The 55,300-nt window shown below is 64.0% G+C and carries 54 protein-coding genes, 1 tRNA gene and 4 pseudogenes (1 of these 59 running past the window's edge); 38 read left to right on the top strand and 21 right to left on the bottom strand.

The genetic code is table 11. The features are described 5' to 3' along the window. Positions 1–94 precede the first annotated feature (94 nt). From LB554_RS19895 to LB554_RS19855, 9 genes and pseudogenes are all read left to right on the top strand, one after another. On the top strand, positions 95–1,231 hold the full coding sequence (locus LB554_RS19895; RefSeq protein ID WP_224586409.1) for an ABC transporter ATP-binding protein: 1,137 nt from the start codon (positions 95–97) through the stop codon (positions 1,229–1,231). Beyond that, the gene (locus LB554_RS19890; RefSeq protein WP_224586408.1) at positions 1,212–2,375 is read left to right on the top strand and encodes a PotD/PotF family extracellular solute-binding protein; all 1,164 of its coding nucleotides are present in this window, start codon (positions 1,212–1,214) and stop codon (positions 2,373–2,375) included. Before LB554_RS19895 ends, LB554_RS19890 begins: the two co-directional genes overlap by 20 nt. A gap of 36 nt (positions 2,376–2,411) precedes the next feature. After that, a complete protein-coding gene (locus LB554_RS19885) occupies positions 2,412–3,302 on the top strand; it encodes an ABC transporter permease (RefSeq protein WP_015315089.1) in 891 nt (296 codons plus the stop codon). Next, positions 3,302–4,114, top strand: coding sequence for an ABC transporter permease (locus tag LB554_RS19880; RefSeq protein ID WP_023771844.1), 813 nt, complete (start codon positions 3,302–3,304; stop codon positions 4,112–4,114). Before LB554_RS19885 ends, LB554_RS19880 begins: the two co-directional genes overlap by 1 nt. Positions 4,115–4,124: 10 nt before the next feature. After that, positions 4,125–4,886: an SDR family NAD(P)-dependent oxidoreductase gene (locus tag LB554_RS19875; protein ID WP_015315091.1), complete on the top strand. Its 762-nt coding sequence runs from the start codon at positions 4,125–4,127 to the stop codon at positions 4,884–4,886. 285 nt (positions 4,887–5,171) lie between these two features. Then, positions 5,172–5,993 carry a hypothetical protein gene (locus LB554_RS19870; RefSeq protein WP_224586406.1) on the top strand — a complete coding sequence of 274 codons (822 nt, stop codon included), beginning with the start codon at positions 5,172–5,174 and terminating at the stop codon, positions 5,991–5,993. Between the two features lie 592 nt (positions 5,994–6,585). After that, positions 6,586–6,870 (top strand): annotated as a pseudogene (locus tag LB554_RS29645) (glycosyl transferase family 1); the annotation flags it as partial. Between the two features lie 5 nt (positions 6,871–6,875). Beyond that, complete coding sequence (locus LB554_RS19860; protein ID WP_318013213.1) at positions 6,876–8,246, top strand: glutamine synthetase family protein; 1,371 nt, start codon at positions 6,876–6,878, stop codon at positions 8,244–8,246. 2 nt (positions 8,247–8,248) lie between these two features. Continuing rightward, a complete protein-coding gene (locus LB554_RS19855; RefSeq protein WP_224586401.1) occupies positions 8,249–9,547 on the top strand; it encodes an NAD(P)/FAD-dependent oxidoreductase in 1,299 nt (432 codons plus the stop codon). A gap of 54 nt (positions 9,548–9,601) precedes the next feature. On the opposite strand, the gene LB554_RS19850 is transcribed toward LB554_RS19855, so the two are convergent. Next, positions 9,602–10,372 (bottom strand): IclR family transcriptional regulator C-terminal domain-containing protein, encoded by a 771-nt coding sequence (locus LB554_RS19850; protein ID WP_140712327.1) that lies wholly within the window; start codon positions 10,370–10,372, stop codon positions 9,602–9,604. A 122-nt stretch (positions 10,373–10,494) separates the two neighbouring features. On the opposite strand from LB554_RS19850, the gene LB554_RS19845 reads away from it, so the two are divergent. From LB554_RS19845 to LB554_RS19805, 9 genes and pseudogenes are all read left to right on the top strand, one after another. Further along, positions 10,495–11,352, top strand: coding sequence for a CoA transferase subunit A (locus tag LB554_RS19845; protein WP_224586399.1), 858 nt, complete (start codon positions 10,495–10,497; stop codon positions 11,350–11,352). After that, the gene (locus tag LB554_RS19840; RefSeq protein WP_224586397.1) at positions 11,349–12,149 is read left to right on the top strand and encodes a CoA-transferase subunit beta; all 801 of its coding nucleotides are present in this window, start codon (positions 11,349–11,351) and stop codon (positions 12,147–12,149) included. The genes LB554_RS19845 and LB554_RS19840 overlap by 4 nt, the downstream gene beginning before the upstream one ends. A 1-nt stretch (position 12,150) precedes the next feature. Further along, a complete protein-coding gene (gene pcaF / locus LB554_RS19835) occupies positions 12,151–13,356 on the top strand; it encodes a 3-oxoadipyl-CoA thiolase (RefSeq protein ID WP_224586396.1) in 1,206 nt (401 codons plus the stop codon). A gap of 152 nt (positions 13,357–13,508) precedes the next feature. After that, entirely contained in the window at positions 13,509–14,540 is a 1,032-nt protein-coding gene (locus LB554_RS19830) for a BMP family protein (protein ID WP_140616526.1), read from the top strand. A 160-nt stretch (positions 14,541–14,700) separates the two neighbouring features. Next, positions 14,701–16,047, top strand: a pseudogene (locus tag LB554_RS19825) (ABC transporter ATP-binding protein); the annotation flags it as partial. A gap of 236 nt (positions 16,048–16,283) precedes the next feature. Then, a complete protein-coding gene (locus tag LB554_RS19820) occupies positions 16,284–17,339 on the top strand; it encodes an ABC transporter permease (RefSeq protein WP_224586392.1) in 1,056 nt (351 codons plus the stop codon). Further along, positions 17,336–18,280, top strand: a complete 945-nt coding sequence (locus LB554_RS19815; RefSeq protein ID WP_224586390.1) for an ABC transporter permease — start codon at positions 17,336–17,338, stop codon at positions 18,278–18,280. The genes LB554_RS19820 and LB554_RS19815 overlap by 4 nt, the downstream gene beginning before the upstream one ends. Before the next feature lie 264 nt (positions 18,281–18,544). Further along, complete coding sequence (locus tag LB554_RS19810; protein WP_015315103.1) at positions 18,545–18,700, top strand: hypothetical protein; 156 nt, start codon at positions 18,545–18,547, stop codon at positions 18,698–18,700. Positions 18,701–18,838: 138 nt separating this feature from the next. Further along, the gene (locus LB554_RS19805) at positions 18,839–19,780 is read left to right on the top strand and encodes an LLM class flavin-dependent oxidoreductase (RefSeq protein WP_224586388.1); all 942 of its coding nucleotides are present in this window, start codon (positions 18,839–18,841) and stop codon (positions 19,778–19,780) included. Here LB554_RS19805 and LB554_RS19800 read toward each other — a convergent pair. Then, on the bottom strand, positions 19,738–20,472 hold the full coding sequence (locus LB554_RS19800) for a cysteine hydrolase family protein (protein ID WP_140791446.1): 735 nt from the start codon (positions 20,470–20,472) through the stop codon (positions 19,738–19,740). The two genes, LB554_RS19805 and LB554_RS19800, sit on opposite strands and share 43 nt — an antisense overlap. Positions 20,473–20,761: 289 nt before the next feature. On the opposite strand from LB554_RS19800, the gene LB554_RS19795 reads away from it, so the two are divergent. From LB554_RS19795 to LB554_RS19780, 4 genes are all read left to right on the top strand, one after another. Further along, a complete protein-coding gene (locus LB554_RS19795) occupies positions 20,762–21,553 on the top strand; it encodes an ATP-binding cassette domain-containing protein (RefSeq protein ID WP_224586457.1) in 792 nt (263 codons plus the stop codon). 65 nt (positions 21,554–21,618) lie between these two features. Continuing rightward, positions 21,619–22,545 carry a tonB-system energizer ExbB gene (gene exbB / locus LB554_RS19790; RefSeq protein WP_224586387.1) on the top strand — a complete coding sequence of 309 codons (927 nt, stop codon included), beginning with the start codon at positions 21,619–21,621 and terminating at the stop codon, positions 22,543–22,545. A gap of 13 nt (positions 22,546–22,558) precedes the next feature. After that, positions 22,559–23,026 carry a TonB system transport protein ExbD gene (gene exbD, locus LB554_RS19785; RefSeq protein ID WP_224586384.1) on the top strand — a complete coding sequence of 156 codons (468 nt, stop codon included), beginning with the start codon at positions 22,559–22,561 and terminating at the stop codon, positions 23,024–23,026. After that, positions 23,023–23,967, top strand: coding sequence for an energy transducer TonB (locus LB554_RS19780; RefSeq protein WP_224586382.1), 945 nt, complete (start codon positions 23,023–23,025; stop codon positions 23,965–23,967). Before exbD ends, LB554_RS19780 begins: the two co-directional genes overlap by 4 nt. A gap of 51 nt (positions 23,968–24,018) precedes the next feature. On the opposite strand, the gene LB554_RS19775 is transcribed toward LB554_RS19780, so the two are convergent. The 4 genes and pseudogenes from LB554_RS19775 to LB554_RS19760 all read right to left on the bottom strand — a co-directional run bounded on the left by LB554_RS19775 (position 24,019) and on the right by LB554_RS19760 (position 25,929). Beyond that, positions 24,019–24,270, bottom strand: coding sequence for a hypothetical protein (locus LB554_RS19775; protein WP_015315110.1), 252 nt, complete (start codon positions 24,268–24,270; stop codon positions 24,019–24,021). Between the two features lie 68 nt (positions 24,271–24,338). After that, the gene (locus tag LB554_RS19770) at positions 24,339–24,542 is read right to left on the bottom strand and encodes a nitroreductase family protein (RefSeq protein WP_224586372.1); all 204 of its coding nucleotides are present in this window, start codon (positions 24,540–24,542) and stop codon (positions 24,339–24,341) included. A 242-nt stretch (positions 24,543–24,784) separates the two neighbouring features. Continuing rightward, positions 24,785–25,532, bottom strand: a pseudogene (locus LB554_RS19765) (helix-turn-helix domain-containing protein). 321 nt (positions 25,533–25,853) lie between these two features. Then, positions 25,854–25,929: transfer RNA gene (locus LB554_RS19760), tRNA-Ala, on the bottom strand. A gap of 148 nt (positions 25,930–26,077) precedes the next feature. Here LB554_RS19760 and LB554_RS19755 point away from each other — a divergent pair. After that, the gene (locus LB554_RS19755) at positions 26,078–26,371 is read left to right on the top strand and encodes a YggT family protein (RefSeq protein WP_015315112.1); all 294 of its coding nucleotides are present in this window, start codon (positions 26,078–26,080) and stop codon (positions 26,369–26,371) included. Between the two features lie 7 nt (positions 26,372–26,378). Continuing rightward, the gene (locus LB554_RS19750; RefSeq protein ID WP_015315113.1) at positions 26,379–26,693 is read left to right on the top strand and encodes a DUF167 domain-containing protein; all 315 of its coding nucleotides are present in this window, start codon (positions 26,379–26,381) and stop codon (positions 26,691–26,693) included. Positions 26,694–26,856: 163 nt separating this feature from the next. Here the strand turns inward: LB554_RS19750 and LB554_RS19745 are convergent, their stop codons facing one another. The 3 genes from LB554_RS19745 to LB554_RS19735 are packed head-to-tail and all read right to left on the bottom strand — an operon-like array spanning position 26,857 to position 29,598. Further along, positions 26,857–27,738: a MurR/RpiR family transcriptional regulator gene (locus tag LB554_RS19745; protein WP_140662492.1), complete on the bottom strand. Its 882-nt coding sequence runs from the start codon at positions 27,736–27,738 to the stop codon at positions 26,857–26,859. 16 nt (positions 27,739–27,754) lie between these two features. Beyond that, positions 27,755–28,825 (bottom strand): ABC transporter ATP-binding protein, encoded by a 1,071-nt coding sequence (locus LB554_RS19740; protein ID WP_140616538.1) that lies wholly within the window; start codon positions 28,823–28,825, stop codon positions 27,755–27,757. A gap of 2 nt (positions 28,826–28,827) precedes the next feature. Beyond that, on the bottom strand, positions 28,828–29,598 hold the full coding sequence (locus LB554_RS19735; RefSeq protein ID WP_224586370.1) for an SDR family NAD(P)-dependent oxidoreductase: 771 nt from the start codon (positions 29,596–29,598) through the stop codon (positions 28,828–28,830). Between the two features lie 181 nt (positions 29,599–29,779). Here LB554_RS19735 and LB554_RS19730 point away from each other — a divergent pair, with 181 nt between their 5' ends. From LB554_RS19730 to LB554_RS19715, 4 genes are all read left to right on the top strand, one after another. Beyond that, positions 29,780–31,006 (top strand): ABC transporter substrate-binding protein, encoded by a 1,227-nt coding sequence (locus tag LB554_RS19730; RefSeq protein WP_224586368.1) that lies wholly within the window; start codon positions 29,780–29,782, stop codon positions 31,004–31,006. A gap of 431 nt (positions 31,007–31,437) precedes the next feature. After that, complete coding sequence (locus LB554_RS19725; RefSeq protein ID WP_224586366.1) at positions 31,438–32,307, top strand: carbohydrate ABC transporter permease; 870 nt, start codon at positions 31,438–31,440, stop codon at positions 32,305–32,307. Then, positions 32,304–33,128: a carbohydrate ABC transporter permease gene (locus LB554_RS19720; protein ID WP_015315119.1), complete on the top strand. Its 825-nt coding sequence runs from the start codon at positions 32,304–32,306 to the stop codon at positions 33,126–33,128. The genes LB554_RS19725 and LB554_RS19720 overlap by 4 nt, the downstream gene beginning before the upstream one ends. A gap of 78 nt (positions 33,129–33,206) precedes the next feature. After that, positions 33,207–34,691 carry a M81 family metallopeptidase gene (locus tag LB554_RS19715; protein ID WP_140662498.1) on the top strand — a complete coding sequence of 495 codons (1,485 nt, stop codon included), beginning with the start codon at positions 33,207–33,209 and terminating at the stop codon, positions 34,689–34,691. A gap of 34 nt (positions 34,692–34,725) precedes the next feature. Here LB554_RS19715 and LB554_RS19710 read toward each other — a convergent pair whose 3' ends face one another. The 6 genes from LB554_RS19710 to LB554_RS19685 form a co-directional block, all read right to left on the bottom strand. After that, positions 34,726–36,780 (bottom strand): M3 family metallopeptidase, encoded by a 2,055-nt coding sequence (locus tag LB554_RS19710; protein ID WP_224586364.1) that lies wholly within the window; start codon positions 36,778–36,780, stop codon positions 34,726–34,728. A 90-nt stretch (positions 36,781–36,870) separates the two neighbouring features. Next, on the bottom strand, positions 36,871–37,305 hold the full coding sequence (locus tag LB554_RS19705) for a hypothetical protein (protein WP_015315122.1): 435 nt from the start codon (positions 37,303–37,305) through the stop codon (positions 36,871–36,873). After that, the gene (locus LB554_RS19700) at positions 37,302–37,946 is read right to left on the bottom strand and encodes a carbonic anhydrase (RefSeq protein WP_015315123.1); all 645 of its coding nucleotides are present in this window, start codon (positions 37,944–37,946) and stop codon (positions 37,302–37,304) included. Before LB554_RS19700 ends, LB554_RS19705 begins: the two co-directional genes overlap by 4 nt. Before the next feature lie 147 nt (positions 37,947–38,093). Further along, positions 38,094–38,885, bottom strand: a complete 792-nt coding sequence (locus tag LB554_RS19695; protein WP_224586362.1) for a DUF429 domain-containing protein — start codon at positions 38,883–38,885, stop codon at positions 38,094–38,096. Next, positions 38,882–39,766 (bottom strand): pyridoxal kinase PdxY, encoded by an 885-nt coding sequence (gene pdxY / locus LB554_RS19690; protein WP_015315125.1) that lies wholly within the window; start codon positions 39,764–39,766, stop codon positions 38,882–38,884. The genes LB554_RS19695 and pdxY overlap by 4 nt, the downstream gene beginning before the upstream one ends. A gap of 13 nt (positions 39,767–39,779) precedes the next feature. Further along, on the bottom strand, positions 39,780–40,031 hold the full coding sequence (locus LB554_RS19685; RefSeq protein WP_224586359.1) for a hypothetical protein: 252 nt from the start codon (positions 40,029–40,031) through the stop codon (positions 39,780–39,782). A 162-nt stretch (positions 40,032–40,193) separates the two neighbouring features. Here LB554_RS19685 and LB554_RS19680 point away from each other — a divergent pair, with 162 nt between their 5' ends. From LB554_RS19680 to ppa, 6 genes are all read left to right on the top strand, one after another. Next, a complete protein-coding gene (locus LB554_RS19680; protein WP_015315127.1) occupies positions 40,194–40,832 on the top strand; it encodes a LemA family protein in 639 nt (212 codons plus the stop codon). A gap of 77 nt (positions 40,833–40,909) precedes the next feature. Continuing rightward, positions 40,910–41,728, top strand: a complete 819-nt coding sequence (locus LB554_RS19675) for a TPM domain-containing protein (protein WP_411962639.1) — start codon at positions 40,910–40,912, stop codon at positions 41,726–41,728. 4 nt (positions 41,729–41,732) lie between these two features. Continuing rightward, positions 41,733–42,620, top strand: a complete 888-nt coding sequence (locus LB554_RS19670) for a TPM domain-containing protein (protein ID WP_224586355.1) — start codon at positions 41,733–41,735, stop codon at positions 42,618–42,620. A gap of 9 nt (positions 42,621–42,629) precedes the next feature. Further along, complete coding sequence (locus tag LB554_RS19665; RefSeq protein ID WP_224586353.1) at positions 42,630–43,268, top strand: TPM domain-containing protein; 639 nt, start codon at positions 42,630–42,632, stop codon at positions 43,266–43,268. Between the two features lie 244 nt (positions 43,269–43,512). After that, positions 43,513–44,019, top strand: a complete 507-nt coding sequence (locus LB554_RS19660) for a GNAT family N-acetyltransferase (RefSeq protein WP_015315131.1) — start codon at positions 43,513–43,515, stop codon at positions 44,017–44,019. Positions 44,020–44,209: 190 nt separating this feature from the next. After that, entirely contained in the window at positions 44,210–44,743 is a 534-nt protein-coding gene (gene ppa / locus LB554_RS19655; protein ID WP_140616548.1) for an inorganic diphosphatase, read from the top strand. 7 nt (positions 44,744–44,750) lie between these two features. On the opposite strand, the gene LB554_RS19650 is transcribed toward ppa, so the two are convergent. Both LB554_RS19650 and LB554_RS19645 read right to left on the bottom strand, forming a co-directional pair. Next, a complete protein-coding gene (locus LB554_RS19650; RefSeq protein ID WP_015315133.1) occupies positions 44,751–45,344 on the bottom strand; it encodes a hypothetical protein in 594 nt (197 codons plus the stop codon). Positions 45,345–45,388: 44 nt separating this feature from the next. After that, a complete protein-coding gene (locus LB554_RS19645) occupies positions 45,389–46,006 on the bottom strand; it encodes a TetR/AcrR family transcriptional regulator (protein ID WP_015315134.1) in 618 nt (205 codons plus the stop codon). Positions 46,007–46,080: 74 nt separating this feature from the next. Here LB554_RS19645 and LB554_RS19640 point away from each other — a divergent pair, with 74 nt between their 5' ends. Then, a complete protein-coding gene (locus tag LB554_RS19640; protein WP_224586351.1) occupies positions 46,081–47,364 on the top strand; it encodes an MFS transporter in 1,284 nt (427 codons plus the stop codon). Between the two features lie 193 nt (positions 47,365–47,557). Here the strand turns inward: LB554_RS19640 and LB554_RS19635 are convergent, their stop codons facing one another. Further along, the gene (locus LB554_RS19635; RefSeq protein WP_140662511.1) at positions 47,558–47,839 is read right to left on the bottom strand and encodes a hypothetical protein; all 282 of its coding nucleotides are present in this window, start codon (positions 47,837–47,839) and stop codon (positions 47,558–47,560) included. A gap of 198 nt (positions 47,840–48,037) precedes the next feature. On the opposite strand from LB554_RS19635, the gene typA reads away from it, so the two are divergent. After that, positions 48,038–49,867, top strand: a complete 1,830-nt coding sequence (gene typA / locus LB554_RS19630; protein ID WP_015315136.1) for a translational GTPase TypA — start codon at positions 48,038–48,040, stop codon at positions 49,865–49,867. Between the two features lie 57 nt (positions 49,868–49,924). Here the strand turns inward: typA and LB554_RS19625 are convergent, their stop codons facing one another. Further along, entirely contained in the window at positions 49,925–50,236 is a 312-nt protein-coding gene (locus LB554_RS19625; RefSeq protein WP_224586349.1) for a hypothetical protein, read from the bottom strand. Between the two features lie 82 nt (positions 50,237–50,318). On the opposite strand from LB554_RS19625, the gene LB554_RS19620 reads away from it, so the two are divergent. Then, positions 50,319–50,930 (top strand): LysE family translocator, encoded by a 612-nt coding sequence (locus tag LB554_RS19620; protein WP_015315138.1) that lies wholly within the window; start codon positions 50,319–50,321, stop codon positions 50,928–50,930. A gap of 2 nt (positions 50,931–50,932) precedes the next feature. Here the strand turns inward: LB554_RS19620 and LB554_RS19615 are convergent. Together LB554_RS19615 and LB554_RS19610 are read right to left on the bottom strand one after the other, a co-directional pair. Next, a pseudogene (locus LB554_RS19615) lies at positions 50,933–52,704 on the bottom strand (aromatic amino acid ammonia-lyase). Positions 52,705–52,893: 189 nt separating this feature from the next. Beyond that, positions 52,894–53,457, bottom strand: coding sequence for a peroxidase-related enzyme (locus LB554_RS19610; protein ID WP_140662516.1), 564 nt, complete (start codon positions 53,455–53,457; stop codon positions 52,894–52,896). Between the two features lie 138 nt (positions 53,458–53,595). On the opposite strand from LB554_RS19610, the gene LB554_RS19605 reads away from it, so the two are divergent. Continuing rightward, positions 53,596–55,300, top strand: partial view of an NAD-glutamate dehydrogenase gene (locus LB554_RS19605; protein WP_224586347.1) — the 5' portion only. It continues 3,083 nt past the right edge of the window; the window shows 1,705 of its 4,788 coding nt (coding positions 1–1,705); the start codon lies at positions 53,596–53,598; its stop codon lies off the right edge, out of view.

Below are 55,300 nucleotides of genomic sequence, written 5' to 3'. Positions count from 1 at the left end.
GAAAATAGATCAGATATACCACCTGCGAGGTATATACTAGCTGCCATTAGCTCTGGTAGCGTCTTGAAATCGCATCGTCTTGGAGCCCGCAGCCTTGACCGCAGTGCCCGACATCGAATTTCGCGGCGTCGCCAAGCGCTATGGCGCGGTGACCGCGGTCAGCGGCATCGACCTTGCCGTGCCGCCCTCCGCCTTCGTTGCGCTGCTTGGACCGTCCGGCTGCGGCAAGACCACCTGCCTGCGCATGATCGGCGGGTTCGAACAGCCGAGCGAAGGCCAGGTGTTCATCCGTGGCCAGGACATGGCCGGCACGCCGCCCTACCGACGGCCGGTCAACATGGTGTTCCAGCAATACGCGCTGTTTCCGCATCTCGATGTCGAAGCCAACGTTTCCTACGGGCTGCGCCAGGCAAGGCCACGGCTGTCGTCGCGCGATATCGGCCGGCGGGCCGGCGAAGCGCTCGAAATGGTGCGGCTCGCCGGCTATGGCGGCCGCAAGATCCACGAACTGTCCGGCGGCCAGCAGCAGCGTGTCGCGCTGGCGCGTGCATTGGTCAACAAGCCGGCGGTGCTGCTGCTCGACGAGCCGCTTGCGGCGCTCGACAAGAAGCTGCGCACCGACATGCAGATCGAGCTGCAGAACCTGCAGCGCGAGATCGGCATCACCTTCGTGCTGGTGACCCACGACCAGGAGGAAGCGCTGTCGATGAGCGATTTCGTCTGCGTCATGAATGGCGGGCGCATCGTCCAGCTCGGCCAGCCGAGCGAGATCTATGACGAGCCGGCCGACCTGTTCGTCGCCGATTTCGTCGGCAAGACCAATCTGTTGAGCGGCACCGTCGTCGGGCACACGGGCGACCTGGTGGACGTGGCGCTGGCGGACGGCACTGTGGTCGCGGCGCGCAAGCGAACCGCGCTTCGACAAGGCGAGACCGTCTCGGTCAGTCTGCGCCCCGAATCACTCAGCCTTGGCGCTCCCGAAAGCGGTCCGCTCAAGGGCATCGTCCGCAACCGGATATTCCTCGGCTCGACCGCGGAATACGCGATCGAAGTGCAGGGCATCGGCACTTTGCTCGCCAAGGCTGATCACCTGATCGGCCAAGGCAATCTCTTCAAGCCGGGTGAACCCGTCGCCATCGGCTATGCCATGGGAACGCCGCTGGCGTTTCCGGAAACCAAGAACAACGGGACCAACCAGAGGGTAAACAAACATGTCGAAATCATATCGTGACGGACTGCCGATAAGCCCCGAGAATTTCGTCGACCAGCTGATGCGCCTGAAGCGCGGCTCGATCGGCCGCCGCGACTTCCTTGGCCTCACCGGCCTTGGCATCGCAACGGCGGTGATGGCGCGCGAGATCGGCATCATGCCGACGCCTGCCTTCGCCGCCGAAAGCCTCGGCGACCGCATGTCGATCGCCACCTGGCCGAATTATCACGACCCGCAGACCTTCGAGAACTTCAAGAAGGACACCGGCGTCGCCGTCGAGGTCAACGTGTTCGGCTCCAATGAGGAGATGCTGGCCAAGCTGCAGGCCGGCGCCTCGGGCTGGAGCCTGTTCGTGCCGACCAATTATACGATCTCGACCTACAAGAAGCTCGGCATTATCGAGCCGCTGGAGATGGCGAAGCTGCCGAATTTCGACGGTACGCAGGAAGATCCGCGCTTCACCTCCGAGGGCACGATCGACAAGGTGATCTACGCCGTGCCGAAGAACTGGGGCACCACGGGCTTTGCAGTGAACACCAAGAAGCTGATCAAGCCGATGACGAGCTGGAAGGAGTTCTGGGATACCGCCATGGCCGAGGGCGATGGCCGCACCATGGTGCACGACTACCAGCTCACCACCATCGGCAACGCGCTGAAATATTACGGCTATTCGTTCAATTCGCTGAAGCAGGACGAGCTCGCCAAAGCAGAGGAACTGCTGCTGAAGGTCAAGCCGCATCTGTTCGCCGTCTCGTCCGACTACCAGCCGGGTATGCGTGCGGGCGACGCGTGGATGACGATGTGCTGGACCAATGACGGTGCGCAGCTGCATCGCGACATTCCCGAGATCGCCTACGTGCTGGGCAAGGAGGGCGGCGAGATCTGGACCGATTTTTATGCCATCCCGAAGGACGCGCCCAACAAACCCGCCGGTTACGCGCTGCTCAACTATCTGATGAACCCCCAGGTCGCGGTGAAGGAGCACCTCGCCAACGGCGCGCCTTCGACGGATGCGCGCGTCAACAAGCTGCTGCCCAAGGAAGTGCTCGACAATCCGATCCTCTATCCGGCGGCGGAGCTGTTGACGCCGCTCGAATTCGGCGCGGCGGCAACGCTGACCGACCCGGGCCGTGCCGAACTGATGGCGCGCTTCAAATCGGCTTGAGACTGGCCTGGATAAAGACAATCGACCGGCGGGCCCATGCTCGCCGGCACCGGGGCGGTTTCGATGCACGGCAACAGATTTCGGCGTAATTTCCTGACCGCCTTGCTGCTCGCGCCGGCGACGGCATGGCTGGTGGTCTTCCTGGTGCTGCCATTCATCGCCATCGCCGTGTTCAGCGTCGGCGAGCGGGCGCCCGAGGGCGGCTACCAGGCAGCCTTCACGCTGGCGCAGTATGCCAATCTCCCGGCACGGGCGACCGCGTTCTGGAACACGATGGTGCTGGCGCCAGTGGGCGCGCTCGCCTGCCTGCTCGTCGCCTATCCCGTCGCTTATTACCTCGCCCTGCGGGCGCCGCAGCGCTGGCGGCTGATCCTGCTCGCGCTGGTCGTCATTCCGTTCTGGACCAGCCTTTTGATGCGGACCTATGCCTGGATGTACATTCTGGGTGGACGCGGCATCCCGGCGCTGCTCGCCTTTGCCGGCATCGAGGATGTCAGGTTGATCAACACGCCGGGCGCGGTCCTGCTCGGCATCGTCTACGGCTATCTGCCGCTGATGATCCTGCCGATCTATGTCAGCCTCGAACGGCTCGACCGAAGGCTGCTGGAGGCCTCCGCCGATCTCGGCGCGAGGCCGTTGTCGACCTTTCTCGGGGTGACCCTGAAGCTGTCGCTGCCGGGCGTGATGACCGGCTTCTCGCTGGTCATGATCCTGCTGCTCGGCGAATACCTGATCCCGACGCTGCTTGGCGGTGGCAAGGTGTTCTTCATCGGCAACGCGCTGGTCGACCTCTTCCTGCAGTCGCGCAACTGGCCGTTCGGGTCGGCCATCGCGATCACGCTGGTGCTGGTCTCGGTGGTGGTGCTGATTGTCGCCAACCGCATTTCGAACCGCGTTGCGGGCGCTCGCCGGGTGGACCTCATCTGATGCGCGCCTTCGTCATCGCCGTCTTTGCGTTCCTCTATCTGCCGATCGTGCTGGTCGTGCTGTTTTCCTTCAACGCCGGCCACCACGCCAGCGAGTTCACCGGTTTCTCGGTGCAGTGGTATGGCAAGGCCCTGTCCAACCCGTTCCTGGTCGAGGCGCTGAAGAACAGCCTGTTCATCGCCACCACCAGCGCCCTGCTGGCGGCGGTGTTCGGCACCGCGGCGGCGCTTGGCCTGGCGCGTGTCGGCGCCAGAACCCGCGCCGTCTTCGACGGCCTGCTTGGCGCGGCGATCGTCGTTCCGGGCGTCGTCATCGGCATCTCGACGCTGGTCGCGCTCGTTCAGCTGTTCGCGGTCGTCAATCCGTTCCTCGCCTCGGTCTGGCCGGGCGACCAGCCGCCGCGCCTGTCGCTCGGCTACGGCTCGATCATCGCCGCGCATGGCCTGTTCTCGATGGCGCTGGTAACGATGATCGTCGGCACGCGGCTCGGCAGCCTCGATCGCAATCTGGTCGAGGCCTCCAGCGATCTATACGCCACGCCGTTGACGACCTTCCGCTCGATCGTCCTGCCGCAGATCATGCCGGCGGTGGTCGCCGGTTTCCTGCTCGCTTTCACCTTCTCCTTCGACGACTTCATCGTCGCCTTCTTCGTCGCCGGCGCGCAGACGACGCTGCCGATCTATGTCTTTGCCTCTATCCGGCGCGGCGTAACGCCGGAGATCAACGCCATCGCGACGATCGTGCTCGTCGCCTCCGTCCTGCTCGTGGTGCTTGCCCAATGGCAACTGCGCCAGCGCAAGCCGTCAAACTGAAAGCCGCTCCATGATCCTCAAAGACCGCATCGCCGTGGTGACAGGCGCCGGCTCCGGCATCGGACGTGCCGGCGCCATGATCATGGCCAGGGAAGGCGCGGTGGTCGTCATCGCCGACAGGGACGGGACCGCCGGCGAGGCAACGGCCGCGGATATCCGGGCGGCGGGCGGCCGGGCCGAGGCGATCGCGACCGACGTCTCGAACGACAATGCGATCGACCAACTCATCGTCGGCACGCTCGACAGACATCAGCGCATCGACATCCTGCATAATCATGCCGGCATCCAGGTCGGCGGCACGCTGACCGAGGTCGAGACCGCCGGCATGGACGCATCCTGGCGGGTCAATGTGCGGGCGCAATTCCTCGCGGCGAGGATCGTGATGCCGTCGATGATCGCGCAAGGCGGTGGCGTCATCCTCAACACGGCTTCGAATTCGGGTGTGTTCTACGACCGCGAGATGATCGCCTATGCGACGTCGAAACATGCCGTGGTGGCGATGACCAGGCAGATGTCGCTCGACTATGCCCGGCACAATGTGCGCGTCAACGCGCTTTGCCCGGGCTGGGTCGACACCCCATTCAATGAGCCGTTCATCGCCCAGATGGGCGGACGCGAGGCGATCGAAACCTATGTCCGCACCAAGATCCCGATGGGGCGCTGGGCGGTGGCCGAAGAGATCGCCGAGGCGATCCTGTTCCTCGTCTCGGACCGTTCATCCTTCATGACCGGGCAAGCGCTGGTGATCGATGGCGGCGAGAGCATCGGCTGACGCTGCTTTCATCGATCGACCTTTCCCAATTCAGCCCCGCTTTTTCTGTCGTTTCGCGGGATGCCGGACGGCACAAGACCATGGTCTGGCGGGTATGGGACTTCAGTGCCAAGCCAGGTCAAAGCTGTGTATTTCCTTGTCTTTTCAATTGGTTATTGATCCGATGCAGCGCGCGCTCTCGGATTGAGACCGCATTTGTCTAAAGTTTACCGGGTATGATTAGTGATTTCTCATACGCAGGTGGTTCAGCGGTGGGCGAGTGCGGCGATTCCCGAGGAGATTAGCATGACAAACCGGAAAACACTGTTCGCGGCCGTGGCCGCATTGGCGCTTCTGGCGTCTCCGGCGCTCGCCGGCAATGGGCATGGCAATGGCGGCGGCAATGCTGGAGGCAATGGCGGCGGCAACGGCAATGGCGGCGGCAATGGCGGCGCCCATGGGAATGGCAACGGCAACAGCGGTGCTTCGCACGGCAAGTCGTCGTCGGCACCGGGACGGGCAGCCAAGACGGACACGGACACAACGGCCGACGCCACGGTCGATACGAACACAAAGGTCTCGTCCGTGCCCAAGGAGAAGAATATCCACGCCAAGCTTGGCCGGCTGAATTCGCTGCAGCGCAACGTCAACGCCTATATGAACTCCAAGAGCAAGAAGTTCGCCGCCATTCAGGCATTCGTGACGCAGTCCGCGAAAGCCAAGAATGCGCAGGCCGCGGCTGCGGCGGCCGCTGCCACGGCTGCCGCGGCCCAGGCTCAACTGGATACGCTGAATTCGCAGTTGAGCGCACTGACGTCGCTGTCTCAGGCCGAAATCGACGCCATGACAGCCGAACAGCAGGCGGCCCTGCCCGGCCAGATATCGGCGCTGCAGGCTGACATCACCGCCCAGCAGGCGGTGGTGGACGCCGACAATACGGCGGCCGATGCGGCTGCGGCCGCGGCTGCCGCGGCAGCGGTCGGCACCGATGATGCATCACTCGACGCGGCGCTGACCGACATGGCCAACAAGCCGGTCGACGCCGAGGTCACGGCCTGGGCCCAAGGTGTTCTTGCCGGCAAGATCGACCAGACGGCGGCCAAGCTTCAGGCGGGCACGACGCCGTAGCGGTTCGTCGCTGAAAAGGCCGTAGTCACCAGAGGAGATGCCGCTGGGCTTGGCCTGGCGGCATCGTTTTCCTCCTGGAGCCGTTCCCGTTCAACGACAACGCAGAACCGCTTCTCGCTTCGACCTGATTGGCGGCGAAAAAAGCCGAGCGCGGCTTGTCGACTGGCTGGTGGCCAACAAGACCGGTGGTGAGCGCATCAGGGCGGGCCTGCCGAGAGGCTGGAAATGCGGCGACAAGACCGGACCGGCGAGCGCGGCAGTACCAATGAGCCGTTCCGGGTCATGCATCAACGTCTTCCGGCCGAAGCAATCGTTGCGCGAGCACCTCAATACACTCGACCATCTCGACAACCGGCGATATGAAATGGGTGCCGATCTGTTTCGCATCCACCTGCGCCTCTCCCGCAGCCGGCGGCCGCAGGCGGCCAGGCAAGGAGCCGCACTGTTCGGCGTGATCAGCCGGCCGGATTGAAGAGGATGAATTGACGCGTAAAGCCAGCCCGACCATCGCGCTGTTTTCCAAGGCGGGCTCTGGCGCCGCGCTAAACTGCATTGGCATCGCACAGGCCTTGCCCACCCGGGGCGCCCAGCCTTCATCCACCACGGCGGCAATAAAAGCTTTTGCGAGGCGCTGCGCTTCGGCGTGCCGTCGCTGATCATGCTCTATTGCTGGGACGACAATGCGCAATGCGCCGGAGAGACCGGCGATCATATCGGCCGCGACGGCTGGACCGAAGGGGGATTGAAGAGAGCCATTCTCGGCCAGCTGGCCGATGACGCCACGCCCGCCCGCCTCAGGGACAATGCAGCCGAGATGGCGCTGAAATCCGGAATGGACGTGGCCGCGCAAGCCATTCTCTCCCCGAAACGGACATGAACGAAATGCTTGATAAGAACACGAATACCGCAATCAACGACCCCAAGACCTGGCTCACGCAGCACGGCATCACCGAGGTCGAGTGCCTGGTGCCCGACATGAACGGCGTGTTGCGCGGCAAGGCGCTGCCGACCGCCAAACTCCTCAAGGCGCTGGAAGACCGCGCGCTCTACCTGCCGAGTAGCGCCTTCCTGGTCAGCATCGACGGTCGCTATTCCGGCTCTATCGACGAGGGTTTTGCTTATTCGGACCCCGACATGCGCATGGTGCCCGATGTCTCGACGCTGTGCCTGGCGCCGGGTGCGGGGGCGGGCAAGGCCTATGTCTTCGCCGACGCCTTCCACATGGACGGCAGGCCATGGATGGCCTCGCCACGCCATGTGCTGCGCGCCGTGCTCGATCTCTATCGCCAGCGCGGCTGGCGCGCGGTGGTGGCGCCGGAACTCGAATTCTATCTGGCCGCGCCGAATCCCGATCCGGACAGACCGCTGACCGCCCCGGTCGGCGCCAATGGCCGCGCCGAGGGTGTGCAGCATCCCTATGACATGGCCGCGCTGGAAGAATTCGAGCCGGTGATCCGGCGCATCTACGACTATTCAGCGGCGGCCGGTCTGCCGCTCGATACGCTGATCCATGAATCGGGCACGGCGCAGCTGGAAATCAACCTGCTGCATGGTGACGCCCTGCCGCTGGCCGACCAGGTGCTTTTGTTCAAGCGGTTTACGCGCCAGGCCGCGCAGCAATGCGGCATGCATGCGACCTTCATGGCCAAGCCGATCGCGGCCCAGGCCGGCAGCTCGATGCATCTGCACATGTCGGTCGTCGACGAGGCCGGCAATGCGCTTTTCGCCAGCGGCGACGATGCCGACACCAGGATGTTCGGCCACTTCATCGGCGGATTGCAGAAATATGTTCCGGAAATCATGCCGCTGTTCGCGCCAAACGTGAACTCTTTCCGCCGCATAAGGCCCAACCACAGCGCACCCGCCAATATCGAGTGGTCGCATGACAACCGCTCCTGCGGCCTGCGTGTGCCGGCGGGGGGACGCGCCGCGCGGCGGGTGGAGAACCGGCTGCCTGGGGCGGATTGCAATCCCTATCTGGCGATCGCCGGGTCGCTGCTAGCCGGCTATCTGGGCGTCGAGCAGAAATTGGCGCGCTCGGCCGAGGCGTCGGGCAATGCCTACAAGATCAGGAGCACGCTGCCTAAGACCATGGAGGAGGCGCTGGATCGTTTCGAGGCTTGTGCCCCGGTGCGAGAGCTGCTCGGCGAGGACTTCTTCCAGACCTATCTGCGCGTCAAGAGCGTCGAACTCGACCTATTCCAAAGCGTGGTGACGAGCTGGGAACGCGACCATCTCTTGCTGAATGTGTGATCATGGCATCTTCAACGGGTTTCAATTCTGGTCTCGACATCGGCAAATCCTACTACGTCGCCACCGCCAATCCGGCGCCGGACCATCCAGCGCTCGTCGGCGATGCCGAAACCGACCTGGTCGTCGTCGGCGGCGGCTGCACCGGGCTGTCGGCCGCCCTTCACGCCGCCGAACGCGGGCTGAAGGTGGTGCTGCTCGAAGGCGGCAAGATCGGCTGGGGCGCATCGGGCCGAAATGGCGGCCAGATGATCCCCGGCCTGCGCAAGGGCGCCAAGGGTCTGGTCAAGCTCTACGGAGCCGAGCGGGCCAAGGTGCTGTTCGACCTCGCTTTCGAAGCGCGCGGCCTGGTGCTCGACATCATCGAACGCAATGCCATCGAGTGCGATCTCAGGCTGACCGGCCATCTGGTCGGCGCGGTCAACGGATCCGACCTCAGGGATCTGGAAGAAGAGGCCAAGTGCCTCGAGAGCGTGATGAAATTCCGCGATGTCGAGATACTCTCGGCGGCGGCGGCTCGGGCCAAGGTCGACACGCCTTATCATGGCGCCATGTATGAGCCGCTCGGCGGCCACATGCATCCGCTCAACTACACGCTTGGGCTTGCCCGCGCGGCTGTCGCGGCCGGCGTGGTCATCCACGAAAACTCGCTGGCCGTGAAGCTGGAGCGCGAACCCTCGATCCGGGTCTCGACGGCAAAGGGATCGGTGCGGGCCAGACATGTCGTGCTGGCGGGCGACGCGCTGCTCAACGGGCTGGAGCCGCGCGTCAACAGTCGCATCATGCCGGTCGGTAACTACATTGTCGCCACCGAGCCGCTGGAGGGCGCGCGCAACGTCATCCCGGCCAATGTCGCGGTGTCCGACACACGCTTCGTCGTCAACTATTACCGGATGTCCGCCGATGGACGCCTGCTGTTCGGCGGCGGCGAGCGCTACACGCCGTCACCGCCGGCCGACATTGCCGGCTTCGTGCGGCCGCACATGGAGAGCACCTTTCCGCAACTCAAGGGCTGCCGCATCGACCATGCCTGGGGCGGGCTGGTGTCGGTAACGACGTCGCGGCTGCCGCATGTCGGGCACTATGGCGAGGTCTATTTCGCGCACGGCTATTCAGGCAAGGGCGTCATCCTGTCGACGCTCTCGGGCAAGCTTTTGGCCGAGGCGATCACCGGCGATGCCTCACGGCTCGACCTGTTCTCGACGCTGACACCAATGCCGTTCCCGGGCGGCACGGCGCTGCGCGGGCCGCTCTATGTGCTGGGCATGCTGTGGTACGCGATGCGGGACCGGATCAAGCATTGAGGGCGCTATTTAGACGCTGGCGGGCCAACGCCAGGGAAGCCTAACAGGCCTCTATCAGACGACAAAGAAATCCTCGACACGCTGTCTGGCCTCAAGCAGCGCAGGCAAGATCTCCCGCTCCATATCCGCGACGGAAAACCGTGCCGACTGGGTCGAGACATTGATCGCCGCGACCGTGCGCCCAGCGCGGTCGCGGATCGGCACGGCGATGGAGCGCAGGCCGAGTTCCAGCTCTTCGTCGACGATGGCGAAGCCATCCATTCTGGCTTTGGCAATGGCCTTTGCCAGCAACGGTCTTTCAACAATTGTCTTCGGCGTCCGCCGCTCGACCGTTGCCTTACGGAAGAACGCGTCCAATTCCGCCGGTGTCAGCCCCGCCAGCAGCATCCGCCCCATCGAGGTGCAATAAGCGGGTAGCCTGGTGCCGACATCGAGCGATACGCTCAGGATCCGCCGGCCGGGAATGCGGGCGACATAGACGACATCTTGGCCCGACAGGATCGCTGCAGAGCAGGCCTCGTTCAGCTGCGCGGCGACCGCGCGCATGATCGGCGCGGCGAAGCTCCACAGCGAGGCGCCGCCGAGCCAGGTGCGGGCAACGGTCAGCAAGCGCGGGGACAGGGAGAATACACGCCCGGATTGCGTCGCATAGCCGGTAGCGGTGAGCGTCAGCAGGAATCGCCGGGCGCCGGCACGGGTCAGGCCGGCTTCTTCGGCCATTTCGGTCAGGGTCATGCCGGAGGGATGGCGGGCCAATATCTCCATCACGCCGAGTCCGCGCTCGAGCGAGCCGACGTGATCACGGGAAACGGTCTCGTCGTCCATCTCATCTCTCGGTCCGGGCGATCTCGCCACGATTGACACCCCGGCTCAACGGAGTTTAGAAAGTATCGCATTCAATACATGTGTTCGCAATACGAACTTTTTGGACTCTGGGAGTCGCCGCGATGGTCAAGTTCCTGCCGCTCAAACAGGCCGTGGCGGAGAACCTGAACGATGGCGACACCGCTGCCTTCGAAGGTTTCACCCACCTGATCCCGACGGCTGCGGCGCATGAGGCGATCCGCCAGGGATATCGCGACCTGACCCTGATCCGCATGACGCCGGACCTGATCTACGACCAGATGATCGGCATGGGCATGGCCCAGAAAATCGTCTTCTCCTATGTCGGCAATCCCGGTGTCGGCCTGCTGCGGCGCGCCCGCGATGCGATCGAGAACGGTTTTCCCCGCTCGATCGCGGTCGAGGAACACAGCCATACCGGCATGGCCAATGGCTATGAGGCGGGTGCGGCCGGCCTGCCCTGCGCGGTGTTCCGCGGCTATCGCGGCACGGGGCTGGCTGATGTCAATCCGAACATCAAAGCGGTGACCTGTCCGTTCACCGGCGAGATGCTGGCGGCCGTGCCTTCCATCCGGCCCGATGTCACTTTCATCCATGCGCAGAAAGCCGACCGGAAAGGCAATGTGCTGGTCGAAGGCATCATCGGCGTCCAGAAGGAGGCGGTATTGGCGGCGAGGCGCGCGGTGGTGACGGTGGAGGAGGTGGTCGACAATTTTGACGATCTTCACCCCAATCTGACTGTGCTGCCCCGCTGGACGATCGCGGCGATCTCGGTCGTGCCCGGCGGCTCGCACCCCTCCTATGCCCATGGCTATTATGCGCGCGACAATGCCGCCTATATCGAATGGGACGAGGTCGCGGCCGACCGCGAGAAATTCCGGGCCTGGATGCAGGCAAACGTGATCGAGAAAAGTCCCGACGATTTCGCGGCCCGGGTCTCGCATCTGCGGAACGCGGCATGAGCGACAATCAGCTGGGCTTCACCCCCAACGAGATGATGACGATCGCCGCGAGCCGGGCGCTGAGGAATGACGATGTCTGCTTCGTCGGCATCGGCGCGCCGTCCGCGGCATGTAACGTCGCGCGGCTGACGCATGCGCCCGACATCACCTTGATCTATGAGAGCGGCACGATCGGTACGGCGCCCGACGTGCTGCCGCTGTCGATCGGCGATGGCGAATTGTGCGAAACCGCCGTCACCACCGTCGCGGTGCCGGAGATGTTCCGCTACTGGCTGCAGGGCGGCCGCATTTCCATCGGGTTCCTCGGTGCGGCGCAGCTCGACAAGTTCGGCAACATCAACACCACTGTGATAGGCGACTATTTCCATCCCAAGACCCGACTGCCCGGCGGAGGCGGCGCGCCGGAGATCGCGACGTCGTCGAAGGAGATCTACATCACTATGGCGCAGACCAAGCGCGGCATGGTCGAGAAGATCGACTTTGTCACCTCCTTCGGCCATGGCGAGGGCGGCGATCACCGACAGCGGTTGGGCATCGAGACCGCTGGCCCCACGCTGCTGATCACCGATCTTGCCATCTGGAAGCCCGATCCGGTGACCAAGGAATTCACGGTCGTGTCGCTGCACCCCAAGGTAACCCGTCAGCAGGTGCAGGAGCGCTGTGGCTGGGTTGTTAAGTTCGCCGAGGCGCTTGACGAAACACCCGCGCCAAGCGAACTCGAACTGAAGACATTGCGCGACCTGCAGGCCCGCACCAAGGCGGCGCATGCGGGAACCGGAAAGACAAGGGCTGCATAAAATGGCCGAGGCCTATATCTGCGACTACATCCGCACGCCGATCGGCCGCTTCGGCGGTTCGCTGTCTTCGGTTCGTGCCGACGATCTTGCCGCCATCCCGCTGAAGGCTTTGCTCGAGCGGAATCCCGGGATCGATTGGCAGCGGATCGACGACGTCGTCTATGGCTGCGCCAACCAGGCCGGCGAGGACAACCGCAACGTGGCGCGCATGGCCTTGCTGCTAGCTGGGCTGCCGAAGGAAATACCAGGCTCGACGGTCAATCGTCTGTGCGGCTCGGGCATGGACGCGCTGACCATCGCGGCGCGTGCCATCAAGGCCGGCGAGGCGGAACTGATGATCGCGGGTGGTGTCGAATCGATGAGCCGCGCGCCTTTCGTCATGCCCAAGGCCGACACGGCGTTCTCGCGCAATGCCGAGATCTATGACACCACCATCGGCTGGCGCTTCGTCAACCCGCTGATGAAGAAGCAATACGGCGTCGATTCCATGCCGGAGACCGGCGAGAATGTGGCGGAAGACTTCGCTGTTTCCCGCTCGGACCAAGATGCCTTTGCCGTGCGCAGCCAGGACAAGGCGGTCGCGGCCCAAGCCAATGGCCGGCTGGCGAAGGAGATCACCCCGGTGACCATCCCACAGCGCAAGGGCGATGCGGTCACTATCAGCAAGGACGAACATCCTCGCGCCGGCACAACCGTCGAGGCGCTGGCCAAATTGCCGACGCCGTTCCGGCAAGGTGGCACGGTGACGGCCGGCAATGCGTCTGGTGTCAATGACGGCGCTGCGGCGCTCATTGTTGCCTCGGAAGCGGCGGTGAAAACATACGAGCTGACGCCGGTCGCCCGTATTCTGGGTGGGGCCGCCGCCGGGGTCGCGCCGCGCATCATGGGCATCGGTCCGGCGCCGGCGACGCAGAAACTCTGTGCGCGGCTTGGCCTGACGCCGCAACAATTCGATGTCATCGAACTCAACGAAGCCTTTGCCTCGCAAGGCATCGCCGTGCTGCGCCAACTCGGCATTGCCGAGGATGCGCCGCACGTGAACCCGAATGGCGGTGCCATCGCACTTGGCCATCCCCTGGGCATGTCGGGCGCGCGCATCTCCGGCACGGCGGGGCTGGAGCTGCGCGCGCGCGGCGGCCGCTATGCGCTGGCCACCATGTGCATCGGCGTCGGCCAGGGCATTGCCATCGCGCTCGAACGGGCCTGAGCAATCGCTCTTCCTGGCAGGCCAGGAGAGTGGATATGCTCGATCCTGCCAAATTTGACCATGTGGACAAAAGTCCGGACCCGTTCCATAGTTCCCCGTCTGATTTCAGGAACGGCCGGCTCGACACGGCTGTCAAACAGAGGGGCACTTCAATGGAAGACCGGAAGAACAGATCTCATTCGATGCGCGAAGGGCTGTCGCGACGCAACGTGCTGGAGCTGGGCGCGCTTGGCCTGGCCGCGACGATGCTGCCGGGTGCGGCCTTCGCGGCGGGCAAAAAACTGAAGGTGGCGGCGATCTTCGCCACGCCGATCGAAGAACCCTGGGACAACCAGATCCACGTCGCCCTGCAGAAGGCCGAGAAGGAACTGGGCATCGAATACAAATGGTCGGAGAAGGTCCAGACCGCCGACTTCAGCCGCGTCATGCGCGAATATGCGCAGGGCGGCTATCAGCTGGTGCTGGGCGATGCCTTCGCCGCCGAGCGTGAATCGCGCCGCACGGCCAAGCAGTTCCCCAAGACAGCCTGGCTGTTCGGCTCTGGCGCCGGGCCGGCCGAGCCGAATTTCGGCGTGTTCGACAACTGGATCCACGAGCCCGCCTATCTCTCCGGCATGATCGCAGGCAAGATGTCGAAGTCGGGTACGGTCGGCGCGGTGGCGGCGATGGGCATTCCGGAAGTGAACCGGCTGGTCAACGCCTTCTTCGCCGGCGCCAAGGAGGTCAACCCGAACGTCAAGAGGAAGGTCGCCTTCATCGGCTCCTTCTTCGATCCGCCCAAGGCCAAGGAAGCCGCGGTGGCGCAGATCGATGCCGGCGTCGATGTCATCTATGCCGAACGCTTCGGCGTCATCGAGGCGGCGGTGGAAAAGAAGATCTTCGCCATCTCCAACATGTCCGACCAGTCGAGCCTCGGCCCCGACACCGTCATCACCGGTCCGGTCTGGGACATGTACCCGACGGTCGAGCAGGCGATCAAGCTGGTCAAGGCCGGGGTCTACACCGCGCAAGACTATGGCGATTTCTCGCGCATGGCCAAGGGCGGTTCGTATCTGGCGCCCTTCCACAAGTTCGACAAGACTTTGCCCGCCGAGGTCAAGGATCTGGTCGAGAAGAAGAAGGCCGAGATCCTGGAAGGCAATTTCCGGGTGGATGTGGACGAGAATACGCCGGTCTCGGATTGACGCCATGATTGAGGGGCTGGCGCGTGGCGCCCCCCTCTGGCCTGCCGGCCATCTCCCCCTCAAGGGGGGAGATCAGATGTCACTTCGGCTTTCGCCAATCGCCGACCTTGAAACATAAGCGAAGTCGGCGAAGCTGCCAATCTCCCCACTTGAGGGGGAGATGTCCGGCAGGACAGAGGGGGGTGCAGCGCCGCCCTCCGCAGCTAAGGCCGGATCGGAAAAATCAGGAGCATTCTTGTCCGCCCCTCTCATCGAAATGCGCGGCATCACCAAGACCTTCGGCGCCGTCAAGGCAAACGAGGCTGTGGATCTCAGCGTGGCGCCGGGCGAAATCCTCGGGCTGCTCGGCGAGAACGGCGCCGGCAAGACGACATTGATGAACGTGCTGTTCGGTGCCTACGCGCCGGATGCCGGTGAGATCCTGATCCAGGGCCAGCCAGTCAGGATCACGAGCTCGGCCGATGCGCTGGCCGCGGGCATCGGCATGGTGCATCAGCATTTTCATCTGGCACCACGGCTCACCGTGCTGGAAAATCTGCTCATTGGTATTCCGGGCAAATCGGGACGGATCGACCGCAGCGGCGGGCTGGCGCGGCTTGCTGAAATCAGCAGCCGGCACGGGCTGACGCTCGATCCCAATCTGCCGGTCTCGGCGCTGTCGGTCGGCGAGCAACAGCGGCTGGAGATCGTCAAGGCGTTGTTTCGCGGTGCCAAGCTCTTGATCCTTGACGAGCCGACGGCGGTGCTGGCACCGAGCGAGGTCGACGGACTGTTTTCGGCCCTGCGCTCGATGGCGGCGCAAGGCCTGGGCATCATCTTCATCTCGCACAAGCTCAACGAGGTGCGGGCGCTGACGCATCGCTGCACCGTGCTGAGGCATGGCCGCGTCGCGGGCCGTGTCGACGACCCCGCCAACACGACGTCGGCTGCAATGGCTGAACTGATGTGCGGCCATGAGATCGTGCCGCCGGCAAGGGGATCGTCGACGCCCGGCGCCGATGTGCTGACGCTCGACGGTGTTTCAACCTCGAAGCATTCCGGCACGGCGTTGCGCGACGTGTCGCTTGCGGTTCGTGCAGGCGAAATCCTCGGCATCGCCGGCGTCTCCGGCAATGGCCAGCGGGCGCTGGCGGAGATTATCTCGGGCACGCGCGCGCCCGACAGCGGTCAAATGACGATAGCCGGCAAACAGGTCGTGCAATTCTCGCCGCGCGAAGTGCAGGCACTCGGCCTTGGCCGCATCCCGGAAGACCGCATGACGACGGGGCTGGTCACCAATTTGCCGCTCGCCGATTCGATGGTGCTGCCGCGCATCGGCACTTCAGCCTTCTCCGCGAAGGGCTTGCTGAAGCCGGATGCGATCCGCGCTTTCGCCGAGGAACAGATCAAGGCCTACGACATCAGATGTCCCGGGCCGATGACGCGCGCCGGCGCGCTGTCCGGTGGCAATCTGCAGAAGGCGCTTCTGGCGCGCGAGCTTGCCTTCGATCCGAAGGTGCTGATCGTCTCACAGCCGACACGCGGCCTCGACATCGGTGCGGCGCGCTTCATCCATGAAAAATTCCTCGACATGCGCGCCAAGGGCTGCGGCATCATCGTCATCGGCGAGGATCTGGAGGAACTGCTGGTGCTGTGCGACTGCATCGCGGTGATGTATGAGGGCCGCATCGTCGGCACGCTGGACAGTGCCGATGCGACCGTCGCCCGGCTCGGCCTGCTGATGACCGGCGCGGAGGGCCACTGATGTTCCGCCTCGAAGTCCGCACGTCCACGCCCGCCTGGTTCAACCTCGCGCTGCCGCTGCTGGCGATCGTCGCCACGCTCATCCTGTGCAGCGGCCTGATCGCGCTGGCCGGGGCCGGGGTGTTCGAATCCTACGGCGTGATGTTCACGGCCTCGCTTGGCGACAGCTACGCCGTCACCGAAACGCTGGTCCGCGCCGCCCCGATGATCTTTACCGGGCTGGCGGTGGCGGTCGCCTTCCGCGCAAAGTTCTGGAACATCGGCGCGGAAGGGCAATTGCTGGCCGGCGCGGTGGCGAGCTGTTTCGTCGGTGCGATCCCGATGCCAGGACCGCTTGCCATGCTTTTCATGGCGCTGGCAGGGGCGGCCGCAGGCGCGGCGGTCGCGCTGGTACCTGCGACGCTGCGGGTAAAGTTCAAGGTCGACGATGTCGTGAGCTCCTTGCTGCTCAACTCGGTCATCTATTATGCCCTGATGGCACTGATCGAGGGACCGTGGAAGGACAGCTTCAGCGGCTATCCGATCTCGCCGCCGATCGAGGATTCGGCGAACTTTCCGGTGCTGATCGAAGGCACACGGCTGCATCCCGGTGTCGTCGCGGCGCTGATCGCGGCCTCGTTGATCTGGTTCCTGATCGTGCGCACGACGCTGGGCTTCCGGATCAGGGTCACCGGCGAAAACCCGGAAGCGGCACGCTATGGCGGCATCCATGTCGAGCGCGTGCTGCTTTCGACGGCGCTGCTGTCGGGCGCGTTGGCGGGGCTGGCCGGCGTCGGTGAGGTCGGCGGCGTGCATTTCCAGGTGATGAGCGATATTTCGCCGGGCTACGGCTATTCCGGCATAGTCGTCGCCATGCTAGCGCGGCTCAACCCGCTCGGCGTCGTGCCGGCGGCGATCTTCCTTGCAGCCGTGATGACCGGCGCCGAGGCTATGTCGCGCGCGACCGGCGTGCCGGCCTTCCTCAGCGACGTCATCCAGGGCACGGCGCTGCTTGCCATGCTGGTGGCGCTGCTGTTCACGGCCTATCGCATCCGCCGCGTCGGAGCCGTCGGATGAGCGCGGTGTTCGAACAGATTTTTCAGGTCGGCTTTCTCGCCGCCATCATCCGCATCGCCACGCCGCTGGCCTTTGCCACGCTCGGCGAGATGTTCTCCGAACGGGCCGGCGTGCTCAATCTCGGCATCGAAGGCATCATGCTGCTTTGCGCCATGACCGGCTTCACCGCCACCAGCCTCAGTGGAAGCCTGTGGCTGGGTGTCCTGGTGGCGGTGCTGACCGGCATGCTGATGGGCGCGCTGCATGCGCTGTTCACGGTGGTTCTCGGCCTCAGCCAGCATGTCTGCGGTATAGGCGTCACCCTGTTCTCGTCGGGGCTGGCCTATTTCCTCTACCGGCTGATCTTCGGCCAGCAATCGGTGCCGCCGAGCATCAGGGGTTTTCAGACGCTGCCGATCCCGGTTCTCTCGGACATTCCCGTGCTGGGACCTGCGGTGTTCAACCAGTTCGCGCTGGTCTACATGGCCATCCTGGCCATTCCTCTGGCGGCCTTCATCCTTTACCGCACCCCGTGGGGGCTGTCGGTGCGCATGGTCGGCGAGAACCCGCGCGCCGCGGACTCTGCCGGCGTCGGCGTGATTGCCACGCGCTTCCAGGCCGTCATTCTCGGCGGCGCCCTGATGGGGCTCGCTGGTGCTTTCCTGTCGATGGCGCAGTTCAACGCCTTCACCTTCGGCCTCGTTTCCGGGCGCGGCTGGGTGGCGATCGCGCTGGTCGTCTTCGGCCGTTGGGATCCTTGGCGCTCGGCAGGGGCCGCGCTGCTGTTCGCCTTCGTCGATGCCTTGCAATTGCGCATGCAGGCGAGTGGGCTCGGACACATCCCCTATGAGGCGTTCCTGATGCTGCCGTTCATCTTCACCATCGTCACCATGGCCGTCATGTCGCGCAATGCGGTGGCGCCATCGGCGCTGCTCAAGCCGTTTCGAAGGGAAGAGCGTTAGGCGAGTAGGATTTGGTGTCCTTCCTATCCTCCGGAGGGGGAGAGGAAGGGCGTCAAGCTGTCCCGGAATGAAGAAGCTGGACCCTTGGGACGCCTCACATCGATACCCCCGCGCTCTTCCGATCGATTGCCTGGAACCCATGCCCACAGCAATTTCACACCAATCTTCGGCGGTCGACGAGAAAATAATTCTGCCATTTGCACAAAAATAGCAATCGACAAAGTCTACCAGTTTTATAGATTAAGCGGCGAGACGGAGGTCGACATGTCCTATTTCCAGAACGCCCAGACCGACAGCAACGGCCAGCGAGTGGCCAATGCGCAGGGCTTTCGCCCGGCCTATGCCGGCGCTTTCGCCTATCTCGTCTTTGCCCTTGCGTTCGTGTTCACCGGGGCAGTCGTGCTGGGCCTTATTCCCTAAGGCGCGGGATCGACAGGGGCTGCTGCCCCACAACTTTCAGGCAATCGGAGTTGAATGAGCCGGATCCCGGGGCGTTTTCGCGCGCCTGAGGATTCGCATTTCACAGCATCAGTGATTCCAGTGATGGAGGAGATGACAATGCCGATCGAATTCACGCATTTACCCGGCAAGACCGCCGACGCGGCGGTTCCCTTTTTCTATGACTTCGCCGAGACCTCGACCAAGCTCGGGCTGATCGAGGACAGCGGTTTCCAGAAGATCGTCGTCGACGATTCGGCCGGGTTGCTGACCAACATGGATCTGGCCTCGCAGGTGCTCAACCGCACCGCTTCGCTGGAAGTGGTGCTCACCCACTGGGCCGGCGTGATCGAACCCACGGTCGCTGCCCGCCAGCTGGCGTCCATCGACAGGGAGAGCGGCGGACGGCTGACGCTCAGGATGATCAGCGAGCCCTTGAACGACGACGATGCCGAGAAACGGCCGGTCGGACATGGCGTCGTCTGGCAGCGCATCGACGAATATCTGGTGCTGTTGAAGCGGCTGTGGTCGAACGACCGGCCCTTCGATCACGAAGGCGCGTTCTACAGCATCAAAAGCGGTTATGTGCCGCGCAAGGGCCCGCATGGCGCCGACCTCGTGGTCCGCATGGGCGGGCAATCCGGAACGGCGCTGAAGGTGGCCGGCCGGCATGCCGATGTCTTCGAACTGGCGCCGGGGCCGATCGACGATATCAGGCAATTGATGGAGCGGGCACGTGGCGCCGCGGCCGAACATGGCCGTGCGGGCAAACTGCGCTTCGCGCTTCCGGTCAGGATCCACCAGGGTGTTTCCGCCGCCGGCCACAAGGCGGTCGACCTATCCGGCCCGCCTGCTCAGGCCGCGCTGTCGCTGCTCGCCTATGCCGGGCTCGGAATCGATGAGTTCATGATCGTCGGCGTCGACACGCCGCGCGAGATCGCGACGGCCGGCCGGGAAACATTGGCGCTGCTGCGCAACTCCCTGGCGCGCCGGGAGGCCAGCGAGTTCCAGCCTGGAGCTTATGCGCCTCGCCCAGGATTGGAGACGCGAGCAGCGGGGTGAAGCCCATCAATCGCCTGCTGCTTCAGGCTGTCGCCAAGCCGCGACAGGCCTTCAATGACGGCGTCCGAATCGGCCAGCACGCCGAAGACGCCGTCCTCGACCGTCACCATGTGCAACGCCGCTTCATGCGCTTGTCTGTCGCCGCTGGCGCAGGCGTCCGAAATCGTCAGGCACTGGAAATTGCGGTCACAGGCCTCGCGCAGCGTGGTGTGGACGCAGACATCCGTCGTGCATCCGGAAAACATCAGATGCGTGATGCCTTGCGCCCGCAGCACAAGCTCGAAATCCGTATAGGTGAAGGCGCTGTTGCAGGTCTTGTCGATGATGATGTCGTGCGGCGCGACGTCGATCTCCGGGACGATCTGGAACCCAGCGCCTGAGCGCAGCAGGACGTCGGTGCCGTCGAGGCCGGAACGCTTGCGGCGCCATTTCTCGTAGGGCGTCATGTCGGCCATGTCGGCGCGGTAACCCTGTCTTGTGTGGATGACCGTGACGCCGGCTTTGCGCGCGGCCGCGATCAGGCGGTTCACGGCGGGCAGGATCGCCCGCAGCCGCGAGGGGTCATACCCCTTCCTCGCGAAATAGCCCGATGTGGACAGGAAATCCTGTTGCAGGTCGATGACGACGAGCGCGGTGTTTTCGGCAACCAGCCTGCCGTCATAGGGGTAGTCGAAGGGTGTCGCCTTGATCATCCGGAGCTCCTTGCCGCCGGCTCACCCTAGCGTGTCCGCATCGATGCGGCGACACCGGATGCCGACATCGTGTGGCCCGGGACCGAGATCGCCGGCGCGGATCGGCCGGCTGCGCGGGTGAGGGCCCGTACGCGGCAACAATGGCACCGGCCCCGGAGCGTTTCAGGTTTTTGCGGTGCATTCCCATCTTAAATCTTGACTAACAATATCATGTTTCATAGTCAACCGGGGACCTGCCTCCGCAGACAGGATCGGAATGCGGCGGCGGGGCTGGAGAAATGCCGTGACCATGGCCGAAGCCGATAGCCAGACCGCATTCGATATCGATGCCGTGCGTTTCGCCGTCGGCGAACGGACGCTGCTCGGTCCGGTCTCGCTCGAATTGCGGCGCGCGCGCGTCTACGGGCTGATCGGCCATAACGGTTCGGGCAAATCGACGCTGATCAAGCTTTTGGCGCGCCAGCAGCCGGCAAGCTCCGGCGCCATCACTTTCGCCGCACGGCCGCTATCGCAATGGCGCGCGCGCGAGCTGGCGCGGGCTCTTGCCTATCTGCCGCAGACGACGCCGGCGGCGACGGGCTTGACCGTGCGCGAGCTGGCAACGCTCGGACGCTATCCATGGCATGGCGCGCTTGGCCGTATCGGCGCCGAGGACAGGCGCCATGTCGAGCAGGCCCTTATGCTGACCGACATGGAAGGGTTCACTGAGCGGCTGGTGGATGAATTATCCGGCGGCGAGCGCCAGCGCGCCTGGCTGGCCATGCTGGTGGCGCAGAATGCCGGCGTCATGCTGCTCGACGAGCCGATCTCGGCGCTCGACATCGCGCATCAGGTCGAGGTGCTGGGCCTGGTCAGCGAGCTCAGCCGCAAGCGCGACCTGTGCGTCGTCGTGGTGCTGCACGACCCCAACATGGCGGCGCGCTACTGCGATGAGCTGATCGCGCTGAAGGACGGCAGGCTGCTGACGCGCGGCACACCGGGCGAGATCATGCGGAGCGATGTGCTCAAGGACATTTTCGGCGTCGAGATGGGTGTGTTCGCGCATCCCGTCACCGGCCAACCCGTCGGCTATGTGCAGTGAAGTCGTCGCCGGCGGTTGCAGGAACCGGCAAGCGGCTGGCCGCCGTGAGAACAAGGAAGAAGCTCATGTCGAGACATGGTTTGTTGGCGGCGTTGGTCGCATCGCTGGTTCTGGGGGCAACCGGCGCCACGGCCCAGGAGCAACCGGCCGGCTCTTCTCCAGCGGTTGAGGCCCCTGCCGCGCCGGCACAAGCTGCACCGGCTGTCATGGCGCCCGCGCAACCAGCCGGCCAGCCGAGCGCGACAACGCCGGCCGAGGTCGCGCCTGCCGGGGCGATGGACCTGAACCTGCCGCATGACCTGTCGCCATGGGGCATGTTCAAGGCCGCCGACATCATCGTGAAGGCGGTGATGACTGGACTGGCCTTCGCGTCGCTCGTCACCTGGACGATATGGCTGGCCAAGTCGCTGGAGATTTTCGGCGGCAAGCTGCGCCTCCGCCGTGCCGTCCGCGCGATCGGCGATGCCGCCACGCTGAAGCAGGCGAGCCGCGCGCTCGAGCGCGGTGGCGATCCCGGCGCGCTCCTGGTGCGGGCAGCGGAAGAAGAGGCCGCGCTTTCGGCCAATGCGCTCGACCACGTCGGCGGCGACGGACTGAAGGAACGGGTCAGCTCGCGCCTGTCGCGCATCGAGGCGGCTGCGTCGCGGCGCATGTCGCGCGGCACCGGCCTGCTGGCGACGATTGGTTCCACCGCGCCTTTCGTCGGCCTGTTCGGCACCGTCTGGGGCATCATGAACGCCTTCATCGGCATCTCGCAGGCTCAGACCACCAATCTCGCCGTGGTCGCGCCGGGCATCGCCGAAGCGCTGCTGGCCACCGCGATGGGTCTGGTCGCGGCAATCCCAGCGGTGGTGATCTACAACGTCTTCGCCCGCTCGATAGCCGGCTACCGGCAGATCCTCGCCGACGCCTCGGCCGGCGTCGAACGGCTGGTCAGCCGCGACCTCGATTTCCGCACGATAGCGCCGGCAACAGCCTTGGCGGCGGAGTAGCGGGAGCGACGCCATGGGGAGCAGAATTCGACAGACCCTGGACGACGACCTCGAGGAAAGCCACGAGATCAACGTTACGCCCTTCATCGATGTCATCCTTGTGCTCCTGATCATCTTCATGGTCGCCGCACCGCTGGCGACGGTGGATGTCAATGTCGACCTGCCCGGTTCGACCGCGACGCCGGCGCCGCGACCGGAGACGCCGCTGTTCCTGACGCTGAAGGACGATCTCAGCCTGGCGATCGGCAACGACGCGGTGCCGCGCCCGGCTTTTGCCGCCACGCTCGACAGCCGCACCAAGGGCGACAAGCAGACGCGGATATTCCTGCGCGCCGACAAGGCGGTCGCCTATGGCGAGCTGATGGAGGCGATGAACCTGCTGCGGGCCGCCGGCTACCTGAAGATCGCGCTGGTCGGCCTGGAGGCCGCGCCGGCAGGTGATATCGCCGCACCGGCGCCAGCCAAAACGGCCGCTCCATGACGCCATCCGCCGCCTCGCCCACGGTGGTGCTGTCGCGCTTCGACTGGCGCGACCTTGGCCTATGGGCATGCGCGGCGGTGCTGATGCTTGGGGCTCATGTCGCGGTCGCGTATGCCGTGCAGAATTTCAATCCAGTCGACCTGTCGGATGGCGGACCGCCGCGGGCCCTAGTGGTCGAGATGGCGCCGATGATGGTGACGCCGTCGGTGCCCGAACAGGCCGCGATGCCCGACGCGGCCATTCCCGACCGGGCCGAGCCAGTCGAACAGACCGAGAAGGCCGCCGAGGCCGAGCCTGACAAGATGGTCGAGCAAGCGGAGCCTGTTACCGAGGCCGTGATGGTGCCGCCGAACGAGCCTACGGGGATGACGAAGGCCGAACCGGTCGAACAGCCGCCGCTGGAACAGGTCGTCCCCGATATTGTCGAGACCGTCGCGCCGGAGGCTGTCGTTCCGCTGCCGCGGGCAAAGCCGACGGAACGGCGCAAGGAAAAGAAACCGGCCGAAGCCAAGGTTAAAAAGCCGGTCGACAAGCCCAAGCCAAGGCCGAAGAAGGAAAAGGCCGAGCCACCGAAGACGGCAAGTACCGCCAGCGCCGAGGCCAAGCCTGCCGCCAAGGCGGCGGCGCCGAGATCGGCGGCCGGGTTCTCGGGTGTCAGCCCGGCCAAATGGGAATCGCGGCTGACGGCGTGGATCAATCGCCACAAGCGCTATCCGAGCGCCGCGAAATCCCGGCGCGCGCAGGGCAATGTGAACGTGACTTTTACAATGGACCCATCCGGCCGGGTCCTGTCGGCCCGGGTCGCCCGTTCGTCCGGCGATGCCGAACTCGACCGAGCAGCACTTGCGGTGCTGCAGGGCGCGACCGTGCCGGCGCCACCGGCGGAACTCGGTCCGCGCGTCAGCCGTACAGCGCCATTCGTGTTCAGTTTGCGGGACTAGTGCCCCTCAAATCCGTGCCAGCCGTCCCGCAAGCCCGACAATTGCATCGCGCTACGCTGTTCTTGGCTGAGCGTGGTTGTCTTTCGGGTGTGCCTTGGGGTGCATCGGATTGCCGCTGAGCTGCGCGTGTCGTGCCGGCCGTGCGCCGCGCAAGACGTCGAAGGCTTCGGCATAGGCCATACCGAGCAGATAGGAGATCATGGGGAAGCGGCTCGCTTCGGCCATCTGCACCAGCTCATTGGTCATCGTCGCGATATACTGGAGACTGTCGAGCTCTGACTGACGTAAGGCCTGATTTGACATGTTCTGCTCCTGTCATCGAATGGAACTTTAGGGAATGCGTACTGGCTGCACTAGATGTACTACGCCGGCTAATTGATCGGTCGACCGGCCGAATGCGGATCAAGTTCCGGGATTGAGAGGGTCAACGCATAGACGGGCGCGTCGGTGAGGCGGTCGATGCCCGGAAGGCGCTTGATCGCCGAATGGCTCAGCGCCGCCGTGGGACAGGCCGACAAGCCGTGCCTGGTTGCCGCCAACATCATGTTCTGGTCAATGTTCACTTTCTTGGTCATTTTCGTCCCTTTCCCCGACCCCCAGGGGACCTGTTGAAAGATCCCGGAAAGGGATCCGCGGGAAGAAAGGTAAGGTCGGAAGAGTTACTGATTTGTTAAAACTGTAGTAAATCAGCTATGAGCTAAAATATCTTTCTTGGCTAGAAAGTCTAAAAAATCGATTTTACTCAAATATGGAGTAGACAATCGCTGGCATACGCTTTTTCGGGATATTCTTGTTCTTATTCAGCGTAAGCAAGCGGCTAACCCAGCCCGTCCCGAGCGAGGCTGACGACGAGCTGGTCGAGGCTGGGATCATCGAGCCTGACGACATGCGCCATGCGGATCGCATGCCTGGGCCGGATATTGGACCTATCCTGCCGCATGATGACCGACACGAATGCCGGCCCGGCTTCGGTCAGAAGCATGGCCTTGCCTGTCAGCACCGGTTCGGAGATAGGCGCCCATTGCACCGAGATCAGCGACGGCTCGCCTGTGGCGGCGGTTGACGCCGCTGAAATAGATCCAGTTAAGGCGCGAGATCGCCACGCCATAATGATTGCCGCGTGCCCGCGCCCATGTCGAGCCACGATGCTCCGACCATCCGGTGACCCTGCGGAACGTGACCAGCTCGGCCTCACGCCGCACGAAGGTCATCGACCGCATCAGCAGATCGGAGCGGGTCGGGATTGAAAAATAGGTGAAATAGATGCCGCCAGCGATCGACGGGGCGGGTGGGCGGATCATCTGGGTGAACAGGCTTTCGGAAATCGGCGGCAGGCCGAGAGCCGCCGGCTCGGGGATGCCGGGGTCCCGGTACAGTTCGGCTTCTTGGATGTGGAAGTAGTCGCAGATCAGCTTGGCCGTAGCCTTGTTGGGCACGGTCTGCCCCTGCAGGTAACGTTCGAACTGCGTGCGGTTGATGCCCAGCTCGCGGCATACCGCGCTGACAGAAGCATGGTCCTTGCAGAGCCGCCTGAGATTTGCAGCAAGATTCTGGCGAATGGACACTAGTTTGCTTTCGCAGGCGGATACTTCATTTCGACTCGGAATCCGTATAGCGCTTTCGGTCGCCCCCGCCGAAACGCCCTGTCACAACACACAGAAAAAACTGATTTGAGAACGCCAGTCTAATGGGACGGCTTCCAAAAAAAATAGCGCCGGGGGGACACCAGCCACCGCCATAAGTCCAATTGACAACCATTTCGCCTTGGAAACGGCGAAATGCCATTTTGGCCATTTTTGGGGGGATCGGGGCTATGCCTTGCATCGCGCCGTGGCGGATGGCGGCTGCACCTTGCCGGAACGATCAAAAGCAGACGGTTATTCCGCTGGTGGAGCTGAGGAGGATCGAACTCCTGACCTCGTCATTGCGAACGACGCGCTCTCCCAGCTGAGCTACAGCCCCGTCCAGCGGATGGCGCATTTATCGGGCGCCGCGGTTTCCTGTCAAGGCGGCGCTTCACCGAAAAACCGGCTGCCAGTCGCGTGGCGGAACCCTGCCCTTGCCGGTTTGGCGCGTAATGGCTACATGTCGGCAACAATTGGAGTCCGGCATGCTCGCCCTCATACAAACCATCGTCATGGCGCTCGACCTCTATTGGTGGGTGATCATCGCCTCGGCGATCTTTTCCTGGCTCTATGCCTTCAACGTCGTCAACTCGCGCAACCAGTTCGTCGGGAGCATCGGGAACATGCTCTACCGCCTGACCGAGCCGGCGCTGCGGCCGATCCGCCGCTTCATGCCCGACCTTGGCGGTATCGACATCTCGCCGATCATCCTGTTGCTGATCCTGTTCTTCCTCAGGCAGTTCATTCTCACCACGGTCGCGCCGCTGCTGCTGGCCTGACGATCGCATGAGCGCGCCGTTCCGCATGCGCGAGAACGGCGTCGATCTGTTCGTGCGGCTGACGCCGAAGTCTTCCGTGGACCGGCTCGACGTTGTCGAAACATTGGCGGACGGACGAAGTCACGTGAAGGCGCGGGTCCGCGCCGTGCCGGAAAATGGCGCCGCCAATCAAGCGCTGGAGAGGCTGGTCGCCAAGGCGCTGGGTGTTCCGGCATCGGCCGTTTCGGTCGTCGCCGGCGGTACGGCCCGCCTCAAGACGTTGCGGATATTGGGTGATCCGGAGGCGCTGGTAACAGGTGTCGAAGCGCTTTTCCAAAATTGAGATGCAGGCGGGACATCGCCCCCTCTGCCCTGCCGGACCCGGTCCTGCGCTGTCGCTCCGGGTGGTCGTCGTTCGGAAAGCCAAGCAATTGGCTTCCCGTCCGCCGCGCGGACCACTCCTTATCCCCGCTTGGGGAGAAATTGGCGGTTTCGGCGCCGGCTCGTCAATCGCCCAGCGGCAAACGCGGGTCGTCGACCTTCAGCGTGTTCACGCTCTGCTTGATGCGGCGCAGGTTCTCCAGCACCTTCGGTCCGCGTGTCTCGGCGACCGAGGTCACGATCATGTCGACGATCGCCAGCAACGCGTAACGTGACGATGTCGGCTTGTAGATGTTGCCGTCCTCGAACGGCTGCAGGTGGATGACAGTGTCGGCGACCTTGGCCAGTGCGGAGTCGGGCGCGGTGACCGCCACCGTGGCGGCGCCATATTGTTGGGCGACCTGCACCGCCTCGATGACCGAGCGCGCATAGCCGGAGACCGAGAAGGCGACCACCGTGGTGTCTGGCGTGGCAACGGCGGCATACATGCGCTGCAACTGTCCGTCGATCTGTGCCAGAACCGGCAGGCCGAGCCTGAACAGCCGGTTCTGCATTTCGGTCGCCATCATCGAGGAAATGCCACCCGAACCTATGCACAGCACATTGCCTGATGCCGCAAGGCGCGCGGCGACGTCGACCAGCGTCGTCATGTCGAGGTTCTCGCTGGCGCGCTGGATGGCTGTAACCGCCGCTTCGGTGATGGTCGAGGCAATGCGCTGTTCGCGGGCGTCGCGGCTCAGTGGCTCCGGCGACAGATACTGGCCGCCGATGGCGATGGCCTGGGCCAGGTAGAACTTGAAGTCGCGCAACCCCTCGCAGCCGAGATTGCGGCAGAAGCGGGTGACCGTCGGTTCGCTGACGCCGACCCGCGCGGCGATCTCGGAGATCGCGGCCTTGGAGGCGAAGTCGAGGTCGGACAGGACGAGGCTCGCCAGCCGGCGATCCGACTTGGTGCCGTCCTGCGACATCAGCTGCAGCCGCGTGATGATATCGGCCGGCGTCTTCATATCCGCGTTTCCGTCGTCATCTCAGCGGCAGGCCCGTCGCCGTGTCGAACAGATGGATGTTGCCGGGGTCGACCGAGACCGGCAGCAGGTCGCCCGGCCGCACCGGCACCCGGTCGCGGAACACGGCGCGCACCGTATCGGTGCCAATGGCGCCGTAGACATGGGTTTCGGAGCCGGTCGGCTCGACCACATCAACCTTGAGCGTCATGGCGTCGGTGGCTTCACCGACGATGAAATGCTCCGGCCGGATCCCCGCCTCAACGGCACTGCCTGCCGGCACCGGGTCGCCGGCAAGCGCAAGCCGGCCGCCGCCGACCGACTCGAACCAGGTCGTCCCGGGCGTCGTCTTCAGTGCCCCGGATACAAAACTCATGGACGGCGAGCCTAGGAAGCCGGCGACGAACTTGTTGGCCGGCCTGTCATAGAGCTCCAGCGGCGGCCCGACCTGCTGAATCCTGCCGCGGTCCATCACGACGATGCGGTCGGCCATGGTCATGGCCTCGATCTGGTCGTGGGTGACGTAAACTATGGTGGATTTCAACCGCTGGTGCAGTGCCTTGATCTCGGTGCGCATCTGCACGCGCAACTGCGCGTCGAGATTGCTGAGCGGCTCGTCGAACAGGAACACCGAGGGTTCGCGAACGATGGCGCGGCCCATGGCGACACGCTGGCGCTGGCCGCCCGAGAGCTGGCGGGGATACCGGTCGAGATAGGAGAACAGGTTGAGGACGCCGGACGCCTTCTTGACCTTCTGGTCGATGGCGGCGCGGCTCTCGCCCCGGATTTTCGGACCGAAGCCGATATTGTCGGAAGCCTTCAGGTGCGGGAACAGCGCGTAGGATTGGAACACCATGGCGATGTTGCGCTGCTGCGGCGGCAGGTCGTTGGCGCGCGTGCCACCGATCAGGAGGTCGCCGGAACTGATGGTTTCCAGGCCCGCCAGCATGCGCAGCAAGGTCGACTTGCCGCAGCCGGACGGACCGACGAGCACGACGAACTCGCCGCTCTTGATGTCGAGGCTGATCTCCTCGAGGATCTTGTGCTGGCCGAAGGATTTCGAGAGGTTGCGAAACTCGACGTCGGTCATGGTCACGCTCCCAGTATGTCGTCGATGAACGGCAGGCAGCCGGCGGTCAGTCCCGCATCCACGGGCATCACCACGCCTGTTACGCCCGAGGCGCGGTCCGAGGCAAGGAAAGCCACCGCTTCGGCGACTTCCGAGGCGTTGACGATGCGGCCGAGCGGATAGAGCCGCTGCAGCTTGCCGATTATGTCAGGGTTCTTGGCAAGGCGATGGTCCCAGGCGGCGGTGCGAATCGATCCGGGGCAGACGACATTGGCGCGCACGCCGCTACGGCCGAGCTCGACGGCGATCGACTTGGCATAGGCGTTGATGCCGGCCTTGGCGGCGGCGTAGGCCGGATTGCCGAAATGCGCGATGGCGTTGACGGAAGAAATGAAGACGACGCTGCCCGAACCGCGTGCAGCCATCGCTTTAACCAGCGGGTCGGCGAAAGTCATCACACCGGTCAGGTTGAGGTCGAGCTCATGTTCGATCGTGTCCGCCGTTAGCGCATCGAGCGTTTCGGCGCGCGTCCAGCCGGCATTGTTGACCAGGATATCTGGCACGCCGTCCCGATCGAGAACGGCGGCGATCCCCGCCTCGATGGAAGCCCGGTCGAGAAGGTCGAAGACATGCCGCGAGGCAAGGTGCGGGCTCGCCAGCGCCTCCTCTGATTGGTCGCAGCCGACCACCCGCGCGCCCCTGCCGGCCAGCAGTGCGACGATCGCCGAGCCAAGGCCGCCACCGGCGCCGGTGACGACGGCGGTCCTGCCTTCGAATTCGGCTCTCGAAACCACGGCGCTTGCTCCTCCCGCAGGTCAGGCAGATGCCGGAGAGGCTAAAGAACAGGATGTAATTAAGCAACATATTAATCCGCTTGCGCGCGGCGAATTCATCGATAATGTAGGAAAGTCACATAAATCTTGTGCCGGCACCGGCACAAGGAGCGCGAATGCGCGAAACAATGGGAGAGATCGGATGAACCTTGCGAAATGGACTGCCGGCCTGATCGCCGGAATGGGCATTCTGGCCTTCGCGGCGCAGGCAGAGGCTGGCGAAGTGCGGGTTACCGTCGCCGAATACAGCGCCAAGACCGGTCCGTATTTCGAGCAGGTCAAGAAGGAGTTCGAGGCGAAGAACCCTGGCATCACGGTCAAGTTCGAGGTGGTGCCCTGGGATGTGCTCTTGCAGAAGCTGACCACCGACATCACCGCCGGCACCAACGCCGATCTCTCCATCATAGGCACGCGCTGGCTGATCGACTTCGTCCAGCAGGACGTCGCCGAGCCGCTCGACAGCTACATCACGCCCGAATTCAAGGGTCGCTTCATCGACACCTTCCTGTCGCCCTCGATCATGGGCGGCAAGACCTACGGCCTGCCGATCGCCGCCTCGGCGCGCGCCATGTATTACAACAAGGAGCTGTTCGAGAAGGCCGGCATCGCCAAGCCACCGGCAACCTGGACCGAATTGCAGGAGGATGCTCGCAAGATCAAGGCGCAGGGTGCCTTCGGTTTCGGCCTTCAGGGCAAGGAGATCGAGACCGACGTCTATTACTACTACGCGATGTGGTCGCAGGGCACCGAGATCCTCAACAAGGACGGCACGTCGGGCCTGAGCACGCCGGGCGCGCTCGAAGCGGCCAAGCTCTACAAGTCGATGATCGACGAGGGGCTGACGGAGCCCGGCGTCACCTCCAACAATCGCGAGGACGTGCAGAACCTGTTCAAGCAGGGCAAGATCGGCATGATGATCACGGCGCCCTTCCTGTCCAACCAGATCAAGGACGAGGCGCCGAGCCTCAAATATGGCGTTGCCGCCATTCCGGCCGGTCCGACCGGTGCGCGCGGCACCTATGGCGTCACAGACTCCATGATCATGTTCAAGAACTCCAAGAACAAGGACGAGGCCTGGAAGCTGATGGACTTCCTGTTCACCACGGAACAGCGCGCCAAGTTCACGCAGGGCGAAGGCTTCCTGCCGGTGAACAAGGAAGAGGCCAAGATGGACTATTACGTCAACAACGCCGACCTGGCCGCCTTTACCGCCCTGCTGCCGGATGCCCGTTTCGCGCCGGTCATCCCAGGCTGGGAAGAAGTTGCCCAGATCACGTCGGATGCCATGCAGAAGATCTATCTCGGCGGCGATCCCGAGGCAGGCTTGAAGGAAGCGGCGGCGAAGGCCAACGCAGTGCTGAAGAAGTAGGGGCCGCGCCCCACAAATAGGGCGTATCTCCCTGCGCCCGTGGCGCGCCCCCGACTCAGGTGGGGCGCGCCACATTTCCAAACAGACATTTGGCTGCGCTCCACGTAAATAACGAAGACTGACAAGCAACCACTTTGGACGAATTGTCGACGTCAGCGCCGCCCCTCATTGCCCTGCCGGGCATTTCTCCCCGTATAGAGACGGGGAGAAAGGGCGGCCGGCATCTCGGAGCCCTTTCTGGACGCTGGTGACTGGCGAAAGCGGTGATGAAAGCGCCCCTCTCCCCGTCTCTATACGGGAGAGGATGCCGGCAGGCAGGTGAGGGGCGGCGCCGACGCCGGGGAAGAGTTCGAAACCGAGCGCCTGGGAAGAACAGGTCAACTGGCCAACCAGCGCTACTGATGCCTCGCAACGCGGTATAAAATCAGCCGATGCAAAATCGCTTCCTGCCCTACCTCCTGACCTTGCCCAGTCTGTTCCTCGCGGCGGTGGTCATCTTCTGGCCGGTCTGGGACCTGATCCAGATCGCCACGCATGATGTCAATCGCTTCGGTCAGCTGCGCGAGTTCAGCGGTCTTGCCAATTTCGCCGCGCTGGCCGCGGATCCCGACTTCGTCGCCGCGCTCTGGCGCACGGGGCTGTGGACGGTGCTGGTGGTCGGCGGCGCGCTGCTGCTCTCGGTCCCGGTGGCGATGATCCTCAACACCGATTTCTATGGCCGTGGCCTTGCCCGCGTCATCATCATGCTGCCCTGGGCAGTGTCGCTGACCATGACGGCCGTGGTCTGGCGCTGGGCGCTGAGCGGTGAAAGCGGCATGCTGAATTCGGCGCTGATCGGACTTGGCCTGATCGACCACAACATCCAGTGGCTTGCGAGCGCCGAGACGGCGTTTCCGATGCAGGTGCTGATCGGCATATTGGTGACGGTGCCGTTCACCACGACGATCTTTCTCGGCGGCCTGTCGTCGATCCCGGACGATCTCTACGAGGCGGCGGCGCTCGAAGGGGCAACGCCGCTGCAGCAGTTCCGCGAGATCACCTTTCCGCTCCTGAAACCCTTCATCAACATCGCCATCGTGCTCAACACCATCTACGTCTTCAACTCGTTCCCGATCATCTGGGTGATGACGCAGGGCGGGCCGGCCAACTCGACCGACATACTGGTCACCCACCTCTACAAGCTGGCATTCCGTATCGGCAAACTCGGCGAGGCGTCGGCGGTCTCGCTGGTGATGTTCGCCATATTGCAGATCTTCACCATGATCTATGTGCGCCTTGCCATGCGGGAGCAACGCGCATGAAGGCCAAGCTGAAGCGCACCATCATCGCCTGGCTGCTGCTGGCGCCCTTGATCGTGGTGACGATCTTTCCCTTCGCGGTGATGTTCCTGACAGCGGTCAAGCCGCGTACCGAAGTGCTGACGCCGACCTGGTGGCCGAGCGAGTTCCGGTGGTCGAATTTTGCCGACATGTGGGTGGCGACAGGCTTCGGCCGGGCGCTGGCCAATTCGCTCTATGTGTCTGTCATCGCCACCGTTGGCGCCATCCTCATCTCCGTCCCGGCGGCCTATGCCATGTCGCGCTTCCGCTTTGCCGGCTATGGAGCGTTCCGCCAGTTCCTGCTGATCTCACAGATGATCTCGCCGATCGTGCTGGTGCTCGGCCTGTTCCGGCTGATGGCTGCCTGGGGACTGGTCGAATCGACCACCGCGCTCGGCTTCATCTACATGGCCTTCAACGTCGCCTTCACCGTGTGGATGCTGCAGAGCTATTTCGACACCATTCCGCGCGACCTCGAGGAGGCGGCCTGGATGGAAGGCGCCGGCCGCTGGCTGACGCTGCGAAAAGTGTTCCTGCCGCTCTGCCTGCCGGCGATCGCGGTGACGGCGATCTTCACCTTCATCAATGCCTGGAACGAATTCGTCGTGGCGCTTACCATGCTGCGCAGCCAGGAGAGCTATACGCTGCCGATCCAGGTGTTCTCGCTGGTTGCCGGGCGCTACACGATCGAATGGCACCATGTCATGGCGGCGACGCTGCTGGCGACGCTGCCGGTGGCGATCCTGTTCATCTGGCTGCAGCGCTATCTTGTCCGGGGCTTGGCGCTCGGGGCTGTCAAATAGCAATCCCAGCAATTCCAGGAAAAGTGCCCAGCGGTTATCCGTCCGGAATTGCGAAAACAAGAAGTCCACGGAGTTTTCATGCGTATCTTCACCGCCTCGCTGGCGACGGAAACCAACACCTTCTCGCCGGTGCCAACCGACCGGGCCTCTTTCGAGATGGCGTTCTATGCCGGGCCGGGCAAGCATCCGGAAACGCCGACCCTGTGCTCCTCGCCGATGGTGGCGCTGCGCCGCCGCGCGGCCGCCGAAGGCCTGACCGTGATCGAAGGCACCGCCACCTGGGCAGAGCCCGGCGGCCTCGTGCAGCGGCAGACCTATGAGGCGCTCCGCGACGAAATCCTCGGCCAGCTCAAGGCCGCCTTGCCGGTCGATGCCGTCATTCTGGGCCTGCACGGTGCCATGGTGGCGCAAGGCTATGACGACTGCGAGGGCGACCTGCTGGAGCGCGTGCGTGGCATTGTCGGGCCAAGCGTGGTGATTGCCTGCGAGTTCGATCCGCACAGCCATCTGACGCCGAAGCGCGTGGCGGCGTCCGACATCATGGCCTATTTCCTCGAATTCCCGCACACCGATTTCTACGAGCGCGGCGAACATGTGGTCGCGCTTGGCCTGGCCGCGGCGCGCGGCGAGATCAAGCCGGTCATCTCAACCTTCGACTGCCGCATGATCCAGGTGCTGCCGACCAGCCGCGAACCGATGCGCTCCTTCGTCGACCGCATCAAGGCGCTGCACGGCAAGGACGGCGTGCTGTCGGTCTCGGTCATCCACGGCTTCATGGCCGCCGACGTGCCCGAAATGGGCACGCGCATCCTTGTCGTTACCGACAATGACAAGGCCAAGGGCGATGCGCTGGCGGAGCGGCTTGGACGCGAGCTCTATGCCATGCGCGAAACGACCGCGATGACGATGCTGAGTACGGCCGACGGCATCGATCGGGCGCTGGCCGTGCGCAAGCAAAGACCGGGCAAGCCGGTGGTCATTGCCGATATCTGGGACAACCCCGGCGGCGGCGTTCCCGGCGACGGCACCTTCGTGCTGCGCCAGATGCTGGCGCGGGGCCTGGACAAGTTCGGCGTGGCGACGATCTGGGATCCGATCGCGGTGACTTTCTGCCAGGCGGCCGGCGAAGGTGCCGTCATCGACCTGCGTTTCGGCGGCAAGGCCGGCCCGCAGGCGGGCGAACCGATCGATGCACGCGTCAAGGTACTGAAAGCGGTTGCCGAAGGCTGGCAGAGTTTTGGCCCGAGCCGGGTGACATTGGGACCATCAGCGGTGGTGCGCATCGAGGGCACGGAAGTCGATGTGATCCTGAACACTAATCGCACCCAGACCTTCGAGCCGGATGTCTTCTCCAACATCGGCGTCGATCCGCTGTCGAAAGACATATTGCTGATCAAGTCAACAAACCATTTCTACGCCGGCTTCGAGCCGATCGCCGCCGAGATCATCTATGTCGCGGCGCCGAGTTCCTATCCCAGCAATCCGGCGGCGACGAATTACACGAAGCTGACGCGGCCGGTGTGGCCAAGGGTAAAGGATCCTTGGGTCGGCAGCCAAGGATAACGAGGTTAACGTCAGCGCCGACTTCGGCGATTGCCTACACCAATCCGCGCTTGACCATCATCGCTTCCGGCGACGGCATTTTGCCGCGAAACGCCGTGTAGAGCTCTTCCGGATCCTTCGAGCCGCCGGCGGCGTAGATGTTCTTCCTCAGCCGCTCGGCCAGCGCCGGGTTGAAGGGGTCTCCGGTTTCCTCGAAGGCGGCGAAAGCATCGGCGTCCAGCACCTCCGACCACATGTAGGAATAGTAGCCGGCCGAATAGCCCTCGCCGGCGAAGACATGGCCAAAATGCGGGGTGCGATGGCGCATGGCGATCGTATCCGGCATATGCAGCGTCGCAAGCGTTTCGGCCTCGAAACGAAGCGGCTCTTCCGGCGCGTCGGGCCGTGCATGGTAGGCCATGTCCATCAAGGCAGAGGCGGTGAACTCGACGGTGGCGAAGCCGGCGCCGAAGGTGCGCGTGGCCAGCATTTTGTCGAGCAGCGCCTTCGACATCGGCTTGCCGGTCTTGACATGCAGCGCGTGCTTTTCCAGAACCGCCGGCACCGTCAGCCAGTGCTCGTAGAGCTGCGAGGGCAGTTCGACGAAGTCGCGGCTGACCGAGGTACCTGACACCGACGGCCAGGTGACGTCGGTCAGCATGCCGTGCAGCGCATGGCCGAATTCGTGGAACAAGGTCTTCGCTTCGTCGACCGACAGCAAAGCCGGTTCGCCCGCTGGCGGCTTGGCGAAGTTCATGATGTTGTAGATCACCGGCTTCGAGCCATGGCCAAGCTTGTAACCGGACTTCAGCGCGCTCATCCAGGCGCCGGAGCGTTTTGACGGCCGCGCGAAATAGTCGGCGAGGAACAGGCCGCGCTCACTGCCGTCGGCATTTTTGACCACGAAGACGCGCGCGTCCGGATGCCAGGCGGCGATGCCTTTCTTCTCCTCGAACGTGATGCCGAACAACCGTGTCGCGACGTCGAAGCAGGCGTCAATGACGCGGTCGAGCTGCAGATAGGGTTTCAGCTCCGCCTCGTCGAAAGCGAACTTCTCGGCGCGCAGCTTCTCCTGGTAGAAGCGCCAGTCCCAGGCGGCGAATTTTTCGTTGCTGCCAGCCTCGGCAGCCAGACGCTCCAGCTCCTTCTGGTCGGCGGCGGCTTTTTCCAATGCCTTTTCCCAAACCGGGTCGAGCAGCGCGTGCACCGCCTTCGGTGTCTTGGCCATGGTGTCGTCGAGCTTGAGCGCGGCGAAGGAGGCGTAGCCGAGCAGCTTCGCCTTTTCGGCGCGCAGCTTGAGCATGTCGCGCACCACGGACGTGTTGTCTGACGCTCCGCCGTTCTGGCCGCGCATGGTGAAGGCGCGATAGGCGATCTCGCGCAGGTCGCGGCGTTCGGAGAAGGTTGTGAACGGCTCATAGATCGAGCGCGACAGGGTGACGGCGTAGCGGCCCTTCTGGCCGCGCATCTCGGCGGCCTCGGCCATCGAGCTTTTCACGAAATCCGGCAGGCCGGCGAGATCGGCCTCGTCGAGCAACAGCGCCCAGTCGCGCTCGTCGGCCAGCACGTTCTGACCGAAAGTCGTGCCGAGCGACGACAGCTCCTCGTTGATTTTGGCCAGCCGCGTCTTGCCGTCCGCGTCGAGCTTGGCGCCGGAACGGACGAAGCCTTTCCAGGTCTTCTCCAGGACGCGCAGCGTCTCGGGATCGAGGTCAAGGCTCTCGCGGCGCCGGTAGAGATCGTCGATGCGGGCAAACAGCTTCTCGTTCATCGAGATGGCCGAGAAGTGCCGCGACATCTTCGGCGAAATGTCACGCTCCAGGGCCTGGATGGTTTCGTTGGTGTGAGCGCCGGCGCGGCACCAGAAGATCGATGAGACATGATCCAGCGCCTCGCCGCCGAGCTCAAGTGCGGCAAGCGTGTTCTCGATGCTCGGCGCATCCTTGTTGCCTGATATCGCGTCGATCTCGGCCTCATGCGCCTTCAGCGCGGCGTCGAAAACGGGAGAAAAATCACCGTCGCCAATATGGGCGAAATCGGGCAGGCCGAGCGGCCCTCGCCACGCGGTCAACGGATGGGCGGCGAGATCGACGGCTTTCGGAGAGGGCATGGAGGGTCTTTCGCTGGCGTCAGGAAGGAGGGTGTCACCGATGTAGGGCGCGGTCCGCGGGCCCGCAATATGCCAGTTGGCCGCTCCGCCTCAGTAGCCCTCGCAGTTTTCAGCGATTGCCGCCTGCGAACTGGCGGTGATGCGGTTGTCGCTCACCGCGAAGGTCTCCTGCATCAACATATCATTGTCGGGGAAGTCGTAGCAGGCGATCACGGTGGTGACCCCGCCTTCGGTCTTCTCGATGCGGTGGCGGATCGCGGCTCCCGCAACCGCGCCTTTCCATTCGTCGAGCGAGGCGATGAATTCCTGCTTGCTCTGGACAACGCCGAGGTCGTCGAGCTTGATGCGGACGTCGTCGGCGAGCAGGTCCGCCAGCTCGGTGCGATCGGCGACCAGCAGCGCCGAATACCAGCGGCTTATGATGGCGTGGTCATCGGCGCGAGCGGCAACGATCGCCATCATCAGCGCGGCCGCCGTGAAAACGACCGGCCGGACGCTCATCGCCTGCCGCGCCGTACCGTTCATTCCAGCACCGGCCGCTCGAAATCGCCGGTGTCCTTGTTCATCACCCAGAGCTCGCCGGTCGAAATGTCGAACCAGGCTCCGTGCAGCGACAGCCGACCCTTGCCCTCGAGGATCGAGACGCAGGGAAAGGTCCTGAGATTGGCGAGGGAGTAGCGGATCGAGATGCGCTCCAGGGCCGTCTGGCGTTCCGTCGCCGTCATGAAGGTGCTGGCCGACACCGTCTCGGCGGCCGGCGCGATCAGGCTCATCCACTTGCCGATGAAGTCGCCGGGAGAGAGCGGCGCGGAGTTGGTGTCGAGCGCGGCCCGGATGCCGCCGCAGCGGCCGTGGCCCATGACCACGATATTCTTGACCTTGAGGCTCTGCACCGCGAATTCGAGCGCGGCCGAGGTCGAATGGAACTCGCCGTCCGGCTCGTAAGGCGGCACCAGATTGCCGACATTGCGCAGCACGAAGAGTTCGCCGGGGCCGGCGTCGAAGATCGCCTCGGGCGCGGATCGCGAGTCGCAACAGGCGACGATCATGGTCTCGGGCGCCTGGCCTTCGCGGGCGAGCTCGCGATAGCGGCCGCTCTCGGTGAGGTAGCGGCCGTTCATGAAATTGCGGTAGCCGGCGAGGAGGTGTTCGGGAAGATGAGGCATGGGCGGCTAAGGCCTTTCCGGGTTGGAGGCGGCAGCTCGTTGCGGTCGAGGAAAGCCTCTAACGGCAAAAACCCGTTACGAGCAATGCAGAATTGTAGGGGCTAGCTATAAATGCCATGCGCCAGAGCGGGACGCCCGCCGACATTGTCACGCCCAAATGGCGACCGGTATGCCAAAACCGTCAGCGCGAGGCGGGTCGGGAAACGGCTTCGCGTCGCCGCTGGCGATGCGGCCGGCAATCAGCATCATGGCCGCCGCATCGAGGAAATCGTCGGCGGCCGCACCACGTGGCGGCAGCTGGTCGAGGAAATCCATGTCATAGCCGTGCCGGCAAAGCAGCGCCTTGCGCTCCGCCATGCCGGCCAGATTGACGCTGCCCTTGATCTTCTTCGGCAACCGCATGGCCCGATCGCCGTTCAGGCGACAGAAGGCGACTTCCGGATGCGATTCGAAGATGCGGCCGCGCAGTTCGGGCCGCGCGATCAGCAATGTGTCGATCTCGCGGATTTTCGAAAAGATGCCGAAGGCCTGGATGGAAACGCCGCGCGGCGGGTTGGATGTGGCCTTGGCCGCTTCGCTTGCCCTGATATGCGCCGCGTACCAGGCTTCGATCGTGGTGAAGCCGCTGGTGTCGGCATAGAGCGCGGCACGGGACGGAATCGAGAAGACGCTGGACTGGCGAGCGCCAAGCAGCGGCCGCACCAGCGCTTCCGGCCCGCGTCCGCCCTTTTGCGAAAATTCCGGTAGACCGATCGGCATGTCGACGGCGACGATCGCGTCATCGGGGATCGCCGCCAGCAGGGCGGCGAACGAAGGGAAGACATCGACCGAAGGCGCCGTATCTGGGTCACGACGTGTCGAACCGGGTTCGCTCCGCACGGCGATCCAGCCGGCCTTGCAGCCATCGGCGCCGACGAGCACGACCTTGGCCGGGGTCACGCCCGGCGATCCCGCCCCGGATGCGTGAGGTGGCGAAGCTGGACCATGGCCATCGGGTGCGACAGGCTCTGCGCGTCGGTTTCGAGCTGCAGTTCGTCGCCGCCGCGTTTTGCGGTGCGCGCCAGGATTTCGTAGACCGCCGCCGTCGTCGACTGCAGCGCCTTGATCGCCGGCTGGCCGGACAGGATGCGCGCCAGGTAGACCGCTGCCGTCAAGTCGCCAAGGCCGTTCGGCGGCTTGTCGATCAGGCGGTGTTCGGCCAGCAGCGCCTGGGTGCCGTCAAGCAGCAGATTGCCTGTGCCGCCTGACATCATCGACGGAGCCGAGGTGACCAGCATGGTCGACGGTCCGGCATGGAGTGCGGCCGAGATCACCGATTTCAGATCGGGCAGCGGCGCGCCGGCCATCCATTCCAGCTCATAGCGGTTGGGCGTGGCGATGTCGGCGATCGGCATCAGCCGGTCGCGCATGGCGGCGGCGGTGGGCTCGGGCACGTAGAGGCCGCCGGAATCACCCATCACCGGATCGCAGATATAGACGGCATCGGGCGTCCTCGCCTTGACCGCGGCGACCAGCGAGGCGACCGCCTCGGCCTGGCCGGCCTCGCCGAGATAACCCGACAGCACGGCCCCGACCTCACCCAGCCACGGCGCGCGCTCCAGATCGGCCATCAGCGCCTTGAACTGGTCGAGCGGCGGCACGATGCGGGTCGCGCGGCCATGGCCGGGATGCCAGGGCAGGGTGACCGTAGGTACGGCCCAGACCGGAAAGCCCAGTGTCTCCAGCGCGAAGACGGCCGCGCGGTTGCCGACGGAGCCGCGGGCGACATGGCTGGATATGACGATGACCGCGCGCGGCGCGTCGGCTTTTTCGGCGCTCATTGTCTCTTGATTCCTAGCTGCCCCGGGTGAGGAAAAGCACGAGCCAGACCATCAGGCCCAGCGCCAGAAGCAGGCCGAGTATCCTGCCAACACGCGTGCCCCAGACTTCGATCGGATCCGTGCGATCGGCATCGGCCGCGGAGACGTGGTCGCGCATGCCTTTCGTCGTCCGTGCCACGAAAGAATTGCCGGCCGGATCGGTCTCCTGCGCGACGCGCTGGAGGATACGGCGCGATTCGCTGTGGCTGTCCTGGCGTTTCGCCATGATGATATCCCGTTCTGATCGAACCTTATCGCGTTCACCAGGCCAATCACAGGGCCTGGGCGGGCACAATTCATGCCGAGCCTGCTTCAGAGGCCGAGGCCGTTTTCTTGCGCGCCGATTGTGGTAATGCTTCGGATGCAACTTCTATCGAGGGATCCCTTCATGCTTGCCCAGCGCCTTGCTCGACCATCGACATTTCGCACGTTGCCCGCCTTCCTGATGATGGCAATCGTGCTGCCGCTGCTTGCCGGCTGCGGCTACAACACGATCCCGACGGCGGAAGAAAACGCCAGGGCGGCATGGAGCGAGGTGTTGAACCAGTATCAGCGCCGCGCCGACCTCATTCCCAATCTGGTCGAGACGGTCAAGGGCTATGCCTCGCATGAAAAGGACACGCTCGACGCGGTTGTCCAAGCGCGCGCCAAGGCGACGCAGATCACGGTGACGCCCGAAACGCTGAAGGATCCGGAAGCCCTCAAGAAGTTTCAGGATGCCCAGGCCGGGCTGACCAGCGCGCTGTCGCGGCTGATCGCGGTGTCGGAAGCCTATCCCGACCTCAAGGCCAACCAGAATTTCCTGGCGCTGCAGGCGCAGCTCGAAGGCACGGAGAACCGCATCGCGGTGGCGCGGCGCGACTACATCCAGGCGGTCAGGGACTACAATTTGACGCTGAAGACCTTCCCGTCGGTACTGTGGGCGACATTCTGGTTCCGCGGCAACGAGCCCTTCGCCAACTTCACCGTCGACGAAGACAAGATGCAGCCGCCGAAGGTCGATTTCGGCACGAAGCAGGGCGGGTGAACGGCGACTGTCCTCGGAACGAATTCCCGAAAAGACGGACCGCCGGCGTGCAAACACTCCCCTCTGTCCTGCCGGACATCTCCTCCTCAAGGGGGGCGCTACGGAACGCCCACCTTTCCTTTCTTGGCCTTCTTGCCGGCATCCTCTTCCTCCCGTTCGCCGCCTTCGCCGCCGATCTTCCGGCGCTGACCGGCCGCGTCGTCGACAATGCCGGCATCATCGATGCCGGCACACGTGCGGCGCTGACCCAAAAACTCGCCGACTTCGAGACCAAGGGCTCGGACCAGATCGTCGTCGCCACCATTCCCAGCCTCGGCGGCGAGGAGATCGAGCCCTACGCCAACCGGCTGTTCCGCTTCTGGAAGCTCGGCCAGGCCAAGGAGAACAACGGCGTCCTGCTTTTGGTCGCGCCAAACGACCGCAAGATGCGCATCGAGGTCGGGTACGGGTTGGAAGGCACGCTGACCGACCTGCACACCAAGCTGATCATCGAAAACGACATGGTACCGGCCTTCCGCGCCGGCGATTTCTCCGGCGGCATCTCCAAGGCTGTCGACGACATGATCATGGTGCTGAACGGCAATCCGGAAGAACTGGAAGCGCGCGGCAAGCGCAACGAGCAGGCACCGTTCAATTCCGACGACCTGTTCTTCGCCATTTTTATCGGCATCTGGGCGATCATTTTCTTCGGCAGCATCGCGGCCTCGGTCCTGCCGCCGATCTTCGGCCAGAAACTCGGGCCCGGACGCTATCGCTGGCTCGGCATGACCTTCGAGCCGCACCGGCGATCATCGTCCGGCGGCTGGTCGTCCGGCGGCGGCGGTTGGTCCTCCGGTGGCGGTTTTTCCGGCGGCGGCGGTTCGTCCGGCGGCGGCGGCTCCTCGGGAAGCTGGTAAGGCCATGGTCAGGGCTGCCGTCCCTTCAATGCCTGGCCAATGCGCGGCGCGGCTGCGCCTGGCCTTGATCATCCTGGCGTCTCTGCTGCTTGCCTCGATCGCCGCCGTGGCCGCCGACCTTCCGGCTCTCACCGGCCGCGTGGTCGACAATGCCGGCATCATCGATGCCGGCACACGTGCGGCGCTGACCCAAAAACTCGCCGACTTCGAAGCCAAGGGCTCGGACCAGATCGTCGTCGCCACCATTCCCAGCCTCGGCGGCGAGGAGATCGAGCCCTACGCCAACCGGCTGTTCCGCTTCTGGAAGCTCGGCCAGGCCAAGGAGAATAACGGCGTCCTGCTTTTGGTCGCGCCAAACGACCGCAAGATGCGCATCGAAGTCGGCTATGGGTTGGAAGGCACGCTGACCGACCTGCATACCAAGCTGATCATCGAGAACGACATGGTGCCGGCCTTCCGCGCCGGCGATTTCCCGGGCGGCATCTCCAAGGCCGTCGACGACATGATCATGGTGCTGGAGGGCAATCCGGAAGAACTGGAAGCGCGCGGCCGGCGCAATCCCGCCGACAGCGGCACCCCCATGGATCCGGTCGTCGCGGTGTTCCTGATCCTGTGGGCGACGATGTTCTTCGGTGGCCTGGCAATGGCCTTCCTGCCGCCGATGTTCGGCACAAAGCTGTCGCCGGGCGTGTATCGATGGCTGGGCATGACGTTTCGTTATGGCCAGGGTGCGGGCGGATCATCCGGAGCCAGCGGCTGGACGAGGTCGTCGGGCGGCGGCTGGTCCTCGGGTGGTTCCGGCAGTGGCTGGTCGTCGGGGTCAAGCAGTGGCGGCGGGTTTTCCGGTGGCGGCGGCTCGTCCGGCGGTGGCGGTTCTTCAGGAAGCTGGTGAGACAAGATCATGGCGACACGACCGATCAGCCCGCAGGATCATGAGCGCATCGCCGCTGCGATCCGCGCCGCCGAAGCGCAAACCGACGGCGAGATCTACTGCGTCGTGGCGCATGCCAGCGACGGCTACTTCGCTCCCGCAGCCTTGATGGCGATCCTCGGCATGCTGGTCGTCAGTCTCGCGGTCGCCTATGGGCTGGAGGCCTGGTGGCTCACCATCCGCCTGCCACATTTCGTCATAGCTGAGCTGCTGGCCATGGCCTGCGTGCTGGCCCTGTTGTGGACGCTGCCCGGCCTGCGCATCCATATGGTGCCGCGTCGGCTGCGCTATCAGGCCGCGCACGCCAATGCGGTCAAGCAGTTCCTCGCCCGCAACGTCCACCGCACCACGGCGCGCACCGGCGTGCTGATCTTCGTCTCGATCGCCGAGCGCTATGCCGAAGTGGTCGCCGATTCGGGCATCGACGCCAAGGTCGGCCAGCATGTCTGGGACGGCGTGGTGCGCGATCTGACCGCGCATGCCGGCGACGATCGGCTTGCCGACGGTTTCGTCAAGGCGATCGAGCGGGTCGGGGCCGTGCTGGCCGAGCACTTCCCGGTCACTTCGGGCGATACCAACGAGCTCGACGACCATCTGGTCGAAATCTGAAAAGCCCTACCTGCAAACGCTACTCAGCCGGACGCCTGACGCGGCTTTCTGCGCTTCCGATGCCTACGGACCTAAAAGTCCGCTGCGCTTCGGTACTCGAAAGCCGCGCCATCCGCCTCGGCTGAGCGCGTTTTCAGGCAGGCTTTGGCCAATGTCGGCAGTGTCATGATCGTCTGTGCGAAAGCGGACCATCGGCCGCCGGGACTCTTGCAATCGGGCGATGCGAGTTTATGGTTAACAAATCATGAATACGCTGACGATCGACATTCGGAAGGCAGACCCGCGCGATGCCGGCGCCATCGCCGAAGTGCACCTCGAGGCTTGGCGCGGCGCGTATAGCGGAATCATTCCGCACCGCACGCTGACATCTATGATCAACCGTCGGGGAAGCGACTGGTGGGCCAACGCCATCCGCCGCGCCGCCACCGTCCTGGTCGTCGAGATCGGCGGCACGATCGCCGGATACGCGACGATCGGCAAGAACCGCGCCAAGGAGCTCAAGCAGCAGGGCGAGATCTACGAATTGTACCTGCGCCCGGAATATCAGGGCATCGGGCTCGGCAGGCGGCTGTTTTCGGCGGCCAGGGCACGTCTCGCCGACCACGGGCTGAAAGGCATGGTGGTGTGGGCGCTGGAAGACAACCAGAACGCACTTGCCTTCTATGCCGGGGCCGGCGGCCGCGACATCGCCGAAGGGGTCGAGATTTTCGAGCAGAAGGCGCTGAAGAAGGTCGCCTTCGTCTGGGAGTGACCGCCTGGGGATGATCGTGGGAGGCGCAGTCCCGGGCTCACGCACATCACGACGCTGAAACATCTTGTGCCGATGATTGAACGGGTCGACCGCCATCGCGTCTCGCCGGACGCCTGTAAGCACCATTCGCCGCATTGCACCATTTTGCGCCGCCCGCTATCTCCTGCCGACCGAGAGAGGGACAAAAGACATGCGCATCGAAGCCATAGCCACCGGAAAGAATCCGCCTGAGGACGTCAATGTCATCATCGAGGTGCCGATCGGCGGCGAGCCGATCAAGTACGAGATGGACAAGGAGGCCGGCACGCTGTTCGTCGACCGCTTCCTGCACACCTCGATGCGCTACCCCGGCAATTACGGTTTCGTGCCGCACACGCTGTCGGGCGACGGCGACCCGATTGACGTGCTGATCTGCAACACGCGCGCCTTGGTGCCGGGCTGCGTGATCAACGTGCGGCCGATCGGCGTGCTGATCATGGAAGACAATGCCGGCCAGGATGAAAAGATCATCGCGGTGCCGTCACCGAAGCTGACACTGCGCTACGAGAACGTCACCGAATACACGCAGCTGCCCGACATCACGCGCCAGCAGGTGCAGCACTTCTTCGAGCACTACAAGGATCTGGAACCCGGCAAATGGGTCAAGATCGAGGGCTGGCATGATTCCAAATACGCCAAGAAGATGATCATGGACGCTATCGACCGGGCGAAGGCGAGCAAGTAGCTCGCGGTCAGTTATCGACCCGGCCGAAAGCCGGCACGTCGCCAATCACCACGCGCTTGTCCTTGCCGCAGGCGAAGCCTTTCGCCTTCTCGTCGGCGATCTTGCGCGCCTGGTCGTTGGCGGCGGGGTTACCGGTGGCCAACACCAGGCCGACGGTGCAGCCGTCCCGGGCGTCCATCTGAGCGACCTTGGCGACGAGCAGCACCTCGGTCTTCTTGGTCTCGTCCTCGCCATTGCTGATCGAGCGGCGGTGGATGACCGCGAACGGCACGGCTTTGTCGCCATTGGTTTCGACACGCCACTCGACCTTGGCTCCGGACGAATTCAAGGCGGAAAAACTTTCCCAGGTGGACGTCATGTCGCCGCCGGGCGGAAAACCATAGAACAGCGATTCGCGGGCGTCGTCATATCCGACCAGCACGGGATAGCCGCGATAGCCGGAGCAGGCGAGGTCGGCCCAGTCGCCGTCGCCCTGCTCGGCCTGCGCATAGGTCACGCAGTCCTTCTTCCAGTCGAGGTCGGTGTAGGTGCTGGAAATGTCGCCGGCCTGTGCCGCCTGGCAAAGGCCGGCCAAGGTGAGCGGGATCAACAGGCTGCGCATGGCGGAGATCTCAGTTGGAGGTCGTCCCAGCGTATCGCCAATCGCTATTTCTTCAAGCTGGCTTCGATCAGCAGGTCGGCGTTGCGGGCAACCGACTGCGCGGGGCCGCCGAGGCCGAACAGTTGGCCGCTGATATAGGCGCCTTCGATAAGCAGCAGCAACCCGTCGCCCAGCGTGTCGGGGTCTTGCGCGCCCATCGCAGCCGCCATGGCGCGCAGGCGGCGGCGCAATTCCTGCTTGTTGGCCTCGCTGACGACGCGAGCCGGATGGCTGTGGTCGGGATATTCGACCGCCGCATTGGTCATACCGCAGCCGCGATAGTCCGCCACTTGCGTTCGCTTGCCGATACGGGTCAGGAAAGCCTTGATCTGAGCGCGCGGGTCGCCGGGGTTGGCGGCGACGGCCTCGTCGAAACGCTCCCAATATTCAAGATCGTATTGCCTGAGGTAGGAGGCGGCCAGCTCGTCCTTGGAGGGAAAGCTGCGATAGAGGCTTGGCTTGGTGACGCCGGCACGCTTGACGATTTCGTCGACGCCGATCGCCCGGATACCGCGCCGGTAGAACAGGTCATAGGCCACGTCGAGGATCTTCTTGGCGGCCTTCGGTGGCGCCGACGCATGACCGTCGCTGATGGTCAGTTCAATATTTTTGTCGCTTGGCATCATGGGACTCGATTGACAATGTTACCGATCGGTACGTATACATGCTCCTACCTTGCAACGTACCGGTCAGTAACATGATAGCTCAATCCCGTCCCTTTGGCCAGCGCTACGCTTTCGTGGTGGTGGGCGTCATCTTCCTCTGCCTGCTGATCGCGGCCGGCCTGCGCTCGGCGCCTTCAGTCATGATGCTGCCGCTCGAAAACAGCTTCGGCTGGCGGCGCGACGTCATTTCGCTGGCCGCGGGCGTCGGCATCCTGCTCTATGGGCTGACCGGTCCGTTCGCCGCGGCGCTCATGGAACGCATCGGGCTGCGCCGCACGCTGCTGGCGTCGCTGGTGGTGATGTCGGCTTCGACCACGCTCAGCCTGCTGATGACCAAGCCATGGCACCTGTTCATCACCTGGGGCGTTTTTTCCGGCATCGGATCCGGCGCTGTCGCCAGCGTCCTTGGCGCCACCATCGTCAACCGCTGGTTCAAGACCAATCGCGGTCTTGTCATGGGGCTGATGTCGGCCTCCAGCGCCACCGGCATGCTGATTTTCCTGCCGCTCATCGCCTCGCTCGCCCAGTCAGGCGGCTGGCAGCCTGTCGTCATCGCTGTCGCGATCGCCACCGCGGCGTTGATCCCTCTGGTCTGGTTGCTGGTGCCGGAGCGCCCGGCCTCGATCGGAATGGTGCGTTATGGGGCCGAGGCGGATGATGTGCCGCCGACTTCGCCCGCATCACAAGGCAATTTCCTGGCGCATACGCTCAGCACGCTGCGCTGCGCCGCCGGCACGCGGGTTTTCTGGTACCTGTTCGCCACTTTCTTCGTCTGTGGCTTCACCACCAACGGGCTGGTCGGCACGCATTTGATCGCCTTCTGCGGCGACATGGGCATCGGCGAGGTGCAGGCCGCCGGCCTGTTGTCTATGATGGGCATTTTCGACCTGATCGGCACCACGCTGTCCGGCTGGCTCACCGACCGCTACGACCCGCGCAAGCTGCTCGGCGTCTACTATGCCATTCGTGGCCTGTCGCTGATCTATTTGCCCTATTCCGGCTTCTCGGCAACCAGCCTGATCATCTTCGCGGTGCTCTATGGTCTCGACTGGATCGCCACCGTGCCGCCGACTTTAAGGCTCGCCAACGAAGCCTTCGGCGACCGCAGCGGGCCGATCGTGTTCGGCTGGATCGTGGCCGGCCATCAGGTGGGTGCCGCCGCCGCCGCTGCCTTCGGCGGCACCATGCGCGAACTGCAGGGCAACTACGAACTGGCGTTCCTGATTGCCGGCATGACGGCGATCGCGGCGGCTTGTATTTCGCTCCTGATCAACACCAGCCGGCCGGCCTTCGATCCCGAACCGCAGGCGGCTTGAGGCGCGTCGATAATTCAGGTGAGGCCGGCCTGCAAACGGCGGATTCCTGCGCTTCTCAGTTCTACTGCGTCGCAGTAGAACTGAGCTCACGTACAAAATGTACGCTCCGCTCGGATTCTCGAAAACCACTATTTTCGGCCCGGCCTGACCTGAATCTCAACACACCTCAGCGTGTAAGAACGGGCGCGAACGATCAGTCGGGGTAGCAGACCATTGGAATGTTGGGCCAGACCGCCGCGTCGCAGTTGGCGCTCGCCTGTCTCTGCTTGAAGGCGGCACTGACCGGCCCGGTCACCACGGGGTCGACGCCGTCGGGCGCGTCGGCAAAGGCCTGCTGCGCGGAAGGCGCATCGGCCGGCAGGACAGGCCGCGTTTCCTTCAGCGTCGCGGCCGACTGCGCGGCGTTGGCCGCCAGCAGCATCGCAAAGGCGGCGGAAGCGATAAGCGGCCAAAATCGGTTGAGTCTATCGGTCATGACGTTCGAACTGTCCGGGCCCTGAAAAGGTTCCCGCCTTGGTTAACAAAATCATTTCACACGCAGATGCTTAAGATTTGATGAGTATTTGGTGTCGCGCGTCCCCTTTCGCAACTGCGAAAAACCCTGTATGAGCCGCGCAACCGAAAGAGGCAGCGCCCTTGGCCTGCTGCCTGCAACGCTTCCGAGACCAGAATCATGAACCTCCGTAATATCGCGATCATCGCGCACGTCGACCATGGAAAGACCACCCTGGTCGACCAGCTTTTGAAACAGTCCGGCTCCTTCCGCGACAACCAGCGCGTCGCCGAGCGCGCCATGGATTCCAACGATCTCGAAAAGGAACGCGGCATCACCATCCTGGCCAAGGCGACCTCGGTCGACTGGAAGGACACGCGCATCAACATCGTCGACACGCCCGGTCACGCCGATTTCGGCGGTGAGGTCGAGCGAATCCTGTCGATGGTGGATTCGGCCATCGTGCTGGTCGATGCCGCCGAAGGCCCGATGCCGCAGACCAAGTTCGTCGTCGGCAAGGCGCTCAAGGTCGGCTTGAGGCCGATCGTCGTCATCAACAAGATCGACCGGCCGGACGCGCGCCATGTCGAGGTGGTCAACGAGGTGTTCGACCTGTTCGCCGCGCTCGACGCCACCGACGAGCAGCTCGACTTCCCGATCCTTTATGGTTCGGGCCGCGACGGCTGGGTGTCGGAAAATCCGGAAGGCCCGAAGGACCAGCAGCTTGCGCCGCTGTTCGACCTCGTCATCAAGCATGTGCCGGCGCCGACCGTTCATCCCGGCCCGTTCCGGATGATCGGCACCATCCTGGAAGCAAACCCGTTCCTCGGCCGCATCATCACCGGCCGCATCGAGAGCGGCACGCTGAAGTCTAACCAGGCGGTCAAGGTGCTGCACAATGACGGCACCCAGATCGAGACCGGCCGCATTTCAAAGATTCTCGCTTTCCGCGGCCTCGAGCGTCAGCCGATCGAAGAAGCGCAGGCGGGTGACATCGTCGCCATCGCCGGCCTGTCCAAGGGCACCGTCGCCGACACGTTCTGCGACCTGGCGGTGACCGAGGCGCTGCATGCACAGCCTATCGATCCGCCGACCGTGACCATGTCCTTCCTCGTCAACGACAGCCCGTTGGCCGGCACCGAAGGCGACAAGGTGACCAGTCGCGTCATCCGTGACCGTCTGCTGCGCGAGGCCGAAGGCAATGTCGCGCTGAAAATCGAAGAATCGCCCGACAAGGATTCGTTCTTCGTTTCCGGCCGGGGCGAATTGCAGCTCGCCGTCCTGATCGAGACCATGCGCCGCGAAGGTTTCGAGATCGCCGTCTCGCGTCCGCGCGTCGTCATGCAGAAGGGCGAGAATGGCGAATTGCTGGAGCCGGTCGAGGAAGTCGTCATCGACGTCGACGAGGAGCATGCCGGTGTCGTCGTGCAGAAGATGTCGGAACGCAAGGCCGAAATGGTCGAGCTGCGTCCCTCGGGCGGCAACCGCCAGCGCATCGTCTTCCATGCGCCGACGCGCGGCCTGATCGGCTACCAGTCGGAACTGTTGACCGATACGCGCGGCACCGCCGTGATGAACCGGCTGTTCCATGCCTACGAGCCCTACAAGGGCGAGTTGCCTGGCCGCACCAACGGCGTGCTGATCTCCAACGAACAGGGCGAGTCGGTGGCTTACGCCATGTGGAACCTTGAAGATCGCGGTCCGATGGTCATCGATCCCGGCGTCAAGGTCTATCAGGGCATGATCATCGGTATCCACAGCCGGGACAACGATCTCGAAGTGAACGTGCTGAAGGGCAAGAAGCTGACCAACATCCGCGCCGCCGGCAAGGACGAGGCGGTCAAGCTCACCCCGCCGATCCGCATGACGCTGGAGCGCGCGCTGGCCTGGATCCAGGACGACGAACTGGTCGAGGTGACGCCGAAGACCATTCGCCTGCGCAAACTCTATCTCGACCCGAACGAGCGCAAGCGTTTCGAGAAGTCGTCGAAGGCGGTCGGCGCGGCGTAAAGTTTCCCTTTCCGAGAGTTTGAGAGGGCGGAGCACTTGTTCTCCGCCCTCTTTCGTTCATCCACCAGCGGCCGAGATGATGGTCCGCCGGTCGGGCTCGCTGGCGAGATCGATGCGGATTGTCGCTCCCTCTCGGACCGGTTTGCGCAGGGCCTTTGCTCCATCCGGCTCGATGGTCAGCAGCCTCCGCTCGTCCAGCGCCCGAAGGCGCGACCGCGAGATGCCGAGTTCGTTGGCAAGCAGCCGGTCGAGCCTCAACGATACCGGTATTTCCAGACCAAGCCGGAGATCCAGCACCGTCGCGCCTTGCTTAATCCCGCCGATCACCTGCTTGCGCACGAAAGTCACGCCGTAGGAGTCAGCGCCCATGGCCCATATTGTCTTGCCTTTGCCAGAGACGCAGCTGTCGGGTTATTGTGGTTGGTGAAGCCCTGACGCGGAGACCCTCGCCATGCACCTCGCCTCGCTGCTGATTTTCGCCGCCGCCTTGTTCGTGGCCGCCGGTTCGCCTGGCCCATCGATCGCGGCGCTTGTCGCGCGCGTTATCTCGAAGGGGTTTCGCGATGTGTTTCCGTTCCTGCTTGCCATGTGGATTGGCGAAGGCATCTGGCTGTCGCTGGCGGTGTTTGGGCTGGCCGTGGTGGCGCAGACCTTCCATCTCGCTTTCGTCGTCGTGAAATGGATCGGCGTTCTCTACCTGGCCTATCTCGCCTGGAAGATGTGGACGGCGCCTGTCGACGCCAAGGAGGGCGAGATGCCGCGTGAGGATTCGGCCGGCAAGCTTTTTTTCGCCGGCATGGCCGTCACGCTCGGCAATCCCAAGATCATGATGTTTTACCTGGCGCTGTTGCCGACCATCATCGACCTCGCTTCGGTCAGTCTCGTCGGCTGGGTCGAACTGACGGCGACCATGGCGGTGGTGCTGATCGCCATCGATCTCGCCTGGGTGCTCGCCGCCTCGCAGGCGCGCAAGCTCCTCAGGAGCAAGCGCGCCATGAAGATCGCCAACCGCGTCAGCGCCACGACGATGGCCGGTGCGGCGGCGGCCATCGCGGCGCGGTAAGGCTATCTGGGCAAGACGCCGGCCGCAGGCATGGCGGCCGCCTTCGGCGCCTGCGGTCCGCCGGAATAGAATTTCGAGGCCGGGTTCTCCTGCATGAAATCGTAGGCGACCATGCCGAGCGGCCGCTTTTGCCGTTCCGATGCCGCCTGGTGCCAGGGGATCACCTGGCGCAGCGCCTCGAGCGCCGCGGTTGGCGCCTCGCCGAATTTCCGCTGCGGGTTCTGCGCCTTGCGGATTTCCATCCAATAGCTTGCCGTCAACAGGTCCTGCGCCAAGAGATGGAAGGATATGTCGACCGCCTCGCGGGCGCGTTGCGTCTTGACGCGGGTCTGCCCTTCCAGGTCTTCGACGGTGGCGACGATCGCCTGGCCATTCGGCGTCACCGGCGTGCCGAGGTCGGCCAGTTCCTGCCAGAGATCGGTCGGCAGATAGCCGTCGAAGGTCGGGATGTCCTTGCGCTCGTCGGGCTTCAGCGCATCGGTCGGCTTGATCACGGTGAAGAAGGGATTGCGGAAGCGCTCGATGCGCTGCGCCACCGCGACACCGAGATTGGTGAGAGAGATGGTGAAAGCCTCGACCTGATTGGCCATGGGATAGGGATCCCAGTTGGCGTTGGAGAAGATATAGCCGGACTTGCCGCCGCTCAGCGGCCCGCCCTTGATATAATATTTCATGAATTGCGGCGTGCTCAGCTCCGGCGAGCTCTGCGGCGTCAGGCCCGGCAGCACGGCCGGATTGTGATCCGACGAATTGATGGAGAGCAGCACGGATTGGCGCAGATCCGCCCAGGCCTGCCAGGCCGAGCCCTGGCGCTGGCTGGAGGCACGCATGCTTTCCGGATCCTGGATGATGCGGGTCTGATCCTCGTCGAAGAGATAACTGCCCTTGATAATGTCCATGACCCGCGCGGCATCCCATGTCAGCCATGGGTAAGGCCGCATGGATTGCACGGGTGCGGAAATCGGCGTCACGCTGGAATTCATGCCTTCAGCCCCATGGCGTAGCTGAGGTCGGTCCACTCCAGCAGTTTTCGCGCGTCCTCCAGCAAAAGCACGGCCTGTGCCTGTGCGTAGGCATTGGTGCTGATCAGCGCGGCCTGGTCGGCGGCGAAAGGCTCGAGAGGCTTCAGACCGGCCTGCGAAAGGGCCTGTGTGGCCGGCATGCGGACGCCATCGAGATAGGCTTCGCCTTCGCCGACCATGGCCGCGCCGATATTGCCAAGCGTCGCGAGGTCGCCTTCGCCGAGCGTGCCGCGCGATTGCACGACCGGCGTCACCCGCTTGTTCAGCATGTCGACCAGCATATGCGTCAGCTGCGGGCTGGCAGCCTCGTAGGACATGGTGTTGGCGCGGATCGCCATGATGGCGCGCACCAGCGCTTCTTCCTGCAACTCCGGCCCATAGCCTCTGTTGACGCCGCCCTTGAAGCGGGCGAGCTGCTGATCCTTGAGCAGCTTGCTGTTTTCGGGCGTCGTCGGATCGCCCGAGAAGATCACCGTCTCGCGCTGGTCGCCGGCGCCACGGTTGAACCAGTAGATGGTGACACCTTCGGCAGCACCTTCGAGCAGCAGGCCATAGGCGTCCGCCGAACGTTGCAGCGCCTCGGGGCTGAGCTCGACCTTGGCGCCGTTGCGGGCGATGTCGATGACCTGTTCGACGGTCAGGTCATGGCCAGTCAGCGTTATCGTCTTGGCCGCGGCTGTCTCGAAAATGGGCTGGTAGGCTGTCACCGCCTCGAAGGCGTGGGCGGGTGGAGCGGCAAGCGCCAGCGTCATGGTCAGGGCGCGGAGAAAAATCCCGGGTTTGGCAATTGCATCAAGCACAGGGGGACTCCCATTCACGAAGCGTTGGCCTCGGGCATCAAGTTCACCCCTCGGAAATTTTGTTTCCCCGAAAACTAGCCGGCGGCATTCGCCTGTCAACGCTTGATGCGAAGTAGGACCGATGGTGGAACGCGCGTGGCCCTATCGCGCCATGGCGTGGTATTCGTCGTTCGGCCGCATGTCGATCGCGGCCGCGACACGGTTCGACATGTTGAAGAAGGCCGCGGTCGAGGCGATATCCCAGATGTCGCGATCGCTGAAGCCGGCCTGGCGCAGGGCCGCGCGATCGGCCTCGACGATCCTGGCCGGCTCCTCCGTCAGCTTGACGGCGAAGTCGAGCATTGCCGTTTGCTTCGGCGAAAGATCGGCGGCGCGGAAATTCATCACCATCATCTCACCAAGCAGGGGATCGCCCGAGAGCTGGCGCACCGCCGCGCCATGCGCGGTCAGGCAGTAGTAGCAGTGGTTGATGGAGGAGACGGCGACCGCGATCATCTCGCGTTCCAGCTTCGACAGGCCGGACTCGCCCAGCATCAAATCATTGTACATGTCGGTGAAGGCGCGCAGTTTCTTGTCGTCGAAGGCATAGGCCTTGAGCACGTTGGGGACGAGGCCGAGCTTTTCCTCGCATTTGGCGAAATAGGCTTTTGTCGGCTCGCTCAGCTCTCCGGCGGCCAGGTCTAGCGCGGTGATTTTGCCGGTCATCGTGTCATTTCTCCTCGTCATGCGAAGCCTTGCCGCCGAATTCCGAGAATTCTTGGCAAGCCGTCAAACCTTTGTCGCCAAACAGCGGTCATCTGCTACCATAGTCGCAAAAGCATGCGACGGGAGGGAAGAAGCGTCATGGCCAGCGTAAAATCCGCAGCTAAGTCGAAGAAGAAGGCACCTGCGGCTAAGGCAGAGGAAAGGCCGGCCAGGCTTGCCGATTACCTGCTCGCCCGCGCGCCGGCGGAGGATATCGCCGCCTATGACGTGGCCGACCTCGAGCGTGCCGCCGATCTCGCCGGCCAAGCGGTCGCCGCCCACAAAAAGGGTGAGTGCGTCGTCGCCGTCGAAGCCGATTCGGGCGTGGTTCGCGAAGGCCGCCCGGTGACCGTCATCACGGTCGTCAACGACAACATGCCCTTCCTGTTCGATTCCATTCTCGGCGAGGTTACAGAAACCGCCGGTGAACCGACCTTGGTCACCCATCCGGTGGTCACGGTTCGCCACGGCAAGACGGGTGTCGACGAAATCCTCGGCGACGGCAATTTCGCCAGGGATGACGGCAGCCACGACCGGCTGAGCGTGATCCATGTCCATATTCCCCGGCTGACGCCCGAACAAGCAAATGGCCTGGCCGAGCGGCTGCGCAAGATGCTCGGCCAGGTCCATGCCGCCGTCAACGACTGGCGGCCGATGCTGGCCCGGCTCGATCAGGCCATCTCCGAATTCCGCTATTCGGCGGTGCCGCTCGACAAGAAGAGCGTCGCCGAGGCGATCGCCTTCCTGGAGTGGCTGCGCGACGACAATTTCACTTTCCTCGGCATGCGTGAATTCAAATACACAGGCGGCGAGGAAAGCGGCAATCTGGAGCGGGCCGAAAAACCCGGCCTCGGCATCCTGACCGACCCGGACGTGCTGGTGCTGAGACGCGGCACCGAGGCGGTGACGACGACGCCGGAAATCCGCGCTTTCCTGCACGGACCGGAGCCGCTGATCGTCACCAAGGCCAATGCCAAGTCGCTGGTGCACCGGCGCATCTATCTCGATTACATCGGCGTCAAGACCTACAGCGCCAAAGGTGCGTTGGCGGGCGAACTGCGCATCGTCGGCCTGTTCACCTCGACCGCATACACGCGCTCGGTGATGAAGATCCCGTATCTCAGGTCCAAGGCCGAAACCATCATCGCCAAGTCGGGGTTCGACCGCCACGACCACTCCGGCAAGGCGCTGATCAACGTGCTGGAAAGCTATCCGCGCGACGAACTGTTCCAGGTGCCGGTACCGATCCTGCGCAAGCATGCCGCTGCCATTCTCGGCCTGGTCGAGCGGCCACGCGTGCGGGCGCTGGTGCGCGCCGACCAGTTCGACCGTTTCGTCTCGATCCTCGTCTTCGTGCCGCGCGACCGCTACGACAGCGTCGTGCGCGAGAAGATCGGCACCTATCTGAAAACCGCGTTCGAGGGCCGGCTGTCGGCCTATTACCCGGCTTTCCCGGAAGGCGGGCTGGCGCGCGTGCACTTCATCATCGGCCGCTCCGGCGGCAAGACGCCGAAGGTCGAGCAGGCGACGATAGAGGCGGCGATCCGCGACATCGTGCGCACCTGGGAAGATGCGCTTGCCGATGCGGCCGAAGCCAGCGGCAGCGACCCGGCGTTGAAAGCCATCGCCGCGCGGCTGCCAGAGAGCTACCGGGATACGTTCAGCGCTGGCGTGGCGCTGGCCGATGCCGGACGAATCGCCAAGATCAGCGCCGGCAATCCGATCGCCATCGATTATTACCGCCATGCCGAGCAGAAGCCGCACCAGGCGGCGCTGAAGATCTATCACCATGGCAGCCCGGTGG

Source organism: Mesorhizobium sp. CO1-1-11 (assembly GCF_020164995.1).
GTDB lineage: Bacteria > Pseudomonadota > Alphaproteobacteria > Rhizobiales > Rhizobiaceae > Mesorhizobium > Mesorhizobium australicum.
Note: the sequence above shows the minus strand (reverse complement) of the source record. Positions and strands in the feature narration are given on the sequence as shown.

What these genes read in the sequence shown, in the direction of transcription:
- LB554_RS19890 (WP_224586408.1), top strand. Translation starts at nt 1,212, where the DNA reads ATGTCGAAATCATATCGTGACGGACTGCCGATAAGCCCCGAGAATTTC.
- LB554_RS19885 (WP_015315089.1), top strand. Translation starts at nt 2,412, where the DNA reads ATGCTCGCCGGCACCGGGGCGGTTTCGATGCACGGCAACAGATTTCGG.
- LB554_RS19880 (WP_023771844.1), top strand. Translation starts at nt 3,302, where the DNA reads ATGCGCGCCTTCGTCATCGCCGTCTTTGCGTTCCTCTATCTGCCGATC.
- LB554_RS19875 (WP_015315091.1), top strand. Translation starts at nt 4,125, where the DNA reads ATGATCCTCAAAGACCGCATCGCCGTGGTGACAGGCGCCGGCTCCGGC.
- LB554_RS19870 (WP_224586406.1), top strand. Translation starts at nt 5,172, where the DNA reads ATGACAAACCGGAAAACACTGTTCGCGGCCGTGGCCGCATTGGCGCTT.
- LB554_RS19860 (WP_318013213.1), top strand. Translation starts at nt 6,876, where the DNA reads ATGCTTGATAAGAACACGAATACCGCAATCAACGACCCCAAGACCTGG.
- LB554_RS19855 (WP_224586401.1), top strand. Translation starts at nt 8,249, where the DNA reads ATGGCATCTTCAACGGGTTTCAATTCTGGTCTCGACATCGGCAAATCC.
- LB554_RS19850 (WP_140712327.1), bottom strand. Translation starts at nt 10,372, where the DNA reads ATGGACGACGAGACCGTTTCCCGTGATCACGTCGGCTCGCTCGAGCGC.
- LB554_RS19845 (WP_224586399.1), top strand. Translation starts at nt 10,495, where the DNA reads ATGGTCAAGTTCCTGCCGCTCAAACAGGCCGTGGCGGAGAACCTGAAC.
- LB554_RS19840 (WP_224586397.1), top strand. Translation starts at nt 11,349, where the DNA reads ATGAGCGACAATCAGCTGGGCTTCACCCCCAACGAGATGATGACGATC.
- pcaF (WP_224586396.1), top strand. Translation starts at nt 12,151, where the DNA reads ATGGCCGAGGCCTATATCTGCGACTACATCCGCACGCCGATCGGCCGC.
- LB554_RS19830 (WP_140616526.1), top strand. Translation starts at nt 13,509, where the DNA reads ATGGAAGACCGGAAGAACAGATCTCATTCGATGCGCGAAGGGCTGTCG.
- LB554_RS19820 (WP_224586392.1), top strand. Translation starts at nt 16,284, where the DNA reads ATGTTCCGCCTCGAAGTCCGCACGTCCACGCCCGCCTGGTTCAACCTC.
- LB554_RS19815 (WP_224586390.1), top strand. Translation starts at nt 17,336, where the DNA reads ATGAGCGCGGTGTTCGAACAGATTTTTCAGGTCGGCTTTCTCGCCGCC.
- LB554_RS19810 (WP_015315103.1), top strand. Translation starts at nt 18,545, where the DNA reads ATGTCCTATTTCCAGAACGCCCAGACCGACAGCAACGGCCAGCGAGTG.
- LB554_RS19805 (WP_224586388.1), top strand. Translation starts at nt 18,839, where the DNA reads ATGCCGATCGAATTCACGCATTTACCCGGCAAGACCGCCGACGCGGCG.
- LB554_RS19800 (WP_140791446.1), bottom strand. Translation starts at nt 20,472, where the DNA reads ATGATCAAGGCGACACCCTTCGACTACCCCTATGACGGCAGGCTGGTT.
- LB554_RS19795 (WP_224586457.1), top strand. Translation starts at nt 20,762, where the DNA reads ATGGCCGAAGCCGATAGCCAGACCGCATTCGATATCGATGCCGTGCGT.
- exbB (WP_224586387.1), top strand. Translation starts at nt 21,619, where the DNA reads ATGTCGAGACATGGTTTGTTGGCGGCGTTGGTCGCATCGCTGGTTCTG.
- exbD (WP_224586384.1), top strand. Translation starts at nt 22,559, where the DNA reads ATGGGGAGCAGAATTCGACAGACCCTGGACGACGACCTCGAGGAAAGC.
- LB554_RS19780 (WP_224586382.1), top strand. Translation starts at nt 23,023, where the DNA reads ATGACGCCATCCGCCGCCTCGCCCACGGTGGTGCTGTCGCGCTTCGAC.
- LB554_RS19775 (WP_015315110.1), bottom strand. Translation starts at nt 24,270, where the DNA reads ATGTCAAATCAGGCCTTACGTCAGTCAGAGCTCGACAGTCTCCAGTAT.
- LB554_RS19770 (WP_224586372.1), bottom strand. Translation starts at nt 24,542, where the DNA reads ATGACCAAGAAAGTGAACATTGACCAGAACATGATGTTGGCGGCAACC.
- LB554_RS19755 (WP_015315112.1), top strand. Translation starts at nt 26,078, where the DNA reads ATGCTCGCCCTCATACAAACCATCGTCATGGCGCTCGACCTCTATTGG.
- LB554_RS19750 (WP_015315113.1), top strand. Translation starts at nt 26,379, where the DNA reads ATGAGCGCGCCGTTCCGCATGCGCGAGAACGGCGTCGATCTGTTCGTG.
- LB554_RS19745 (WP_140662492.1), bottom strand. Translation starts at nt 27,738, where the DNA reads ATGAAGACGCCGGCCGATATCATCACGCGGCTGCAGCTGATGTCGCAG.
- LB554_RS19740 (WP_140616538.1), bottom strand. Translation starts at nt 28,825, where the DNA reads ATGACCGACGTCGAGTTTCGCAACCTCTCGAAATCCTTCGGCCAGCAC.
- LB554_RS19730 (WP_224586368.1), top strand. Translation starts at nt 29,780, where the DNA reads ATGAACCTTGCGAAATGGACTGCCGGCCTGATCGCCGGAATGGGCATT.
- LB554_RS19725 (WP_224586366.1), top strand. Translation starts at nt 31,438, where the DNA reads ATGCAAAATCGCTTCCTGCCCTACCTCCTGACCTTGCCCAGTCTGTTC.
- LB554_RS19720 (WP_015315119.1), top strand. Translation starts at nt 32,304, where the DNA reads ATGAAGGCCAAGCTGAAGCGCACCATCATCGCCTGGCTGCTGCTGGCG.
- LB554_RS19715 (WP_140662498.1), top strand. Translation starts at nt 33,207, where the DNA reads ATGCGTATCTTCACCGCCTCGCTGGCGACGGAAACCAACACCTTCTCG.
- LB554_RS19710 (WP_224586364.1), bottom strand. Translation starts at nt 36,780, where the DNA reads ATGCCCTCTCCGAAAGCCGTCGATCTCGCCGCCCATCCGTTGACCGCG.
- LB554_RS19705 (WP_015315122.1), bottom strand. Translation starts at nt 37,305, where the DNA reads ATGAACGGTACGGCGCGGCAGGCGATGAGCGTCCGGCCGGTCGTTTTC.
- LB554_RS19700 (WP_015315123.1), bottom strand. Translation starts at nt 37,946, where the DNA reads ATGCCTCATCTTCCCGAACACCTCCTCGCCGGCTACCGCAATTTCATG.
- pdxY (WP_015315125.1), bottom strand. Translation starts at nt 39,766, where the DNA reads ATGAGCGCCGAAAAAGCCGACGCGCCGCGCGCGGTCATCGTCATATCC.
- LB554_RS19685 (WP_224586359.1), bottom strand. Translation starts at nt 40,031, where the DNA reads ATGGCGAAACGCCAGGACAGCCACAGCGAATCGCGCCGTATCCTCCAG.
- LB554_RS19680 (WP_015315127.1), top strand. Translation starts at nt 40,194, where the DNA reads ATGCTTGCCCAGCGCCTTGCTCGACCATCGACATTTCGCACGTTGCCC.
- LB554_RS19670 (WP_224586355.1), top strand. Translation starts at nt 41,733, where the DNA reads ATGGTCAGGGCTGCCGTCCCTTCAATGCCTGGCCAATGCGCGGCGCGG.
- LB554_RS19665 (WP_224586353.1), top strand. Translation starts at nt 42,630, where the DNA reads ATGGCGACACGACCGATCAGCCCGCAGGATCATGAGCGCATCGCCGCT.
- LB554_RS19660 (WP_015315131.1), top strand. Translation starts at nt 43,513, where the DNA reads ATGAATACGCTGACGATCGACATTCGGAAGGCAGACCCGCGCGATGCC.
- ppa (WP_140616548.1), top strand. Translation starts at nt 44,210, where the DNA reads ATGCGCATCGAAGCCATAGCCACCGGAAAGAATCCGCCTGAGGACGTC.
- LB554_RS19650 (WP_015315133.1), bottom strand. Translation starts at nt 45,344, where the DNA reads ATGCGCAGCCTGTTGATCCCGCTCACCTTGGCCGGCCTTTGCCAGGCG.
- LB554_RS19645 (WP_015315134.1), bottom strand. Translation starts at nt 46,006, where the DNA reads ATGCCAAGCGACAAAAATATTGAACTGACCATCAGCGACGGTCATGCG.
- LB554_RS19640 (WP_224586351.1), top strand. Translation starts at nt 46,081, where the DNA reads ATGATAGCTCAATCCCGTCCCTTTGGCCAGCGCTACGCTTTCGTGGTG.
- LB554_RS19635 (WP_140662511.1), bottom strand. Translation starts at nt 47,839, where the DNA reads ATGACCGATAGACTCAACCGATTTTGGCCGCTTATCGCTTCCGCCGCC.
- typA (WP_015315136.1), top strand. Translation starts at nt 48,038, where the DNA reads ATGAACCTCCGTAATATCGCGATCATCGCGCACGTCGACCATGGAAAG.
- LB554_RS19625 (WP_224586349.1), bottom strand. Translation starts at nt 50,236, where the DNA reads ATGGGCGCTGACTCCTACGGCGTGACTTTCGTGCGCAAGCAGGTGATC.
- LB554_RS19620 (WP_015315138.1), top strand. Translation starts at nt 50,319, where the DNA reads ATGCACCTCGCCTCGCTGCTGATTTTCGCCGCCGCCTTGTTCGTGGCC.
- LB554_RS19610 (WP_140662516.1), bottom strand. Translation starts at nt 53,457, where the DNA reads ATGACCGGCAAAATCACCGCGCTAGACCTGGCCGCCGGAGAGCTGAGC.